The organism is Streptomyces sp. NPDC001914 (genome assembly GCF_042891215.1).
GTDB lineage: Bacteria > Actinomycetota > Actinomycetes > Streptomycetales > Streptomycetaceae > Streptomyces.
This window is the reverse complement of sequence record NZ_JBIASW010000012.1, coordinates 1-54,545: the sequence shown is the minus strand read 5'-3', so window position 1 is coordinate 54,545 and position 54,545 is coordinate 1. Positions and strand designations below refer to the sequence as shown.

At 70.1% G+C, this 54,545-nt stretch carries 57 protein-coding genes (1 of these 57 running past the window's edge); 29 read left to right on the top strand and 28 right to left on the bottom strand.

Annotation, left to right across the window (positions count from 1 at the left end):
- Positions 1–228 carry the 3' portion of a TDT family transporter gene (locus tag ACFYYF_RS29485; RefSeq protein ID WP_388780572.1) on the top strand. 927 nt of this gene lie to the left of the window's left edge, so only the last 228 of its 1,155 coding nucleotides appear in the window; its start codon lies beyond the left edge, outside the window; it ends in the stop codon at positions 226–228.
- 70 nt (positions 229–298) lie between these two features.
- Here ACFYYF_RS29485 and ACFYYF_RS29480 read toward each other — a convergent pair whose 3' ends face one another.
- Positions 299–1,603, bottom strand: coding sequence for a tellurite resistance/C4-dicarboxylate transporter family protein (locus ACFYYF_RS29480; protein ID WP_388780571.1), 1,305 nt, complete (start codon positions 1,601–1,603; stop codon positions 299–301).
- 159 nt (positions 1,604–1,762) lie between these two features.
- Between ACFYYF_RS29480 and ACFYYF_RS29475 the strand changes: the two genes are divergently transcribed.
- Complete coding sequence (locus ACFYYF_RS29475) at positions 1,763–3,007, top strand: RNA-guided endonuclease InsQ/TnpB family protein (protein WP_388780570.1); 1,245 nt, start codon at positions 1,763–1,765, stop codon at positions 3,005–3,007.
- Between the two features lie 164 nt (positions 3,008–3,171).
- Here the strand turns inward: ACFYYF_RS29475 and ACFYYF_RS29470 are convergent, their stop codons facing one another.
- Complete coding sequence (locus ACFYYF_RS29470; protein WP_388780569.1) at positions 3,172–5,928, bottom strand: multifunctional oxoglutarate decarboxylase/oxoglutarate dehydrogenase thiamine pyrophosphate-binding subunit/dihydrolipoyllysine-residue succinyltransferase subunit; 2,757 nt, start codon at positions 5,926–5,928, stop codon at positions 3,172–3,174.
- A 517-nt stretch (positions 5,929–6,445) separates the two neighbouring features.
- Between ACFYYF_RS29470 and ACFYYF_RS29465 the strand changes: the two genes are divergently transcribed.
- Positions 6,446–6,832: a MarR family transcriptional regulator gene (locus tag ACFYYF_RS29465; RefSeq protein WP_388780568.1), complete on the top strand. Its 387-nt coding sequence runs from the start codon at positions 6,446–6,448 to the stop codon at positions 6,830–6,832.
- Positions 6,829–7,278 carry a DUF6884 domain-containing protein gene (locus ACFYYF_RS29460; protein ID WP_388780567.1) on the top strand — a complete coding sequence of 150 codons (450 nt, stop codon included), beginning with the start codon at positions 6,829–6,831 and terminating at the stop codon, positions 7,276–7,278. Before ACFYYF_RS29465 ends, ACFYYF_RS29460 begins: the two co-directional genes overlap by 4 nt.
- A gap of 138 nt (positions 7,279–7,416) precedes the next feature.
- Here ACFYYF_RS29460 and ACFYYF_RS29455 read toward each other — a convergent pair whose 3' ends face one another.
- Positions 7,417–7,920, bottom strand: coding sequence for a DUF1877 family protein (locus tag ACFYYF_RS29455; RefSeq protein WP_388780566.1), 504 nt, complete (start codon positions 7,918–7,920; stop codon positions 7,417–7,419).
- A 128-nt stretch (positions 7,921–8,048) separates the two neighbouring features.
- Entirely contained in the window at positions 8,049–8,594 is a 546-nt protein-coding gene (locus tag ACFYYF_RS29450; protein WP_388780565.1) for a TetR/AcrR family transcriptional regulator, read from the bottom strand.
- Between the two features lie 171 nt (positions 8,595–8,765).
- On the opposite strand from ACFYYF_RS29450, the gene ACFYYF_RS29445 reads away from it, so the two are divergent.
- From ACFYYF_RS29445 to ACFYYF_RS29435, 3 genes are all read left to right on the top strand, one after another.
- Entirely contained in the window at positions 8,766–9,599 is an 834-nt protein-coding gene (locus tag ACFYYF_RS29445) for an oxidoreductase (RefSeq protein ID WP_388780564.1), read from the top strand.
- 46 nt (positions 9,600–9,645) lie between these two features.
- The gene (locus ACFYYF_RS29440) at positions 9,646–10,074 is read left to right on the top strand and encodes a carboxymuconolactone decarboxylase family protein (protein WP_388780563.1); all 429 of its coding nucleotides are present in this window, start codon (positions 9,646–9,648) and stop codon (positions 10,072–10,074) included.
- A gap of 296 nt (positions 10,075–10,370) precedes the next feature.
- The gene (locus tag ACFYYF_RS29435; protein ID WP_388780562.1) at positions 10,371–11,135 is read left to right on the top strand and encodes an SDR family NAD(P)-dependent oxidoreductase; all 765 of its coding nucleotides are present in this window, start codon (positions 10,371–10,373) and stop codon (positions 11,133–11,135) included.
- A gap of 70 nt (positions 11,136–11,205) precedes the next feature.
- On the opposite strand, the gene ACFYYF_RS29430 is transcribed toward ACFYYF_RS29435, so the two are convergent.
- The gene (locus tag ACFYYF_RS29430) at positions 11,206–11,814 is read right to left on the bottom strand and encodes a TetR/AcrR family transcriptional regulator (RefSeq protein WP_388780690.1); all 609 of its coding nucleotides are present in this window, start codon (positions 11,812–11,814) and stop codon (positions 11,206–11,208) included.
- A gap of 324 nt (positions 11,815–12,138) precedes the next feature.
- Entirely contained in the window at positions 12,139–12,606 is a 468-nt protein-coding gene (locus tag ACFYYF_RS29425; protein ID WP_361692874.1) for a cupin domain-containing protein, read from the bottom strand.
- 686 nt (positions 12,607–13,292) lie between these two features.
- Here ACFYYF_RS29425 and ACFYYF_RS29420 point away from each other — a divergent pair.
- Positions 13,293–13,496, top strand: a complete 204-nt coding sequence (locus ACFYYF_RS29420; protein ID WP_339134274.1) for a cold-shock protein — start codon at positions 13,293–13,295, stop codon at positions 13,494–13,496.
- Between the two features lie 73 nt (positions 13,497–13,569).
- Here ACFYYF_RS29420 and ACFYYF_RS29415 read toward each other — a convergent pair whose 3' ends face one another.
- Positions 13,570–13,956 carry a hypothetical protein gene (locus ACFYYF_RS29415; protein ID WP_388780561.1) on the bottom strand — a complete coding sequence of 129 codons (387 nt, stop codon included), beginning with the start codon at positions 13,954–13,956 and terminating at the stop codon, positions 13,570–13,572.
- A 158-nt stretch (positions 13,957–14,114) separates the two neighbouring features.
- Between ACFYYF_RS29415 and ACFYYF_RS29410 the strand changes: the two genes are divergently transcribed.
- Positions 14,115–15,041 (top strand): hypothetical protein, encoded by a 927-nt coding sequence (locus ACFYYF_RS29410; RefSeq protein WP_388780560.1) that lies wholly within the window; start codon positions 14,115–14,117, stop codon positions 15,039–15,041.
- A gap of 132 nt (positions 15,042–15,173) precedes the next feature.
- Here ACFYYF_RS29410 and ACFYYF_RS29405 read toward each other — a convergent pair whose 3' ends face one another.
- The 3 genes from ACFYYF_RS29405 to ACFYYF_RS29395 all read right to left on the bottom strand — a co-directional run bounded on the left by ACFYYF_RS29405 (position 15,174) and on the right by ACFYYF_RS29395 (position 19,108).
- The gene (locus tag ACFYYF_RS29405) at positions 15,174–15,605 is read right to left on the bottom strand and encodes a DUF5958 family protein (RefSeq protein ID WP_388780559.1); all 432 of its coding nucleotides are present in this window, start codon (positions 15,603–15,605) and stop codon (positions 15,174–15,176) included.
- Positions 15,606–15,776: 171 nt separating this feature from the next.
- Positions 15,777–16,610 carry a hypothetical protein gene (locus ACFYYF_RS29400; protein WP_388780558.1) on the bottom strand — a complete coding sequence of 278 codons (834 nt, stop codon included), beginning with the start codon at positions 16,608–16,610 and terminating at the stop codon, positions 15,777–15,779.
- Between the two features lie 401 nt (positions 16,611–17,011).
- Positions 17,012–19,108: a serine/threonine protein kinase gene (locus ACFYYF_RS29395; RefSeq protein ID WP_388780557.1), complete on the bottom strand. Its 2,097-nt coding sequence runs from the start codon at positions 19,106–19,108 to the stop codon at positions 17,012–17,014.
- A gap of 1,065 nt (positions 19,109–20,173) precedes the next feature.
- Here ACFYYF_RS29395 and ACFYYF_RS29390 point away from each other — a divergent pair.
- Positions 20,174–21,007: a PIG-L family deacetylase gene (locus ACFYYF_RS29390; protein WP_388780556.1), complete on the top strand. Its 834-nt coding sequence runs from the start codon at positions 20,174–20,176 to the stop codon at positions 21,005–21,007.
- A gap of 69 nt (positions 21,008–21,076) precedes the next feature.
- On the opposite strand, the gene ACFYYF_RS29385 is transcribed toward ACFYYF_RS29390, so the two are convergent.
- The gene (locus tag ACFYYF_RS29385) at positions 21,077–21,556 is read right to left on the bottom strand and encodes an ATP-binding protein (protein WP_388780555.1); all 480 of its coding nucleotides are present in this window, start codon (positions 21,554–21,556) and stop codon (positions 21,077–21,079) included.
- A gap of 215 nt (positions 21,557–21,771) precedes the next feature.
- Between ACFYYF_RS29385 and ACFYYF_RS29380 the strand changes: the two genes are divergently transcribed.
- Positions 21,772–22,125 carry a hypothetical protein gene (locus tag ACFYYF_RS29380; protein WP_388780554.1) on the top strand — a complete coding sequence of 118 codons (354 nt, stop codon included), beginning with the start codon at positions 21,772–21,774 and terminating at the stop codon, positions 22,123–22,125.
- Positions 22,126–22,817: 692 nt separating this feature from the next.
- Complete coding sequence (locus ACFYYF_RS29375; protein ID WP_361692891.1) at positions 22,818–23,477, top strand: fasciclin domain-containing protein; 660 nt, start codon at positions 22,818–22,820, stop codon at positions 23,475–23,477.
- Between the two features lie 185 nt (positions 23,478–23,662).
- Here ACFYYF_RS29375 and ACFYYF_RS29370 read toward each other — a convergent pair whose 3' ends face one another.
- From ACFYYF_RS29370 to ACFYYF_RS29350, 5 genes are all read right to left on the bottom strand, one after another.
- On the bottom strand, positions 23,663–24,100 hold the full coding sequence (locus tag ACFYYF_RS29370) for an SRPBCC domain-containing protein (protein ID WP_388780553.1): 438 nt from the start codon (positions 24,098–24,100) through the stop codon (positions 23,663–23,665).
- 35 nt (positions 24,101–24,135) lie between these two features.
- Positions 24,136–24,480 (bottom strand): ArsR/SmtB family transcription factor, encoded by a 345-nt coding sequence (locus tag ACFYYF_RS29365; RefSeq protein WP_388780552.1) that lies wholly within the window; start codon positions 24,478–24,480, stop codon positions 24,136–24,138.
- Positions 24,477–24,941, bottom strand: a complete 465-nt coding sequence (locus ACFYYF_RS29360) for an SRPBCC domain-containing protein (protein ID WP_388780551.1) — start codon at positions 24,939–24,941, stop codon at positions 24,477–24,479. The genes ACFYYF_RS29365 and ACFYYF_RS29360 overlap by 4 nt, the downstream gene beginning before the upstream one ends.
- A 158-nt stretch (positions 24,942–25,099) precedes the next feature.
- On the bottom strand, positions 25,100–26,098 hold the full coding sequence (locus ACFYYF_RS29355) for a hypothetical protein (RefSeq protein WP_388780550.1): 999 nt from the start codon (positions 26,096–26,098) through the stop codon (positions 25,100–25,102).
- 317 nt (positions 26,099–26,415) lie between these two features.
- Entirely contained in the window at positions 26,416–26,907 is a 492-nt protein-coding gene (locus ACFYYF_RS29350) for a YbaK/EbsC family protein (RefSeq protein ID WP_388780549.1), read from the bottom strand.
- A 129-nt stretch (positions 26,908–27,036) separates the two neighbouring features.
- Between ACFYYF_RS29350 and ACFYYF_RS29345 the strand changes: the two genes are divergently transcribed.
- From ACFYYF_RS29345 to ACFYYF_RS29325, 5 genes are all read left to right on the top strand, one after another.
- A complete protein-coding gene (locus ACFYYF_RS29345) occupies positions 27,037–27,555 on the top strand; it encodes a helix-turn-helix domain-containing protein (RefSeq protein WP_388780548.1) in 519 nt (172 codons plus the stop codon).
- A 93-nt stretch (positions 27,556–27,648) separates the two neighbouring features.
- The gene (locus ACFYYF_RS29340; RefSeq protein ID WP_365491459.1) at positions 27,649–28,266 is read left to right on the top strand and encodes an RNA polymerase sigma factor; all 618 of its coding nucleotides are present in this window, start codon (positions 27,649–27,651) and stop codon (positions 28,264–28,266) included.
- Positions 28,263–29,336, top strand: coding sequence for a CU044_5270 family protein (locus ACFYYF_RS29335; protein WP_388780547.1), 1,074 nt, complete (start codon positions 28,263–28,265; stop codon positions 29,334–29,336). The genes ACFYYF_RS29340 and ACFYYF_RS29335 overlap by 4 nt, the downstream gene beginning before the upstream one ends.
- 195 nt (positions 29,337–29,531) lie before the next feature.
- Positions 29,532–30,026: a nuclear transport factor 2 family protein gene (locus tag ACFYYF_RS29330; RefSeq protein ID WP_388780546.1), complete on the top strand. Its 495-nt coding sequence runs from the start codon at positions 29,532–29,534 to the stop codon at positions 30,024–30,026.
- Between the two features lie 111 nt (positions 30,027–30,137).
- A complete protein-coding gene (locus tag ACFYYF_RS29325; protein ID WP_388780545.1) occupies positions 30,138–30,563 on the top strand; it encodes a hypothetical protein in 426 nt (141 codons plus the stop codon).
- A gap of 100 nt (positions 30,564–30,663) precedes the next feature.
- Here ACFYYF_RS29325 and ACFYYF_RS29320 read toward each other — a convergent pair whose 3' ends face one another.
- Positions 30,664–31,620 carry a GlxA family transcriptional regulator gene (locus ACFYYF_RS29320; protein WP_388780544.1) on the bottom strand — a complete coding sequence of 319 codons (957 nt, stop codon included), beginning with the start codon at positions 31,618–31,620 and terminating at the stop codon, positions 30,664–30,666.
- 82 nt (positions 31,621–31,702) lie between these two features.
- Between ACFYYF_RS29320 and ACFYYF_RS29315 the strand changes: the two genes are divergently transcribed.
- Positions 31,703–32,296, top strand: a complete 594-nt coding sequence (locus tag ACFYYF_RS29315) for an MBL fold metallo-hydrolase (protein WP_388780543.1) — start codon at positions 31,703–31,705, stop codon at positions 32,294–32,296.
- Positions 32,297–32,439: 143 nt separating this feature from the next.
- On the opposite strand, the gene ACFYYF_RS29310 is transcribed toward ACFYYF_RS29315, so the two are convergent.
- The 3 genes from ACFYYF_RS29310 to ACFYYF_RS29300 all read right to left on the bottom strand — a co-directional run bounded on the left by ACFYYF_RS29310 (position 32,440) and on the right by ACFYYF_RS29300 (position 34,052).
- A complete protein-coding gene (locus ACFYYF_RS29310; RefSeq protein WP_388780542.1) occupies positions 32,440–32,868 on the bottom strand; it encodes a hypothetical protein in 429 nt (142 codons plus the stop codon).
- Positions 32,869–33,087, bottom strand: a complete 219-nt coding sequence (locus ACFYYF_RS29305; protein ID WP_388780541.1) for a hypothetical protein — start codon at positions 33,085–33,087, stop codon at positions 32,869–32,871.
- 140 nt (positions 33,088–33,227) lie between these two features.
- Entirely contained in the window at positions 33,228–34,052 is an 825-nt protein-coding gene (locus ACFYYF_RS29300; RefSeq protein WP_388780540.1) for an MBL fold metallo-hydrolase, read from the bottom strand.
- A gap of 240 nt (positions 34,053–34,292) precedes the next feature.
- Here ACFYYF_RS29300 and ACFYYF_RS29295 point away from each other — a divergent pair, with 240 nt between their 5' ends.
- Entirely contained in the window at positions 34,293–34,922 is a 630-nt protein-coding gene (locus tag ACFYYF_RS29295; protein WP_388780539.1) for a DJ-1/PfpI family protein, read from the top strand.
- 182 nt (positions 34,923–35,104) lie between these two features.
- Positions 35,105–35,326 (top strand): hypothetical protein, encoded by a 222-nt coding sequence (locus ACFYYF_RS29290; RefSeq protein WP_388780538.1) that lies wholly within the window; start codon positions 35,105–35,107, stop codon positions 35,324–35,326.
- A gap of 90 nt (positions 35,327–35,416) precedes the next feature.
- Here ACFYYF_RS29290 and ACFYYF_RS29285 read toward each other — a convergent pair whose 3' ends face one another.
- From ACFYYF_RS29285 to ACFYYF_RS29275, 3 genes are all read right to left on the bottom strand, one after another.
- Entirely contained in the window at positions 35,417–35,620 is a 204-nt protein-coding gene (locus ACFYYF_RS29285; protein ID WP_388780537.1) for a helix-turn-helix domain-containing protein, read from the bottom strand.
- Between the two features lie 16 nt (positions 35,621–35,636).
- On the bottom strand, positions 35,637–36,212 hold the full coding sequence (locus tag ACFYYF_RS29280; RefSeq protein WP_388780536.1) for a Uma2 family endonuclease: 576 nt from the start codon (positions 36,210–36,212) through the stop codon (positions 35,637–35,639).
- Positions 36,213–36,437: 225 nt separating this feature from the next.
- A complete protein-coding gene (locus tag ACFYYF_RS29275; protein WP_388780535.1) occupies positions 36,438–36,956 on the bottom strand; it encodes a MarR family winged helix-turn-helix transcriptional regulator in 519 nt (172 codons plus the stop codon).
- Positions 36,957–37,067: 111 nt separating this feature from the next.
- Between ACFYYF_RS29275 and ACFYYF_RS29270 the strand changes: the two genes are divergently transcribed.
- Complete coding sequence (locus ACFYYF_RS29270) at positions 37,068–37,583, top strand: YceI family protein (protein ID WP_388780534.1); 516 nt, start codon at positions 37,068–37,070, stop codon at positions 37,581–37,583.
- Between the two features lie 99 nt (positions 37,584–37,682).
- Here ACFYYF_RS29270 and ACFYYF_RS29265 read toward each other — a convergent pair whose 3' ends face one another.
- Positions 37,683–38,390, bottom strand: coding sequence for a carbon-nitrogen hydrolase family protein (locus ACFYYF_RS29265; protein ID WP_388780533.1), 708 nt, complete (start codon positions 38,388–38,390; stop codon positions 37,683–37,685).
- 38 nt (positions 38,391–38,428) lie between these two features.
- The gene (locus ACFYYF_RS29260; RefSeq protein ID WP_388780532.1) at positions 38,429–39,112 is read right to left on the bottom strand and encodes a hypothetical protein; all 684 of its coding nucleotides are present in this window, start codon (positions 39,110–39,112) and stop codon (positions 38,429–38,431) included.
- A gap of 355 nt (positions 39,113–39,467) precedes the next feature.
- On the opposite strand from ACFYYF_RS29260, the gene ACFYYF_RS29255 reads away from it, so the two are divergent.
- On the top strand, positions 39,468–40,631 hold the full coding sequence (locus ACFYYF_RS29255) for a lactonase family protein (protein ID WP_388780531.1): 1,164 nt from the start codon (positions 39,468–39,470) through the stop codon (positions 40,629–40,631).
- A gap of 169 nt (positions 40,632–40,800) precedes the next feature.
- Here ACFYYF_RS29255 and ACFYYF_RS29250 read toward each other — a convergent pair whose 3' ends face one another.
- The gene (locus ACFYYF_RS29250; protein ID WP_388780530.1) at positions 40,801–42,567 is read right to left on the bottom strand and encodes a protein kinase; all 1,767 of its coding nucleotides are present in this window, start codon (positions 42,565–42,567) and stop codon (positions 40,801–40,803) included.
- A 275-nt stretch (positions 42,568–42,842) separates the two neighbouring features.
- Here ACFYYF_RS29250 and ACFYYF_RS29245 point away from each other — a divergent pair, with 275 nt between their 5' ends.
- Positions 42,843–43,961 carry a substrate-binding domain-containing protein gene (locus ACFYYF_RS29245; protein WP_388780529.1) on the top strand — a complete coding sequence of 373 codons (1,119 nt, stop codon included), beginning with the start codon at positions 42,843–42,845 and terminating at the stop codon, positions 43,959–43,961.
- Here ACFYYF_RS29245 and ACFYYF_RS29240 read toward each other — a convergent pair.
- Complete coding sequence (locus tag ACFYYF_RS29240; protein WP_388780528.1) at positions 43,918–44,403, bottom strand: MarR family winged helix-turn-helix transcriptional regulator; 486 nt, start codon at positions 44,401–44,403, stop codon at positions 43,918–43,920. The genes ACFYYF_RS29245 and ACFYYF_RS29240 overlap by 44 nt on opposite strands.
- 400 nt (positions 44,404–44,803) lie before the next feature.
- Here ACFYYF_RS29240 and urtA point away from each other — a divergent pair, with 400 nt between their 5' ends.
- From urtA to urtE, 5 genes are all read left to right on the top strand, one after another.
- A complete protein-coding gene (gene urtA, locus ACFYYF_RS29235) occupies positions 44,804–46,057 on the top strand; it encodes an urea ABC transporter substrate-binding protein (RefSeq protein WP_361692016.1) in 1,254 nt (417 codons plus the stop codon).
- A gap of 160 nt (positions 46,058–46,217) precedes the next feature.
- Positions 46,218–47,105, top strand: coding sequence for an urea ABC transporter permease subunit UrtB (gene urtB / locus ACFYYF_RS29230; RefSeq protein WP_365491517.1), 888 nt, complete (start codon positions 46,218–46,220; stop codon positions 47,103–47,105).
- The gene (gene urtC, locus ACFYYF_RS29225; protein ID WP_388780527.1) at positions 47,102–48,274 is read left to right on the top strand and encodes an urea ABC transporter permease subunit UrtC; all 1,173 of its coding nucleotides are present in this window, start codon (positions 47,102–47,104) and stop codon (positions 48,272–48,274) included. The genes urtB and urtC overlap by 4 nt, the downstream gene beginning before the upstream one ends.
- 41 nt (positions 48,275–48,315) lie before the next feature.
- Entirely contained in the window at positions 48,316–49,107 is a 792-nt protein-coding gene (gene urtD, locus ACFYYF_RS29220) for an urea ABC transporter ATP-binding protein UrtD (RefSeq protein WP_388780689.1), read from the top strand.
- 8 nt (positions 49,108–49,115) lie between these two features.
- Entirely contained in the window at positions 49,116–49,808 is a 693-nt protein-coding gene (gene urtE, locus ACFYYF_RS29215; RefSeq protein WP_388780688.1) for an urea ABC transporter ATP-binding subunit UrtE, read from the top strand.
- Between the two features lie 292 nt (positions 49,809–50,100).
- Here the strand turns inward: urtE and ACFYYF_RS29210 are convergent, their stop codons facing one another.
- The gene (locus ACFYYF_RS29210) at positions 50,101–50,406 is read right to left on the bottom strand and encodes a barstar family protein (RefSeq protein WP_388780526.1); all 306 of its coding nucleotides are present in this window, start codon (positions 50,404–50,406) and stop codon (positions 50,101–50,103) included.
- 1,311 nt (positions 50,407–51,717) lie between these two features.
- Between ACFYYF_RS29210 and fxsT the strand changes: the two genes are divergently transcribed.
- The coding region (gene fxsT / locus ACFYYF_RS29205) for an FxSxx-COOH system tetratricopeptide repeat protein (protein WP_388780687.1) at positions 51,718–54,545 on the top strand (2,828 nt) is incomplete at its 3' end.

Genomic DNA, 54,545 nt, shown 5'->3' with positions numbered 1-54,545 from the left:
CGGGCCGTCCGCAAGGGTCTGCCCTTCACGCCGACCTGGTGGGCCTTCATCTTCCCTCTGGGCGCGGCGGTGACCGCCACCGGCGGTCTGGCCGTCCGTTCCGGCTCACAGCCACTGGTGTGGTCCGCCGTGGCGCTGTACGTGGTGCTCGTCGCCGCGTGGGCGGTCGTCGTACGGCATTCACTGAGCCACGCCCTGGGCCTGGCGAGGAGCGGCCGTCGGGCGTGAGCCGCCGACGGCCGCGGCGCACGGCCCCACCGCCAGGCGGCGTTTCCCGGCCGTGCCGCCCGGCCCCACGCTAAGCGGCGTTTTCCGGGCGGGGCGCCCGCTCCGCCCGGGGACTGTGCCCGCGAGCGGCCCGGCCTCCCGGGAGCAGCACGCTCACCGCCATCGCGGCGAAGGTGACCGCCCAGACCACGGCCGATACCCAGATCTCCCAGCGGCTCATGGTGACCATCCAGGACGTCCCGGTAGCGCGTCCCAGTTCATGGGTGGTGACCGCGTACATGCCGATCGGGAAGACCAGGTTCCACCAGCCCGTGTCGTAGCGCAGCGGAATGCGGCGCACCACGTGCTTCCAGACCCCGAGGGCCAGCAGCAGCGGGATCAGCCAGCTCGAGAACGCCCACAGCACGACGGAGGAACCCATCAGGACGGGCCTCGGCAGCAGTGTGGCCGCGGTCGGCAGAGCGGCGAGGCGGACCCCGGCGAGAACCGTGATCGCCGCCGCTCCCATGAAGATCCAGACGGACGTCATGAGGCCCTCGGGCCGCACCGGCCGCGCGAGCAGTCTGGCCAGGACGATGCCGGCGATCAGCAGATACTGGACGACGCCGACGGCGAAGCACACCGCCGCCAGAACCGGCAGCACGCGCCCGGTGCCGGTATGGGCCAGGGAGGCCGCGCCCACCGCCACCGACTGGGATCCGACGGCCCACAGGAACCAGGTGCCGTTCACCTGGTCGAACGACGGGTTCCGTCTCAGCGTGGTGATGAGCGCGATCGGGACGCCGTAGTCCAGCACCAGCCAGCTGACGGCTCCGAATGCCAGGAACGCGGCGGCGGCCGTGGTGTGGCCGTCCGGTACCAGGCGGGAGGCCAGCACATTCGCGGAGACGGCGATGGTGAGGAAGACGAAGGAGCGGGGGCCGAGGAACTCGGCGACGAACCGCTGCCGCCGCCGCGCCAGACGCCATGCCTGCACGGGCAGGAGCAGCGCGAACCCGGCCAGGGCTGCCCAGAGCAGCACCGTGGAGAGCTCGTGGGCACCGCCCAGGTACAGGGCCGTGGAGACGATGCCGGTGCCCATGACGAAGGCGAGCGCGCCGGCGTTGAGACCGGTGGCCCTCTCGGCGAGGACCCCGCGCAAGCCGGGCGGAGCCGCGGCCTCGGCCGCATCGGTAGGGCCTGCCTTCCCGGGATCCGCGTCGGGGTGCTCGTCGGCGCCGCGACCCGGCCCGGGCACGGGTGGCTTCCCAAGGGTGTGACCGGGACCGGACCCGTCGGACCCGTCGGCCCCGTCGGTCTGGGCATCGGCGTGGTCCGGGTCCACCAGCCATTCGGCGAGGACTGCCGCGTGACTGTGCTCCGTGTCCCGGGTCATCAGGTCTCCTTCGTGGATACCCCGGCCTTCAGGTCGGGGTGGGGGTACCTCCCGCTTGCGGGCGAGAGACGAAGCTCCTGCGGAGCAGGGCAGGGCAGGGAAAGCCGGTTCGCTCCTGGGCGGAGCGGCGTTGTCAGTGGCGGTCGTTAGGTTGCTCCTGTGTATCTGCGGTATTCCTTCCGGATCGAGCCGACTGCGGGTCAGCGCGTCGCGCTGGCGCGTACGTTCGGCTGTGCACGGGTGGTCTACAACGATGCGCTGGCCGCGAGGAGGGCCGCGTACCGGGCGGACGGGTCGCGGATCGCGACGGGTGTGCTGGCGAAGCGGGTGATTACCGAGGCGAAGAAGACGCCTGAGCGGGCCTGGCTTGCCGAGGTGTCGGTGGATGCCTTGCAGTCCTGTCTTCGTGATCTCGATGCGGCGTACGCGAACTTCTTCGGGTCGGTGTCGGGGAAGCGGCCAGGGCGCCGTATGGGGCTTCCGGTGTTCAAGTCGAAGAAGGACAGCCGGCAGGCCGTTCGTTTCTCCAGGAACGGGTTTCGGTTGCGGGACAACGGGCGATTGAACCTCGCGAAGATCGGTGATGTGCGAGTGCGCTGGTCGCGTTCGCTGCCGTCGGCTCCGTCGTCGGTGACCGTGATGAAGGATCCGTCGGGCCGGTACTTCGCGAGTTTCGTCGTGCAGGTCGAGGCCGAGCCGCTCGCGCCCGTCACGTCCGAGGTCGGCATCGATCTTGGCCTGACCCACTACGCCGTGCTGTCCACCGGGCAGGTCATCGACAACCCCCGCTTCCTGCGGCGCGCCGAGCGTCGGCTGAACAAGGCGCAGCAGGCGCTGAGCCGGAAGACGAAGGGATCGAAGAACCGGGCCAAGGCCCGGCTGACGGTCGCCCGTGCGCACGCCCGGGTGGCCGACGCGCGCAGAAACTGGTGCCACCAGAATGCTTCGAGGCTGGTCCGCGACAACCAAGCGGTCTACCTCGAAGACCTGGCGGTCTCCGGCCTGGCCCGTACCCGCCTGGCCAAGTCTGTGCACGATGCCGCGTGGGCCATGTTCCGCCGCGTGCTGGAGGAGAAGGCGGCCCGCCACGGCCGGCACGTCGGCATCGTCTCCCGCTGGCTGCCCTCCTCGCAGACGTGCTCGGTCTGCTGGGTCGTGGACGGGAAGAAGCCACTGCACGTGCGAATCTGGCGGTGCGAGGGCTGCGGTACTGAACATGATCGTGACCTCAACGCGTCAAGAGTGATCCTCGCCGCCGGGCAGGCGGAGAGGCTAAACGCCCCCGGAGGGCCGGTCAGTCCTGGCACGGAAAACCTGTGCCGGGCACGGCCCGTTGAGCGGGGAACCCATCCGAAGGCCCAGCCGGTCACCACCGGCAGCCAGGCGGGAATCCCCGTCCTTTAGGGCGGGGAGGATGTCAAGAGATGCCTTTCACCCGTGCGTTGCGTGCGGTGTCCATATTCTAGCGATTGCGCATTTTGTCCGAACGGTTCGTCCTCGTAGTCCGTCGCTGTGATCCGTCGCCGCGGTCTGTCGTCGTGTTCCGTCGTCGTGTTCTGTCGTCGGGCTCACGCGAAGGCCTCCGCGAGCAGGGCCTTGTGCTCCGCCGCGTGCCGGTGCGCGGAACCGACGGCAGGTACGGGCGACTCGGGTCTGGCGGCGTGTTCCACCACCCGCTCCGCCGACTTCATGAGCCGCGGGGCGACGAAGGACCAGGCCCCCTGGTTCTCCGCCTCCTCCTGCACCCAGCGCACCTTGGCGGCCGCGGGGAAGCGGGCGAGTTCGGCGGCGAGCTCCCGCTCGGGGAAGGGGTAGAGGCGTTCCACGGTGACGATCGCCGTGTCCGTCCGGCCCAGTTCACGGCGGTGCGCCGCGAGGTCGTGGCTGATCTTGCCGGAGCAGACCAGGATCCGAGTGACCCCGGCGGGATCCGAGGTCGTGTCCGGCAGGACCGGCAGGAACCCGCCGTCGGTGAAGTCCGCCGGGGCGGAGACGGCCGCCTTCGACCGCAGCATGGACTTCGGCGTGAAGACCACCAGCGGCCGGCTCCGGCCGTCGAGCGCCTGCTGTCGCAACAGGTGGAAGTAGTTGGCGGGCAAGGTGGGCTGGGCGACGGTCATGTTGTTCTGCGCGCACAACTGCAGGAAGCGCTCGATCCGCGCGGACGAGTGGTCGGGGCCCTGCCCCTCCAGCCCGTGGGGCAGCAGCAGGGTGACGCCCGAGCGCCGGCCCCACTTCTGCTCGGAGGACGCGAGGTACTCGTCGACGACGGTCTGGGCTCCGTTGGCGAAGTCCCCGAACTGCGCCTCCCACAGCACCAGGGCCTTGGGCCTGGCCGTCGCGTAGCCGTACTCGAAGGCCAGGGCGGCGAGTTCGGACAGCATCGAGTCGTACACCGCGAAATCACCGCGCCGCGTGGTGAGGCTGTCCAGCGGGGTGTACTCGTCGCCGGTACGGCGGTCGGTCAGCACGGCGTGGCGCTGGCCGAAGGTACCGCGCCTGGAGTCCTGTCCGGCCAGCCGCACCGCCACGCCCTCCAGCAGCAGCGAACCGAGCGCCAGCGTCTCGGCGGTGGCCCAGTCGGCGGTGCCGCGGTCGAGCATCTCGGTACGCCGCCGCAGCTGGGGCAGAACGCGGGGATGCACCGTGAAGCCCGAGGGCAGATCCGTCTGCGAGGCGAGCACCCGGCGGACGGTGGACTCGCCGACCGCGGTCAGCGCCTGCCCCGGCACACCGTCCCCGCGTACGCCGGCGTCCGCTCCGGCGCCGGCGGACGGCTCGCTGCCGGAAGCGGGCAGGCTCCGTGTCTCGGCGAAGGCCCGCTCCAGACGGTCCCGGTAGTCGCGGCGGGCACCCTCCACCTGGTCCGCCCCCAGGTCCCCGCGCCGCATCAGCGAGTCGGCGTACAGACTGCGCACGGAAGCCCGCGCGTCGATGCGGTCGTACATCAGCGGCTGGGTGATCGACGGGTCGTCGACCTCGCTGTGCCCGTGCCTCCGATAGCACACAAGATCGACCACGACGTCCTTGTGGAAGGTCTCCCGGTAGTCGAACGCCAGGCGCGCCACGCGGTCCACGGCCTCCGGGTCGTCGCCGTTGACGTGGAAGACCGGCGCCTCGACGGCGCGGGCCACGGCGGTGGCGTACGTGCTCGAACGACCGCTGGCGGGCGGCGTGGTGAAGCCGACCTGGTTGTTGACCACCACGTGGACGGTGCCGCCGGTGCGGTAGCCGGGCAGCCGGGACATGTTCAGCGTCTCCGCGACCACACCCTGCCCCGCGAACGCGGCATCGCCGTGGACGACGACCGGAAGGACCGGAAAGGCGTCGCCCGCTCCTGCGGCCAGGTCCTGCTTGGCACGCACCACTCCCTGGACCACCGGACCCACGATCTCCAGATGCGAGGGGTTCGCCACGACCGAGACGGCGATGCCGCGGCCGTCGAGGGCCCCGTAGGTGCCCTCCGCGCCCAGGTGGTACTTCACGTCCCCGGACCCCTGCACCGACCGCGGGTCCACCGCGTCCTCGAACTCGCCGAAGATCTGCGCGTAGGACTTGCCGACGATGTTGGCGAGGACGTTGAGCCGGCCGCGGTGCGCCATCCCGATGACCGCTTCCCCCACTCCGCTGTCGATGGCACGCAGCAGCAAGGCGTCCAGCAGCACGATCGCGGACTCGCCGCCCTCGAGTGAATACCGCTTCTGACCGACGTACTTGGTCTGCAGGAAGGTCTCGAAGGCCTCCGCCGCCCCCAACCTGTAGAGGATGCGCAGCTGTTCGCCACGGTCGGGCCGCTGCCGGGGCCCCTCGACACGCCGCTGGATCCAGCGGCGTTCACCGGCGTCCTGGATGTGCATGTACTCGAACCCGGCGGTACGGCAGTAGAACTCCCGCAGTGCGTCGACCACTTCGCCGACGGTCATCAAGGAGCGGCCGGCGAACCCGTCCACGACGACCTTCTCCGCCCGGTCGGCCTCGTCGAGCCCGAAGGCGGCGACGTCCAACTCCGGGTGGACGGCCGACTCCGGGGTCAAGGGGTCCGTGACGGCCATCAGATGACCTCGCACGCGATACGCGTGGATCAGCGCCGCGACCCGGACCGCCTTGAGCTGCGCCCGGCCGTCTGCGGGCCCGGCGTCCGTAGGTGCGGGCGGTTCGGTCCGCGCGGCCGGAATTCGCCCGGACGCGAAGAACTCCCGCCACGTCCGGTCGACCGAGCCGGGATCGCGCAGGTAGGACTGCCGCTGCTCGTCCACGACCCATTCGTTGATCCCGAACTCCGTCCGGGGTGACACCGAGCGTGCGGTGTCCGATTGCGACGTCATGGCGCAGAACGCCTTCTTCCCTCACTCGAACGGTTCGGATGCCGACACGGCCGCGGCCGAGGCCCGCCTCGCATGCCCGGAACCGGGTCAGAACCCGGGTACGGATCCTGACCGGGCCCGGTGGCCCGGTGGCCCGGTGGCCCGGGATTCGGGGCCCGGGACTCCGTGATTCGGTGTGTCGGAATCTCGGGATTCAGGGCCCTGGGGAGCCGGGGAGCCGGGGAGCCGAGGTTCGGGAAGCTCAGAGGCTCGGGTGATGCCGGAAATCGGACGGTTCGCCCGTGTCGCCCTGACGACGGTAGGACCCTGGCCCGGCAAAGGCGGACGGCCGGGCGGGCCACGACGGCCTCACTTCGGGACATCGGCACCCGATACGGGCGACAGCGCGGCCGACGTGGCGGGCTGTCCGAATCCGAGGGTCCTGTGTCCGCTCGCAGGGCGATCGGGTCCACGGGGGAGCGGGTTGTGAAAGGCACGGTCGCGTGCTGCGGCCGGGGAACCGACCTTGGGACGGAACATGATCGACCATGATCCACCGGCCTCCACCTGGCAGCGACCTCCGCGCATCCTGCGGACCTTGGGCCTCCTGCACGGCGAACTGCGGGTCCACCACGGTCTGTCGCTCCACGGCTACCTCGTGCTCGGCGCACTCGCCGAAGCCACCGCACGGCCCATGCCGGTCGCCCGCCTCACGGAGATCCTGCGCGAGCCCGGAGACCGGATGTCGTACCTCCTCAAAGGACTTCAGGCCGCGGGCCTGATCGAACGCCGGCGCCGTACAGCGGACCGCAGGACGGTCGAGGTCACACTGACCGACGCCGGGCGGGCCAGGTTCGCCGACGCCGAGCGGACGGCCCAGGCGCTCCTGGGCCGACACCTGATCGCCGGAGGGGAGCCGGCGTGAACGTCTCCGACCACCTGGACTGCTTCCGGCCGGAACTCCTCGTCATTCCCTGCGGAAGCCGAAAACTGGACCACCCCGCCCGGGCCGCGGACCTGTACATCGGCTCGTACCACCGCGCCTGCCGCCGGACCGCCGACGCCCTGCGGCCGGAACGCCTGATCATCCTCTCCGCGCAGTACGGCCTGCTCGACCCCGATGACGTGATCGAGCCGTACGACACCCCGCACGGCGCAGCCGGCGCAACCACCGCCCAGATGATCCTCCGCCAGGCACAGGAGCGCGGCATCGTACGGCTCGACCCGGTGGTCGCTCTCGGCGGCGGACGGCACACGGCACTGGTGCGCAGCGTCTGGCCGCATGCGCGCACCCCGCTGGCCGGAGCAGGCTCGATGGGCGGCCAGATGGCCCTTCTGGCCGCGATGCGCGAGGGACGGCCCGGACGGTGACGACCATGTCGTCCGCACCGGACGGGCCGCGCCCGCACGATCAGAGCCGTCCGAACGCGAGGCCGCGAGGCCACGGGGGCGTGACGGGTGCGTCTGCGGGCGCCACTGCCTTCGACGCCGTGACCTTGCGCAACACCCCTAGTACCAGAACGCCTTGACGACCGCGCTCCCGGCGACGGCGGCGCGCCCGTAGAAGTCGCGGAGATCGGCGTAGTGCCGGACGTAGATGTCCTTGACGTCTTCCTCGGCCCAGCCGGGACCGAACGAAGCGTGCAGTTCGCGGCCCGCCGCCTTCCACAGGGCGTCGAACGGAACCTCGGAGAGGAACGCTGACGCCTGCCGCACCGCGTCCGGGGTCAAGTGGACGAAGGGCGGCTGCTCGTCGTCGGGGTGGTGGACGATGTCGCCGCCGAAGACGGGCAGTTCCCACGCTCCGCCGCGCCCCTCGGGCAAGTCGCCTCCCGCCTCGCAGAGTTCGTGCACCGAAGCGAAGTCCTTCTCGATGGACTCCGCGATCCCCGCGTCGTACTCCGCCTGACGGACGTCCCAGTCCCAGGCGGCCCCCATGAACTTTTCGAGCCAGGCGTAGGAGAGCTCGACCTCGGAGTTCGGGACGGCGCGCAGATGCATGTGGAAGCTCACGGCACCCCTTCTCACAAGCGACCCGCTCCGCGCGGGCCGTCAGCGCCGGAAGCGTATCCAGAGGCGCTGACAGCGGACGGGCGGAGCGGGGCGCAGGAGACTCGCGCGCTGCGCTGCCGCCGTGCTGTTCACCGTGTGCCGAGCCCGTTCAGGAAGGTGTCCGCGACGAGGTCCGCCGCCTGCGGGGCGTCCATGGAGGGGAAGTCGTGGGCGACGGTGTCGACGAGTCGGCCCAGGGTCGCGCGGGTCCAGTCCGCGTCGACGTCGGCGCGCAGGTAGCCCTCGTCGGTGGCGCGGAGCAGGAAGGTGTCCAGCCGCCGGCTCAGCGCGTCGCGGCGGTCCCGTGCCTCGGGGTCCTGCTGCATCATCCGGCGCGTGTCGACCGGCCAGTCGCGGCTGACGGGAATGATCCCCTCCAGATAGCGGTGCAGGGCCACGGGGACCGGGGCCTCGGTGAGGCGGGCCTCGTCCAGGACGCGTTCGGACGCGTCGAGCTTGGCGTGGAAGACGGCCCGCAGCAGTGCCTCGCGGCTCGCGAAACGGCGATGGATGGTGGTCCGGTCCACGCCCGAGGCCGTGGCGATGGCCGCCATCGACGTACTCGGGTCCTCCGCGAGGAGGCGTGCGCCGGTGCGCAGGACGGTGGCCAGGTTGCGGGCGGCGTCGGCTCTCATGAGAGCGGAATTGTATCGGATTGTTGCACTTGCTTCACCAAAGGTCAGCCGGGAGATGCGTTACTCCGTAAAAATGCAACACTTGTGTTGAGTTTCTGGAAATAAGCGCTACCTTCGAGTGGTTCTCCTGTCGGAAGGCCCGAACGGAGAGATGATCGTGAGGAGTGCGACATGACGCAGACCTGGCTGATCACAGGAGCTTCCCAGGGGCTCGGCAGGGCGCTCGCCGTCGAGGCGCTGAAGGCCGGGAACCGGGTCGTCGCGACGTCCCGCAACCCCGAGACGCTCGCGGACCTCGAGGCGCAGTACCCGCAGCGCCTTGCGGCCGTGGAACTGGACGTGACAGCGCCCTTCGAGGCACGCGAGGTGATGGCGGCCGCAGTGAAGCGGTTCGGCCGCGTGGACGTCGTGGTCAACAACGCCGGCTACGCCACCAGCGCCTCGATCGAGGACTTCCCTGAGGACGAGTTCCGGGCCCAGATCGAGGCCAACCTGTACGGGGTGATCAACGTGACCCGCGCCGCGCTGCCCGTACTGCGCGAACAGCGCTCCGGGACCATCGTGCAGATCTCGTCCATCGGCGGCCGGGTCGGCGGCACCCCCGGACTCGGCGCCTACCAGACCGCGAAGTTCGGCGTCGAAGGCTTCTCGGAGGTGCTGGCGAACGAGGTGGCGCCGTTCGGCATCGACGTGATCATCGTGGAGCCGGGCGGTATCCGCACCGGATGGACCGCGGGCGCGGCGACGCCGTCCAGCCCGGTCACCCCCGACTACCAGGACACGGTCGGAGCGATGCTGCGGCGCCGGGCCGACTACGACGGAAACGAGCCCGGCGACCCGGTCAAGATGGCCCGCGCCGTCATCGCCGCCGTGGCCGCCGAGCAACCCCCGCGCCGCCTGCTGCTCGGCTCCGACGCCCTGGACATCGCGCTCGAGGCGGAGGAGCGCCGACTGGCCGAGGCCCGCGCCTGGAGCGAGGTCAGCCGCTCCGTCGGCCACCAGTGAACGGCCGGCCCCCGACGACGACCAACTCCCCTTGGAAGGAGCCAAAATGACGACCACTCAGGAAGAGGGCCGCTACACCGAGGCGCTCGCCCACGCGGAACACCTGCTCGGCATCCCGCTGGAGACGTTCCTCGAACCCACCCCCGGTGAGCCCGCCAACGGGGCCGACTTCAAGCGGCTCGCCACCGTGCAGACCTTCGGCGCCGCATGGCCCCGCGACGAGGTCCTCGACACCCGTACACGCGCCCTGGTCTCCGTCACCATCGCCGCCGTCCTCGGCACCCTGGAACCCCTGCGCGGACAGCTGCGCATCGCGCTGAACAACGGCGCCACACCCGAGGAGATCGCCGAGGTGTTCATCCAGGTCGCCGCGTACGCGGGGGCCGCGCGCGCCTTCGAGGGGTATCAGATCGCCTCACAGGTGTTCGCCGAGGTCGCGCGGGGCCTGGAGGCGGGCGGAACGGGCGGTGCCTGAAGCTACCCGGTCCGGGGGAGTGGTCCGGCGCCGCGCCGCCGGTGTGGTGCGGGACCTCGCCGCCGGCCGGGCGAAGACGGCCGACCGGGCGGGTCGCGCACCAGGGCCACCGCCCCCTTCTTTCTGGACTTGCTGGTCCAATTTCTCGGTCGTACGTTGACGCACATGCCCTGCGCGACAGGGCCCCGTCCGGCCGAAGGCACTGCCCTCGGGCTGCACTGCCGTCAGGCTGCCAGGCTCTTGAGCCGCCAGGCCGTCCGGGTTCACGTGAAGAACGAACGCAAATGGAGTGGATCATGTCGATGCGGCTTGCGGGCAGGACCGCCCTGGTGACCGGAGCGACCAGCAACATCGGACGGGCGATCGCGGAGGCCTACGCCGCCCAGGGAGCCCACGTCGTCGTCTCCGGCCGGAGCGCCGAACGGGGCGAGGAGGTCGTCGAGGGGATCCGGGCACGCGGCGGACGGGCCGACTTCGTGCAGGCCGACCTGGACGGCAGCGCCGCAGCCTCGCAGACCCTCGCCGAGCAGGCGACCCGCGTCCTCGGCGGCCGGATCGACATCCTGGTCAACAACGCCGGCATCTATCCCGCCGGCTCCACGGAGGCGACCGACGAGAAGACCTTCGACCAGGTCTACGCGGTCAACGTCAAGGCCCCGTTCTTCCTGACGGCCGCCGTCGCCCCCGCCATGGCCGAGGCCGGCGGCGGGGCGATCATCAACCTCGGCTCCTGGATCGCCCGCCTCGGGATCCCGGTCGGAGCCCTGTACAGCTCCACCAAGGGGGCCATGGAGACGCTGACCCGGGCCTGGGCGGCGGAGTTCGGGCCCCGGGGAGTCCGGGTGAACGCCATCTCCCCGGGCGTGGTGCTGACACCGGCTCCCGGGGAGGAGCACCCCGCCGAGGTCATGATGAAGGGCACCCCGGCGAACCGGATGGGCACCCCTGAGGAGATCGCGAACGCCGCCGTGTATCTGGCGGCCGACGAGTCCGCGTTCGTCCACGGCGTCGTGCTCGACGTCGACGGAGGCCGCACCACCGTCGCGGTCGTCGCGGCCTGACACCCACGACGCATACCGGCGCGGCAGCGACACCGCGCGCAGAAGCCCGGCCGGCAGACGGCGCGCCCGGTCACCTGTCGGCGCGGGCCGCGTGCCTCAGGTCGTCGATCCCCTGATCGAGGGCGGCGCGCAGGTGCGCGGACCGTCCCGTGGACAACAGGATCGACACGCCTCCCTGGATCGCGGCCAGCAGCGCCGCGGCCCGCCGGTCGACATCGAGGTCGGCGGGCAGGCTGCCGGCCGCCTGGAGCGCCCTGATGCCCGCCGCGAGGCTCTCCTGCCAGCGCCGCATCAGCTCGATCACGATCGCCCGTGTCCCGGGCGTCGAGCGTCCGATCTGGAGGAACAGCGACCCGAGCGGACACTGGTCGCCCTGGTCCTCGTAGCGCTCGACGACCACGTCCCGCCACGCGCTCCAGGCCTCCCACGAGTCGAGCCGGCTCAGATAGGGCTGCTGGTCCTCCAGGACCTGGTCCGCCTCGAAGTGGGCCACCGCGACGAGGAGTTCGTCCTTGCCCGCCGGGAAGTAGTGGAAGAGCTGGCTCTTGCTGCTGCGGGTGCGCACCATGATGTCGTCCAGGGTGGCCGACGCGACACCCTTCTCCCGCAGCACCGCCGCGGCCCCCTCGACGATCCGTCCCCGCGTCGCCTTCCCCTTGGCCGTCAGCTCACCACGCACGCCCCACACCTCCTGCGAATGGACCACCCGGTCCATCGTAGGATCCCGCGATGGTCCCGGCCGCCCCGGTGGGGGTGAGGTGGAATGCGGCGTAGACGGCGGTGAGGAAGCGGGACGCGTTCTGGGCGGGCATTGCTGTGTTGAGGCGGGTCAGCAAGGCGGTGGGTGATCCGGTGTCGCGGTGGGTCGATCGCAGGGTCCTGCCAGCGGTGACAAACTGCTGCTGCAACCGGATCGCTCGTCCGTCGAAGTCTCGCGGCGACCGCTCGTGTTCGTCTCTGGTGGTGTCAGCCGGTTTGATGTCAGCAGAAGCACCGCTTGCGTTCAGGTGACCGAGCGCCAGTTGGGAAGACTCTCGAAGTGCACGTCGTAGCGGTCCTGTTCAGGGATGAGCGAGTCGAATTCGGCTTCACCGCGGCTGATCGCGGCCAACTGCTCGAAGTAGCCGAACCGCTCGATGCCTGGGCTGAGAACGACGAACACGTCGGCTTCCTGGCCCTCTGCCGCCCCGAAGACGTGTGGCAGACCGGGTGGGATGACGACCAAGCCGCCTTTCCCCACCGTCGTCAGAGTGTCGCCGAGGCGGAAGAGCATCGTCCCACCGAGCACGTAGAAGACTTCGTGGGACAGCTTGTGGTGGTGCGGAGGCGCACCGTCGGCACCGGTCTTGAGCGTAAGACGGCTGGCGCTGACCGCACCGCCATCGGCGAGCAACTCGAACGCTCCGTCAGAGAGCGACGCGCCGCCTGCCTCGCCGGCCTGTACGACCAGGGCCGTGGTCTTGGCTTCCATTCGCGACTCCTTCATCGGGGTTCATCGCGTGAGGAGTCCAGGACAGAGCGAACCGCCCCGGTGTCCGTGGCCGACAGGACGCGCCAGCAGTCCGTGACCTGCTCATTCTATCGGCGGGCCCAGCCATGTTCGAATGCAAGCAGTGAACGCACTCGTCCCGCGGCCTGAGCGCTGCTCCGCGGTCGGTGACCACCGCAGACTCGGCCCACCTGCTCCCATCCCGTCCGCTCGAAACCATCCCGGCCCTGGAACCCGTGGCCGACCCGGGTCCGGCAACTGTGCCCGCCTCGACCGTCGTCTAGGGCGGCAGCCCTTGCAGTGCTGACTCCTGGCACTGTCCCAGGACCGTACGACCTGCTGTGAGCTGCTGTGAGCTGCTGTGAGCTGCTGGGGAACGCTGCCCCGGGGCCGGTCCCGCCGGGGCGGGGGAGTCACGGAAAGCAGGGCAATACCGGCACAGCATCACGGACCCGGCGCGCCCGCGAGGCGGGTCGCGGCCGGAACCTCGGACGGGACGGCGGGTCGGGCCGGGACGACCGGCAGGTCATGATCCAACTCACCCCCGAGCCGCGTTCATCACGGCCGGTTTATGGGGTAGAACGTACGTCGGGTGCTGTCCGGTGACGGACAGGGCCCGTCTCATGGACCAGCCGGGGTGTTCCCCGGCGATATCGAAGGACAGCAGTATGGCCAGCGGCACCGTGAAGTGGTTCAACTCCGAGAAGGGCTTCGGATTCATCGAGCAGGACGGTGGCGGCCCCGACGTCTTCGCCCACTACTCGAACATCTCCGGCAACGGCTACCGGGAACTGGTCGAGGGCGAGACGGTCTCCTTCGACGTGACCCAGGGTCAGAAGGGCCCGCAGGCGGAGAACATCGTCCGCGGCTGACCAGCCCGAAGCGGACTGCGGGGCCCGGCTTTCGCCGGGCCCTGCGGCTTTTGCCGTGTCCGTTGCGACGACATCACGCGAGCCCCGGCGTGAGGCCAGTGGGCCCATAGGCGTCGCAGAACTCGCAGTCACAGCTGGTCAGGGAGTTCGCCTGGCAATGGGCGGTCGGCCAGTAGCGGGACGCACAGGGGCCCGGGTCGAGCGGCGCCTCGTCGCGGGGCACCGTCCTGTCGCACCAGGTGCAGCGGACGGCCACTGACACCCCGGCCTCCCGCAGACCCCGTGCCGCGATGAAGGCCACTTCGAGCGGGACCTTCTCCAGAATCACCGCGGGGGCGCCGCCCAGAAGAACCTTGCTGCGCCACAGGCTCAGTCCGGTCACCGCTCCGACTGCCCGCAGGGCCATGTGTCCTCCGTTCCCGGACGCGGTCACCAGCACGGTGAACTCCGGATCCTCCATGGACACTTCTCCTTCGGCTGCGATCAGGACAGCCGCCCTCAGTATGCCGACGACCAGAGACCCGGCTGTCGCCCGAGGCGCCTACCAGCCGGCCACTGCCGCTCCACGCGCACAAAACCCATCGCGCCCACCCGGGGACAGCCGTCTACCCTCGCGGCATGCAACGCAGCGATGTCACCCGGGACGACGGCACATGGCTGGGGCTGTCCCTGGACGTACGGGACCGCCACCGGCCGGGACTGTGCGTGTTCACCGCCGGTGCCCGACTGCTGGTCTCCCAGCTGGCGCGGCCCGTGCTGCTCGCCGTCGTCGACGAGCAACTCGACGGAGTCGACTTCTGGCGCACCGACGCGTACCGCTCCCTCGTCCCGCCCCTGCGCGCCGATACGGCCCGCGCCCTGGCAGGCAGCCCGGAGCGGTGGGCCCACCGCTTCGCGCGCTACCTCGCCGACTCGCCGGCCGGCCCACTGCACGACGGCCGGTGGCTGCTCTCGTACGACAGCCCGCTCCGGCGCTGGCGCCACGCCGACACCTCGCACGCCGAGTACTGGGGCTCGATGCTCCTCGACGGCCACCCCGGCGGATACATCGACTGGTTCATCCATTCCGGCTCGTGGGAGATCCTGCCGCTGCGACCGATGCCCGACGCCGACGACAGCCGGGTCAAGGCGTACCGCAGCCAAGCCCGTGAAGGGACGCTCCCACCCGTCCTGCTGTGGTGGGTCAGCGGCCTGGACTGCCATGTGATCCTGGACGGTCACGCGCGATACGCCGCCGCCGTCGCCGAATCCGTCGAGCCACCGCTGCTGCACCTGCACCGCACGGTCCCGCGCGACGACCTGGCCGCGCGCACCGAGGAAGCCGTGGGCTTCTACGAGGCCGAACTGGCACGCTTCGCCGGACTCCGCGCCGTCCACGGCCCCACCGTCCCGGACGGCGCCGCCATCACCGGCCCGCAACTCGCCCGTCGCCTGCACGACCTGAACACCGCGGCACAGCCGACCTGGGCGTGGCCGCTCCCCGGCGGGGAGGAGCGGTGGCACGACATCGCCCGCGAGGCGACAGCGGACCGGAACTGGCCGTAGCCCTGAGCTCTGCCGCATACCTCCCGGCGCCATCGAGCGCATCGGCGACGGGACCTGCTCCGTCGGCTGACCGTGCGCCACAGGGGAGGGACCGCCCGACAACCAGCCCAGCCGCAGCCGGGATGGCCGATGCTACGGCTGCTCGGTCGCCGCTGGCAGGTTGTGCCATGCATGTCCGCAGTCGCCTTTGCAGTACGTCTCGCGGCGGCGAGTGTCAGCAACGGCGAACACGGAAACGAGGACGCGGAACGCCTTGACGTGTTCAGCGGAGGGAAGGCCTGCGAACCCGTAGCGGGGCGGGTCCATGCAGATCATCACCGAGGGGTTGGCCGTGGGCTTCACCCCGGACCGCGCCACCCCCACACGGCCGTCCGCAGCAGTAATGTGCGCCTGCATTACATAGCCGGCGACTTCCCGCAGAACCTCCTGCTGGCGTGTCGGGGCGAGGCCGGAGAACCAGCCCGCACCAGCGTCCAACGTACGGAGCCCCTGGGCGACCTCGTTGACGACCCGCTCGGTCTCATGTCGGTAGGCGCGGCCGTCGTCGCTGCTCGGTCCGATCATTGCTTGATGCTTTCACGATGCGGGTTCCGGCCGAAGGCCGGTATCCGCACCCGAGACAGTGCAGGCGGGAACCGGGAACAGTCCGCTTTCGGCGAGCCCAACACCGGTGCGGGGGAGCGGCGCTGAGGGACGGCACGATCCTCTCCGTACGGCGATCCACGCTGGCACGCCCTAGCCGAGCTTGCGCAGAACCTCCGCGACGGTCGCCCGGTACGTCCGCAGCGCCCGCAGCCCGGCGGCGTAGCGCTCGCGGTGCCGTGCGATGTCCGCGGCCTGCTCCCGCGCCCGTACGGTGTGCCAGAGCTCGGCCGTACGGTGACGGCGCTTGCAGGTGACGTCCGCGACGGCGGTGGCCCGCTCCCGCCGCGTATGCCGGGTGTTGCCGTCACCGCCCCGCTTCCAGACGGTGTCCGTGTACGCCGCGACCGGGTCCCGGTAGCGCGCGAATCCCTGTTCCGCCACGCAGCGGGACCACACCCCCCAGGCCGTACGGAGGCGCGGGTCGCGCTTGACCGCCTTGTCGACCTCGACCGCCCGCACGTTCGCGTAGAGCCAGTCCCGCTCCATGTCGATGCCGCGCATCAGCCGCCGGTTCGCGTCGGCGTTGCAGGCGGGCAGGTCCGCGTACTCGGCGTCGGTCATCTGGCGGCCCTTCGGCCGGGGAGCCGCGTGCTCTGCCGGGTCCCAGCCGTAGCCCCAGCGGCGGGCGGCGCCGAGATCCAGGACGCCGTAGTCGGTGCTGACCGCCGCGGCGATGACGGCGGCACCGGGATAGCGGGGGTCGAGCGGGAAGTCCGGGTGCCCGTGCCGCGCCATGCACTGCCGGACCAGCAACGCCGTCGCCCGCTGCGATCGCTGGAAGTCCCGCGGCGTGTAGTCGTAGCGGTCGGCCGGCAGGGGACCGAGGTCCGACGCCGTACGGACGACCTCCGGCCCCCTCGGACCGGACACACAGACCGCCGCCAACACCGCCACGACACCCAGCCGCCACCCCCGCCGCATCATGCGAGGAGATGCTAGTAAGCGGCGTGCGACGGCCGGCCATGACCCCCGGCAACTCGGCCGCACACAGCAGGACTTCATGTGACAGAAAGCTGGTCAGGCAGCACCTTTCGAGTGCGACAGTGTCTTTCACGCCGGAGGGCAGGCCCTGCAACGCCACGTGGACCGAGCCAGCAACGCACTGCCGACACGAACCTGCCGCAAGCTGTGTGAGCTGTGCCGCACTTTGGCCAGTGTGATGAGGAACGCACGCGATTCCAGACCTGGCTGGCCGGAAGAGCGGGTAGCGCATGAAAGCGAAGGCGGAATCATAGGGGCCGGAGTCGAGCGCGCAGACCGGCGGTTCGGCTCATAGGCCGATGGGGTTGGTCGAATGCCTCTGGCGGCCCCGAGGGGTGAAAGCCTCAGTGGCGGCTTTCCGTGGGCAGGCAGTCGCCCGAGGTGAAGATTTGGGGCCATGCGCTGTTTCCCTGATAGGCGGCGATGGCCCAATGGGTGTAGTTCCAATGCTTGTTCGTGTTGTATTCGGCCAGCAGTCTGGGGCAGGCGGTCTTGCTGACGACGTCCTGGAAGTGGGACTGCTGGGCTCGGCCGCCGAGGGCGCCCGAGCCGTCGTGGGCCCACACGTACATCATCTTTTCGACTGGATCGAAGCCCAGGGTGATGGCGTCATCGCGGTCGAAGGGTTCCAGACCGTATCCCTGGGTGAGGCGGGTGTTCCAGGCGGCTGTGATCGCCCTCAGTGTGCCTGAGGCGAGGCGTATCTCGTCCTTGTCACTGCTGGGGATCTCGGCGGTGGCCATGCCTTCGGTCGTGCCCTGGCGCCGTCCGGCTTCGTCCGTATAGCAGCCGGCGGTGGCCTTGCCGAAGCCGAGCACGCTCGCCTCGTCCTGGCCGTCGTAGTCCTTCCAGTAGACGGAGAACCGGCCGTAGGGCCAGTTCGTCGGTGCGTCCTTGAGCCGCTGGGCCAGAACGGTGCAGGCGCCCATCTCCCCGGCCCGGCGGAAGACTTCCTTGTAGTCGTCGGTCAGGGTGGAGACCGGGCCGCCGGTCACCATCACGGTCTGCGCCTGACGGTTGAACGTCACCGTCGGCGTCATGAAAGCCATGTCCTTCGTGCTGAGCATGGCCGTCACCTGACGGCGGATAGCGGCCGCCGTGCCCCGTTCCGCCGTACCGTCGGCGTCCCGGCCGGCGCTCCACTCGCCGGGGACGGGCTGGGTCTCGTCGTCCGAGCGGGTGAAAGCGGGATCGGCCACGCCGGCCAGCGGGTCGGTGGGAACCGGGACGGCGCGCGGATCGGACACCGCGTGGCCGGCCACGTCCGTGCTGGCGACGGCGGTGGCGGTCCGGTCGGATGTGGCATCGGAGGCATGAACGCCCAGGGCCGGTGTCGAGGCGGCGGCCGCAGAAGGACGGGCGGTATGACCTCTGCTGTGGCCGAAGGCCAGGACGCCGCCCGCGCTCGCGCCCACGACGGCAGCTACCGCCACTACGGACACAACGACACGACGCCGCGAGGAGCCCTCACGGACTGAAGTGGCCGGGGGCCAGGAGGGGTCTTCGGGAACGGGCACAGACCACTGGGCTGTCGTCGGTTCGCCGACCAGAGTCGGAGTGCTGTTCGCTTCTGCCACTGTGTCGGAGTCGAGGACCTGGGTGGACTCGGCGTTCAGCAGCCGTGCGCAGGCGTCGGCCGCCTCGTCGGCGTCCGGCCGCTCGTCGGGCTCCTTCGCCAGCGCCTGTTCCAGGATGCCTTTCAACGACTCGGGTACGCCGTCCAGGTCCGGCCTACCGGATATGACCCGGTAGGCCACAGCTTCGGGGGCACCGCTGCCGAAGGGGAGGCGACCGGTGGCCGCATAGGCCACGAGCGCGCCCCAGCCGAAGATGTCCCCCTCCGCCGCGGTGACACCGCTGCGGTAGTGCTCGGGGCTGATCCAGCCCGGGGTGCCGGTCAGTACCCCGGTGCGGGTGACGCTCGTGCCGTCGGCGGCATGGGCGATGCCGAAATCCAGGATGCGGGGGCCGGCCGCAGTGAGCAGTACGTTCTGGGGCTTGACGTCCCGGTGGACGACACCGGCCACGTGGATCGCTGCGAGGGCCTGCGCAGTGCCGGTGGCGAAGGTATAGAGGGTCGCACCGGTCAAGGGGCCGTGGGTGGCCAGGTGTTCCGTCAGGGTCAGGCCCGCAGCGTAGGCGGTTGCCAGCCAGGGAGCCTCTGCCTCCGGGTCCGCCGCCAAGAGCGGCAGCAGAAACGGGCCCCGTACCCGGGTGGAGAGCCGGACCTCGCGACGGAACCGGGCACGGAACTCCGGGTCATCCGCATGCAGGGGATGGATCACCTTCACCGCGACCCTTTCCCCGCTGTCGGCGAGCCCCGCGTACACCGTGCCCATGCCGCCCGCACCGAGCCGGCCGACAACGCGGTAGGGGCCGACACGGGACGGGTCCCCGGGGCGTGCAGGCTGGATCCGCCCGCCCGAAGCAGGAGCGCTCACGGTTTGTCCGATCGATCTGTCAGGGAGGAAGACAAGGCTGGATGCTATCCGGCCGCCGCCCCGGCCAGCAGGGCTTCCCTGCCCGCAACAGAGGGTCTCGCCAGCCGACCAAACAGGACGCCTCCGGCAACGACCGTACGTACCTCGAAGAGCGCCGCCTCGCCCGAGTGCAACAAGACCGACGGCCGCCTCGCGGTCCGCGTCAGCGCATTACCACTGAGGCCGGTGCCACGGTCAGATCACCTGGGCGGGCGGCCCGCGCCGTCGTTCCCTTCGTCCGGGTTTTCAGACGGTTGCGCCGTTCGACCGGGCGCCGTCTACGCCCGCCCGCAGATCGGACGGGCGTAGACGGTTCAGCGGTGCGTAACCGTGCTTCCGGCTACTTGGAGGCTTCGATAGGAGGGCCCCTGTTTCCCGGAAGGCGCCTGCCCGTTTCAGCGTGTGCGACGGGCGATGTCGTTCGCATGCAGCCGAAGGTTCTTTCGGAAGCATGAGCATGGCCGCGACGATCGTGCGAGCGTGCCGGGACGGCAGATGCTCGCAGGCGGGGCCCGTTCCGGTTGCTGATTCGCACGTCGTGCGGGTGCGGTACAGCGGTGCCCGTCCATGGACAAGGGACGGGCACCGCAGGATCTGCCCGACCAGTTGCCCGCGCATCACGGCCTCGGAATCATCCGCTGCCCTGCAGCCCTCGGGCATGTAGCGAAAGTACGCCTCCCTCGCCTCGGCATACGCGATCGCGTCGCTCTTCGGCTCCGGCAGGTCTCTCCCGACCAGAGGGAGTCCGTTGTACGCGGCCTGGGGATCGTGCACGGCGTCGGCGGCGACGCAGATCACCCCCGCACCCTGGTGCGCCGCCAACCCCCGGACGGCCGAACGACCCCGCCGGGAACAGCCGGTCCGGCCGGAACGGTTGGATCTGTCGAGGGGCCGGTGTCACATCGGCGGGGAGTACGAGGGCCGCGAGGTCGTCCGTCCCGCCGGGATCCGGGCCCCAGCGGCGCGGCACGTCCGCCGCCGCGCACTCGGAACCACAACGTACGTCTTGCAGGAGGACTGTTTCTTATGACCGACCGGCCTTTGACCCTCATGGCAGTGCACGCCCACCCCGACGACGAGGCCACCGGAACCGGAGGGGTCCTCGCGCGGTACGCGGCGGAAGGCATCCGCACGGTTCTCGTGACCTGTACCGACGGCGGTTGCGGTGACGGACCGGGGGGCGTCAAGCCGGGCGAACCCGGGCACGATCCGGCGGCGGTCGCCTTGATGCGCCGTCAGGAACTCGAGGCGAGCCGTGACGTCCTGAAGATCAGCGATCTGGAGACGCTGGACTACGCCGACTCCGGGATGATGGGCTGGCCGAACAACGACGCCCCCGGAGCCTTCTGGCAGACCCCGGTGCAGGAGGGCGCGGCCCGGCTCGCGGAACTCATGCGGTACTACCGGCCCGATGTGGTCGTCACCTATGACGAGAACGGCTTCTACGGCCACCCCGACCACATCCAGGCCCACCGCATCACGATGGCCGCGCTGGAGATGACCGAGCTGACACCCAAGGTGTACTGGACCACGATGCCCCGCTCGGCCATGCAGCGGTTCGGCGAGATCATGCGCGAGTTCGGCGAGGACATGCCGGAGCCGGATCCCGCCGAGGCGGCCGCGCTGGCCAAGATCGGCCTGCCCGACGACGAGATCACCACATGGGTGGACACCACCGCGTTCAGCGGCCAGAAGTTCGACTCGCTGGCCGCGCACGCCAGTCAGGGCGAGAACATCTTCTTCCTCAGGATGGGCAAGGAGCGGTTCGGCGAACTGATGGGCATGGAGACCTTCGTACGGGTCCAGGACGCCACCGGCGCCGCCCTACCCGAGAACGACCTCTTCGCCGGACTGCGCTGACCCGCCGGTGCGTCGGCGGCCGAAGCACCCGGTCGCCGGCGGAATCCGGCTGCTGCCGCCACGCCGTGATCACAGGACACCGCGGACGGACGACAGCGGACCGCCGCCGAACGGGGTGAGGGTCAACGTCGCGTGCACGGTCTTGCCGCCGAGCGCGGGAACCGTCTTGATCCTTCCTCCGAGCCCCTCGATGAGGGGGAGCCCGAAGCCGCCGCGCTCGCCCGGGGTGCTGGACTTCTCCGGCAGCGTCTCGCCGTGGTCGGCGACGGCGATGTCCAGCCGGCTTCCGTGCCAGGTGAGTTCGAGGGTGCAGGGCTCATGTGTGTACCGGATGGCGTTGGTGACCAGTTCGGAGACGATGAGCACCACGGTGCCCGTGCGCGCATCCGGAGCCCCATGCGCGGCCAGCCATCGGGCGGTGATCTGCCGCGCCACCCGCGGCGTGTGCAGTCCGTAGGGCAGGGCGACGGCTAGCCGATGGTCGGTGACAGGACTGCGGGGGAGACCAGTTCGGGCTGCCGGAGCCGGAGCCGGTGCGGTGACGGTCATGGCCGGTGCCTCCTCTCCGGAGGGGCGTGTTGTGGCTCTGTCGGTGATCCGGAGCCGCAGCCGTCCTGGATGCCGCGAAAAGAGCATGAAAAGTGAACATTCTCGGCACGTCATTCTTCTTCTGGTTCAAGTCATCTGACGGTGCTGCCGCTTCGAATGCCTTGTGACACACGAGGCGACGAACCATCGCCTTTCCCCTCGGAGGAGGATTCTCGATGAGAGCGCTCAATCGCGTTCAGCGCCTGATGGCAGGTGCCGCGGCGGCCGGTCTGCTGGCGGGCGGTGCGGCACTGGGCATGGCCGGTACCGCGTCGGCGGCGCCCGCCTCGGCGCCGGCTGTCGTGGCCGGCCAGCACGGGGACCACGGCGGGCACCACTGGGTCAAGGGCCACTGGGAGAAGAAGTGGGTCAAGGGCCACTGGGAGAAGAAGTGGACCGACCACAGGTCGTGGCACGACGGCTACCGCGACCACCACGGTCACTGGCACCACGGTTACTGGGACCACTACAAGTGGTTCTACGTTCCCGGTCACTGGGACTGGTTCTGGATCAACGGTCACTGGGACTGACCCACCACCCCATCAGGGCATCCCATCACGGCACCCCATCACGGCATGTCCTTCGCCCGTCGGAGATCGGCTCCGGCGGGCGAAGTGCTGTCGGCGGTGGTGCCGGCGGCGGTGCCGGCGGTGCCTCCGGGCCCGGAGACGGCGACGGCCGGTGGCGTTGCAACTGTGTAATCCGTAGCGGAACGCCGGACGGATTGGTGGGAGATTTCTTTTCACCCGATCAGGTGGACGGGCCAATCCGTCCGGTGCGCAGAACCGGATTCCCCGTGTGAGGGACGAAGAGAGGGACCGGCGAGCACGGCCTGGCCGGCCACGTCCGGCGCTGGGTGCGCCGAGCGGGGCGTCGGCCGGCTTCGTCGTGCCGGCGGTCCGCCGGAGTGGTCGCTGCGGTGGTGTGTCCGCAGTTGAGACCGGTTCGGAGGGTCGGAACCGCCGAGGTCCTTCTCTTCGGGGCCGTGGGGGCGGCGGCCGTCGGGCGGCCGACTCCGCCGCCCTCGCCGACCCGCTGACAGGCAGACGCACCCGCGTCCTTCCCTGCGGCGCCGATGGCCGGCACTGCGCGGTCGTGACCGTCGACCAACCCTCCGGTCCTCCCGCTCCCATCCCGTGAGCGGCGTTCGCTTTCGCGAAATGCCCTTCCCGACACCCCCGGACGCAGCCGCATCGTGCTGCACCGTTCAACAGGAGAAGTGATGAACACCCGTATCCGTCGTACCACCGGTCTCTTCGCTGCCGCGGCCGTGCTGCCCCTGGCCCTGGCCGCCTGCTCCAATGGCAGTGACTCGGACAAGGCCGATTCCGCCGGCTCGGCGGCGGCTTCGGCGACCAAGAGCAGTGACGACATGGCCGGCGCCGGCAGCAGCGCGAGCAGCATGGACGAGCCGTTCGGCCCGGCGTGTTCCTCCGTACCGAAGGACGGCGCCGGTTCCTTCGACGGTATGGCCAAGGACCCGGTGGCCACCGCCGCCTCCAACAACCCGGCCCTGTCCACGCTGGTCGCGGCGGTGAAGAAGGCCGGCCTGGTCGACACGCTCAACAACGCCGAGAACATCACCGTGTTCGCGCCGACCAACGACGCCTTCGCCAAGATCCCGAAGGCGACCCTGGACAAGGTCCTCAACGACAAGGCCCAGCTGACGAAGATCCTCACCTATCACGTCGTCGGCCAGAAGCTGACGCCGAAGGACCTGGAGAACGGCTCCTTCACCACGCTGGAGAAGTCGAAGCTCATGACGTCCGGTTCGGGCGAGTCCTACACGGTCAACGACTCCGCCAAGGTGGTCTGCGGCAACGTGAAGACCGCCAACGCCAACGTGTACATCATCGACACCGTGCTCATGCCCAAGAGCTGACACCTGCTCAAACCGACGCCGCACGCCCGCCCGAACGCGCCCTGACGGGAGCGCCCCGGGCGGGCGTGCGTGCCTCGTACCGGGGGCATCCGCTGACCGTCCGGCCCGTGCGCTGACCGTCCGGCGTCCAGGCGTACGTCCTGACCTTCGGCTGATCGCGGGGATGATGGGCGTACGCGGGCGGGTCAGTGCCAGTTGCTGATCTGCACGTCGTGCGGGTGCGGTGCGCCGGTGCCCGTCTCCACCAGGGATTTCAGGCTCATCAGGAACAGCGCCCACTTGGTGGTGCAGTGGTTCATGAACTCCACCTGTTCGCGCCATCCTTCGTGCGCGAACAGGATGATCGTCCATTCGCCGTCCTGCTTGAGGTCGAAGGTCACCGTGGTGCCGATCCATTCCTCGGGACCGTCGACGACCTCCCACCGCACCCGGGTGTCCGGCCGCAGTTCGAGGACCTTCATGTCGAAGCCGCCGACGTCGCCGAAGCGGAACTGCAGCACGTCGTCGCCGCTGCCCTTGGTGTCGGTCGTCCACCATGCGGCCAGACCGTCGACCGTGGTGAGTGCCTGGTAGACCTTGTCCGGGGCCGCCGTCGTGCCGACCCGGTGCAGGATGTCCGCCATCTCGATCTCCTCGCTTCTTCTCGTTGTCGGGCTCGCTACTTCTTCTCGTTCTTGGCTCGCTGGATCGCCTCGGCGATCTTCTTGATGCGCTCCAGCCGGGCGTCCCACAGCGCGCCCACCGAATGCAACTGGGCCACCGCCCGCGCCAGTTGAGCCTCGTCGACGTGGTAGCGCCGCTCCCGGCCGGCCGGCGTGGACCGGACGAGTCCGGCCCGGTCGAGCACGGTCAGATGCTTGGTCACGGCCTGCCGGGTGACGGGCAGACGGGCGCTGAGGGTCGTCGCGGTGCCCTGCCCCTCGGCCAGCAGCAGGTCGATCATGCGGCGCCTGGTCGGGTCGCCGATCGCCGACCACAGACCGTCGTCGACACCGGTGCTCATCGCGCGCCCGCCGCCTGCTTTGCGGTCGCCGCCAGGCGGGGCAGATAGAAGTCCCAGCCCTGCCGGTGGTCGTTGTAGTGCGCCTCGAGCACGGCGGCCTCCCAGCCGCGTTCGCGGTACCCGCTCTCGCGGAAGCGGAGCGTGGTCCCCTCGCCCGACGGGACGAGTTCGAAGGTCACCAGCAGTGAGTTGCCGGGGGCCGCGGTCTCTCCCTCGTCGTAGGTCCACCGGAACGACAGGGTGCGCGGCGGATCGGACTCGACGACCGTGAACGGCGCGGACTTGCGGGTGCCGCTGCTCTCGTCGGTCCAGGTGAGGCTGCCCGGCCTGCCGGGGGTCGCCTCGAAGTCGTTCTCCGCGCTCCACCAGTCCCGGATGTGCTCGGGTTCGGTGAGCACGTCGAACACCACCTGGGGCGGGGCGTCGACGTACAGCTCGCGCTCGATGCTCCCGTACTCCATGTCCGCAGCCACCTTTCGCAACCTTTGGTTGCACATCACGATAGGCGACGCCGACATCTTTCGCAACCAAAGGTTGCTCGTCGGCTGCTCATGGGTGCCGGACCCTCGGCCGTCCTCGCCCGGGAATCACCCGTGTCCGGTGCCCGGTGTCTGCCCCGTCAGCGTGAGGCCGCCGCGCGCAACGCCCACTCGTGTTCCGCCGCGGTGCGAAGGGCGTCCTCCAGGTTGCGGACCTCGTCCGACAGGAAGGTGCCGTCGCCGAAGGCGCGGTCGGCACGGTCGGCAAGATCGGTCAGGTCGGCGAGATCGGTGAGGTCGCCGGGCGTGTCGCCATCGCCGGACGTCGGGGTGAACAGCAGGCCGTACAGCGTGTCGCAGCTCTCGGGCCGGGCCTCGGCCGCCGCCACGCCGGTCCAGACGTCCGCGCACCGAAGCCGCAGCAGCGTGACGAACGACCGCAGGGCGTCCCACTGGCCGTCTAGGTCCGCGCCGGTACGCAACCGCGCCCGCAGGTCGGCGTACAACTGCGGCAGACCGAGGCCCAGGACGCGCGTACCCGCGTACGTCCACAGCGCCGATCCGGTGCCGCTGCCGCAGGCCTCCCAGCGGTCGTCCCACACCAGACGGGTGAAAGCGGCGCGCGCACGGTCGCCGTGCAGGGAGATCCCCAGGATCAGGCCGCCGTTGCAGTCGACCGAGGCGTGGCTCTCGCCCCATGCGACGAGCCGCTCCAGCCATGCCGGGTCCTCGGTCTTCGGGGCCAGGACGGGCAGGAACTCAGGGAACAGCGCGGACCCCTCGTGCTTCTCCAACGCCTCGGCGATCGCGCCCCGCAGCTCCTCGCACGGCAGATGCAGCAGGCCGAGGCACGCGTCCTTCGACACCTCGTACAAGCCGTCGACGTGCTCCCACAACAGGGAGGTGGCCGGGGTGTACCCCAGGCGGCCCACGGCGTGGAGCACGCCGGACGGCACGTCCTCGCGCAGCCGGCCGCCCTCGACCGTCGCCTCCAGCAGGCGCTCGGCCAGCCGCCGGTCGCCGTGGCGGGCGAGGACCGGCAGCAGCGCCTCGTGCGCGGCGGGCGCCGAGAGGAACAGCGGCAGAAGCGCCTCCGCGTCGGCCGGGCCGCCGTGCCGGAGCACGGTCTCGGCGGCCATGGACTCCCACTGCCGCGTCACCCCCGGGGCGTCAGGGCCGGAGCATCGGTCGAGGATGGCCTGTGTGGCCGGGGACAGCGTCAACTTGGCAACCGCCTCTGTGAGGGACAACGTCGCCGCACATCATGGCCGAGGCCGCTCACGCGATGCCACGCGGTTTCCGCATCTCGCCAACTCGGGGCGCCTGCAGGTCAGTTACTTCATGACCCGACCGCGCACAGTGCCAAGGCCCGTATACGGGGCTGCACATGACCCTCCCGAACGCCCACGGACCGCCGCCACCAGGTGTGTTGCTTCCCTTCGGGGAGGGATACGGGTCACGGGCCGACGGGCAGCAGCAGTCCGCCGGTGAGACGGAGGAGCTCGTCGACGGATGTGGGGAACACCGTGTGAGGAGTTCCGGCCGCGGCCCACAGCCGCGGATAGTCGGCCAGGGCCGCGTCGACGACGGCGGGGAGTGCCTGGGGGTGACCGACGGGGGCCACTCCGCCGATGGCCTGCCCGGTGGCCCGGCGCACCTGTTCCGGGGTGGCGCGGCGGAGCGGGCCGCGTTTCCAGCGGGTGGCCAGTGCCGCGGTGTCCACCTTGTGGCGGCCGCTGGTCAGTACGAGGACGGGCTCGCCGTCGGAGATGAAGACGAGGCTGTTGGCGATCGCACCCACGTCGCAGCCCAGGGCCGCCGCGGCCTCGGCGGCCGTGCGCGCCGAATCCGTCAGCTCGCGCACCCGTCCCGTCATGCCGGCCTCGGCGAGGATGCGGGCCACCTCCACGCTGCGTGCGGGCAAGGGCGTGTCTTCCTGGGGCACCATGCGACTCCTCCTCGCACCGAAGGTGCGTTCCATGCGTCGCGTTCCATATACGGAACGTTCTGTATGTGGAACGATAGATCTCTCGAGCCCCCGGCATCAACCGGCTTTCGCGGAACGGACAGGAGCGGCATGGATCTGGCAGCCGGCGTCGGCCTGCGTCTGAAAGGGCTGCGCGAGGGACAGCGGATGTCCCTGTCCGAACTGGCGCGCAGGTCCAAGGTCGGCAAGGCGACGCTCTCCGAACTGGAGAGCGGACGGCGCAATCCGACTCTGGAAACGCTCTACGCCCTGACCACCGCGCTCAAGGTGCCGCTGAGCAGCGTTCTGCACGATCTCGGGTCTCCCGCCACGATCTCCGGGGACGCCGTCGACGCGGTGCTGCTGGAGAGGTTCGAGGCCGACACCTCCGTCACGGAGACCTACCGGATCCGCATCCGCTCCGGGGCGACGCAGGAATCCGCGGCCCACTCTCCGGGCACCACCGAGCACATCATCGTCCTCACCGGCACCGCCCTCGTCGGTGACGTCGAGAACCCCGTTCTCGTCGGCCCCGGCATGCACGGCACCTGGGCCGCCGACATCCCGCACCTGTACCGGGCGCAGACTGGAGACGTCGAGGCCGTGCTGCTCGTACGCCATCCCCGATGACCCCGTCGCGGCCGGGGCGTGACGCGCGCCACAGGAACTTCGGGCGGGGCGCGGAGAGTACCGAGTGTGAGTCATAAAGAACCAGCGGAGTCCATGCGCGCGCGCATACGGGCGGGGGATCGGGCGGCGTTCGCCGAGCTCTACGACCAGTACGCGCGGGCGGTCTACAACCATGCCCTGAGGCTGACCGGCAACTGGTCACAGGCCGAGGAGGTCATGTCGGAGACGTTCCTCGCCGCCTGGCGCGGCCGGGAACGGGTCGAGCCGGACGGCGGACCGCTCGGCCCCTGGCTGCTCGGCATCGCCACGCACAAGGCCCGCAACGCCAACCGGAGTCTGCGCCGGCGGCTCGCCTTCCTCGCGCGCAGCCCGCAGCCGCGTCCCGTGGAGGACTTCGCGGAGGAGACGGCCGGGCGGATCGACGACGCCCGCCGGCTCGCGCTGGTCCACCAGGCGCTCAGCGGGCTGCGCCGCCAGGAGCGCGAGGTGTTCGCGCTGTGCGTGTCGGCCGGGCTGGACTACCGGCAGGCCGCGCAGACGCTCGGGGTCCCCGTCGGCACCGTACGCTCCAGGCTGTCGCGTGCCCGGGCCCGGCTCGCGAAGCTCAGCTCCGCGCAGGACGGCGCGAGGACGGAACCGTCCGGCCCCCGTGGAGAGATGGAGAGTGAGGCCGCGTTCGCGGCCCTGTTCCTGCAGGAGGAGACCCGATGAACGCCGACGGTCGACGGACCGAGGACGCGCTGGAGCTGCTGTCCGCACCGGCCGAATGGGACCTCCCGCCGGAGCGGCACCTCCACCACAAGGACGTCCTGATGCAGCAGATCGACCAAGACCTCGGCCACGCCCCCGTCCCGGCTGCGGGCCAGGCCGCGGGCCCGGCCCCGCGCCGCCGGCTGACGCGCCCGACCGTCCTGGTACCCCTCGCCTCGGCGGCGCTGGCCGCGGCGCTGGCTGCCGTCACGCTCACCGGCACTGGCGGGAGTCACGGGCCCGCGCCGACGGACCGGGCAGCCACCGGCAGCGCCCGCGCCCAGAACGCCTCCGTCACCCTGAACCGGATCGCCGTCGCCGCCATGGCCAGTGACGTCACACCGGTCAGGGAGGACCAGTTCGTGTACGTCAGGAGCCTGGCCGTGTCGAACAAGGGCACGTTCGAAGGGCCCGTGGAACTCGGCGCCCCGCACACGGTGGAGACCTGGACCTCCCAGGACCCCAGGCCCCTCAAGACCACGGGCTGGATGCGCGAGTCCGGCAAGGACGCCGTCATGCCCGACGAGACGATCCCCATCGAGTCCACCGAGGCGGTCCCGGCGGGCGTCGACCACCCCACGTACGCCTGGCTGTCCTCGCTGCCGACGGACCCCGACGCCCTGCTCACCCGGCTGCGCCACGACGTCCGCGTGTTCGACGGAGAGTCCAGGGAGCAGGCCGTCTTCTCCCTGATCGGCGACCTGCTGAGCCAGACGCTGATGCCGCCGCGGAACACGGCCGCCCTGTACAAGGCGGCCGCGAGGATACCGGGCGTCAAGGAGATCCCGGACGCCGTCGACGTGGCCGGCCGGCACGGGATCGCCATCACACGCGAGGACCCCTCCTCCGCCACCCGCGACGAATGGATCTTCGACAAGCACAGCCTCGCGTTCCTCGGCGCACGCGGCTTCATCACCCACGACAAGCAGAAGGGCATCACGTCCGACACGCTCATGGGCAGCACGGCCGTACTCGAGCGCGCGGTCGTCGACGAGCACGGCGAGGGGGCGGCCACAGGCGCCGAGAGCTGAGAGCCGAGCAGCAGGGGGCGAAGCGCGGGGGCCGGCCGGCCGACCCGGGTTCGCCCCCTGCCTGCCGGGGTTCCGCGAGGGGTGCGTGGGGTGGGCCGCCGACCGGGGTCGCCGGACACGCTCGCGCAGCCTCGCGGGGCACGAAGGCGATGAAAGCCGTCGCAGTGCCCTTGATCATCCTGATACGACAGGGGGATGACCACCGAAGCGCTGGATCCCACGGACCGTCTGCTCGATCCCATGGACCGTCTGCTCGCCGAGCGGGCTTGCGAACGCCTCATCGTCGAGTTCGTCCACACACTCGACCTCGGCGACCCGGGCGACGTGGCCGATCTCTTCACGGACGCCGGCTTCTGGGAGTGGACGGAAGGCGACCGCCGGATTCAGGGCCGTGACGCGCTGCGGTCGTATTTCGCCGGCCGGCCCGCGGGCCGGCTCTCGCGCCGGATCTGCACGAACATCCTGGTCACCGTCACATCCGAGGCGACGGCCACCGCGACCACGTACTTCACGACCTACCGCGTCGACGGACACAGCGGCGGTTTCGCGCCCCCGCGGGCCCCGACGCAGGTCGGCCACTACGAGGACACGTTCCGCAAGGTGGAAGGCCGCTGGCTGCTCAGCTCCCGCTCCCTGTATCTGGCCTTCGCGGGACCGACCGAGCGGCTTGAAGCGGCGGCCCGGGACTGAACCCGCTCCGGCACGAGGCGGGGTGGCGTGAGGCGGGGTGGCACGAGGCGGGGGTGGGATGATCATGTCTGCTCCGGAACATCCGGCGACGCCCCGTGCACCGGATCGCCGGTGACCGACGAGAAGGACGAAGGACCGATGACGCTGAACGTGGGCCAACGGGTGCGGCTGGCGGCGGATCTCCGGTTGGCGGGGGCGGTGACCCCGGCCGGGGAGCTCCTGGAGGAGACGGGTGCTTTCGCCGCCTCCTCCCTGTCGCTGGCGGCGGGCATCGAGGGCACCGTCGAGCGTGTGGACGAGCATCACCGCGAGCAGAGCCACGAGGTCCGTGAGTACCTGCGCCTCAAGTCGCTCCTCGACGACTTCGGCCCCCAGATGCCGCCGGCGAGCAGAAGGCAACTGGAGGAGCAGGTGGGGGCCCTGGAAGAGGAGTGGGCTGCCTACCAGCGACGGATGCTCCGCGTCACGGCCCGCGTCCGGCTCGACAACGGATTCGTCCTGGACGACGCCCCCGTGGAGGCTTTCACTGCTGCCTGACCTGGCGGCGGGGCGCTGGGGCCACAGGCGAGGGCGGACCGGCCTGGCGCGGTGCGGTGCGGTGCGGCGCGAGAGCTTCCCGTCCCGTGGCCGCCGCTCGTTACGGCGTGTTCGTGAAGGAGCGGCGGTAGGAGCGGGGCGGCACTCCCCGGCGGCGCACGAACTGTTCGCGCAGGACGGCCGCGCTTCCGTATCCGACACGGTGGGCGATCTCCTCGACCGGCAGGTCGGTCGTCTCCAGGAGTTCCTCGGCGCTGCTCAGCCGCAGGCCGCGCAGCCAGGCATGCGGGGTGGTGCCGGTCGCGGCGGTGAACCGACGGGCGAAGGAGCGTTTGCTCATCACGGCACGTCGCGCCAATTCCGCCACGGGAAGCGGTTGGTGGAGGTTCTCGCGGGCCCATTCCAGTACCTCGGCCAGACGCTCGTCACGGCAGTCCTCGGGGGCGGGGGCCGCCAGGTACTGCGCCTGCCCGCCGTCGCGGTGGGAGGGCAGCACCACGTCCCGGGCGATCGCGTTGGCCATCGCCGCCCCGTGCTCCCGCCGCAGCAGGTGCAGGCACAGATCGAAGCCCGCGGCGGCTCCCGCGCCCGTGACGACGCGCCCCTCGTCGATGTAGAGGGCGTCGGGTTCGACGGTGACGTCCGGGTGACGACGGGCGAGCAGGTCGGCGAACCGCCAGTGGGTGGTGGCCCGTCGGCCGTCGAGCAGTCCGGCGGCGGCGAGCGCGAACACGCCGACGCAGTGCGCCGAGACCAGTGAGCCGCGCTCGTGGGCGTCGGACAGCGCGGCGAGCACGGCTCGCTCGGGTGGTGTGCGGAAGTCCGCCCAGGGCAGGGCGATCACGAGATCGGCGGAGGCGAGCCGGTCCAGACCGTGCGTGACGGTGATCGGAACCCCCGTGTCGGTGGGGACCGGCCCCGGCCGGTCCGTGCACAGGGCGAAGTCGAAGCCGGGCACCTCCTCGCCGTGCGGACCGAAGACCTCGGCGACGATGCCGACGGCGAGCAGGCCGACTCCCGGCGGGGCATACGCGGCCACGGTCACGAAGGGGGACACACCCGCAGTGTGGCACGAATCCTGCGATCAGCGGCAACCGTGCCACTCGTGAACTCACCGACCGCCCGGAAGGATTGAGGCCATGACAGACGCACCGCTCGGCCGCAGCGCCGTGTACACGATCCTGACCACCGGCTACACGGGCTCCACCGGTCCCGGAGTCGCCGCCACCGTCTCCTACGTGGCCGACGCGGGCCAGCACGTGATCTTCGACCCGGGCATGGTGGCGAGCCCCGACCGGATCCTGGCCCCGCTCGCGGAGTTGGGCCTCGGCCCCGACGACATCACCGACGTCGTACTCAGCCACCACCACCCCGACAACACCATGAACGTGGGCCTGTTCGGGCAGGCCCGTGTGCACGACCACAAGGTGGAGTACTCGGGCGACCAGTGGCGCAACCGGGACGCGGAGGGCTACGAACTCACCCCGTCACTACGCCTGATCCGCACTCCGGGCCACAGCCCCGAGGACATCACGCTGCTGGCCGGCACGGACTCGGGAGTGGTCGCCTTCGCCGGTGACCTGTGGTGGGACGCGAACGGTCCGGCGGACGACCCCGTAGCCCCCGACCGCGAGCTGCTGCGCGCCTCCCGGCTGCGGGTGCTGGCCGCCGCGGACCTGATCGTGCCCGGCCACGGCGACCTGTTCAAGCCCGACGACACCACGCCGCGCTAGTCCTCCGACAGAGAGATCCGGTCCACGGACAAGGCACAGACGGCCCGTTGACCTGCTGGAGATCGCCGCCTGGAGGGACGAGCAGTGGCTCGTCATAAAAGAGGGGGGCGGACCTGGGCGCCTGGCGAGCCGTCAAAGATCTTCTAGAGGGTGCCGGGCGGCAGCAGGTGTGGGGCGCGGATGCCGAGGATGCCGAAGACCTCATCCTTCGCCAGGCTGCGCAGTTCCGCCAGGAAGTCGGGGTCCACGTGGCCCTCCCTGGCCCAGATTCCGGCAAGGGACTCGGCGCAGCGCTGGGCCAAGTCGCTGCGGAAGTCCCCCGCCCGGATGGCCCGGATCAGGGCCGCCTCGACGAACGGACCGGAGAGGAACTCCAGATCCGACGCCGCGTCGTCTTGATCGCTCTCGTGCGCCGTGGGGTCTTCGATGAGGCGTACGAGCAGAACCGCGCGCTCTTCGTCCGGGATCTCGGGATCGCTCCACACCGGGCCCGGCGACGAGACCGCCGCCGCGTCCTCATGCACGATGCGGGGCTGCTCCTTCCTGAACAGCCTGTCCAGCCAAGTCCTCATCTACGGCAGATCCTCGATCCCGTCCACGATGCCGATGCCGATGCCGATGCCGATCCCGTCCACGCCACCGACGACACCTCCCAAGATCCCGCCGACCGCGGGTCCGACAGTCCGGAGGTCTTCCCCGAACCCGGAGCCGTAACCCGCGCCCGCGAGGCCGCCCGCCGTGCTGACACCGTCGTGGAGGCCGCCTGGATCCGCTCGGTGGGGCCACCGCATCGTAGACGTGCAAGGCGACTGTTGCAGCGATCAGCAGCCTGCCGCCGATCTTGGCGGTCGACCTTCCCGGCGCGATGGCTCCGCGCGGCATCCACAGCCCCAAGGGGATGTGCTCCTTCGTAATCCCAGCCGTCAAATCTCTAGAAGCCGAACATCAGCCACGCCTGATGGCTGACCCAGTCGGGATACAGCTCGGTCATGGCGTCGTAGAGCTCCTGATCGCTGCCGGTTTCCTGCTGGAGCCGGCCGAAGTCGGTGAGGTAGTTCCTGGTCGCCGTGATGATGTCGGGGGTGTCCGGGGAGCCCGGCTTCTTGTGGCCGGCGACCGCCGTCTTCGGGTTCAGGGCGGCGAGGCGGTCCAGTGCGGCGATCCAGTTCTCACGGCTCTCCGGTGTGGTGGCGGCGACGAACATGTGGCAGCGGTTGTAGAGGACGTCTCCGCCGACGACGAGATCCAGGGCGGGCACGTACAGGGAGGTGGAGTCGACGGCATCGGTCTGGCCCTGCTCGATGATCCGCAGCTCGTGGCCCTCCAGCGAGAAGGTCTCCTCGTTCCAGGGTTCGGGCACGACGGCGGCGGCCGGAAGCTGTCCGGGCCACAGCCTGCGGTAGAACGGCAGCCTCCCGACCTGCTCGCGCGCGTACGCGACCGTCTTCGCGGTGGCGATGGCGCGGGCGTCGGGGAAGTGGCGCAGCAGCACGCCGAGGCCGGCGAAGTGATCCAGGTGGCCGTGGGTGACGTAGATCGTGGTCAGGTTGCGGTGGTGCAGCCCTACCCAGGCCGCCAGGGCCTCGGCCTCGGCGGCCGTGGTGAGGGCGTCGACCAGGACGGCGTCGTGCTCGCCGAAGACCAGGGTCGAGGTCATCGGATCCCAGGCCGGCGGCGGTCCGAAGGGCCGGGACCGCTCGGCCACCAGCTCCTTCTCCGGTGCCGTGAACACGTTCACGCTCAAGGGGGATGCCATGCCACTCGGCTCCTCTCCGCGGACGAGGGGCCCGTGCCGCCTCGCCGTCGTTCCGCCGGCCCGCGGCCACGTACGCCCCCCTTCCACCTTCCAGCGCATGGCAGACCCCGACAAACGGGCTCGACAAACGGGTCACCGACGGGATGAGCCACCGAGTGCCCATTGGCCCGCGACCGGTGCACGGAGCGCCTGAGAAGCTGCACCTCCAGTGCCGTCAGCGCCGTGCCTTGAGGAGATGCCGTGCAGGTAGCCGTGGTCACCTTCGACGGATTCAACGAGCTCGACAGCTTCATCGCCTCCGCACTGATCAACCGGTGCCGGAAGGACGGCCTGGAAGCCTTCATCACGACACCGACGCCGGTGGTCACGTCGATGAACGGCGTCGAGGTGACCGGGCAGCGCCCGATGGAGTTCGTGACCGAAGCCGACGTCGTGCTGATCGGCAGCGGAGTGAAGGCGCGCGACGTGGCCGCCGACGACCTGCTGCTCTCCAGGCTGCCGCTCGACCCCTCGCGACAGCTGGTCGGAGCGCAGTGCTCCGGCGCGCTGGTACTCGCCCGGCTCGGGCTGCTGGACGGCATGCCCGCCTGCACCGACATGAAGAGCCGACCCTTCGTCGAGGCCGCCGGCGTCACCGTGCTGGACACGCCGTTCCACGCCGAGGGGAACATCGCCACCGCGGGCGGCTGCCTGGCGTCCCAGTATCTCGCCACATGGGTGATCACCCGCACGCTCGGCCAGGACGCGGCGCGCGGCGTCCTGGACTACGTGGCCCCCGTCGGCGAAAACGAGGAGACCGTCGAGCGCGCCATGCGGGCCGTCCACACCGGCGAGGCCGCACTTCTCCCTCACGGCGTTCACCACCGCTGACACATCGGCTCCGGAGTTCCGCGGCTCGAAGGCGCCGGTGCGGTCGCGTCAGGAGCTGACGGACTGACCCCGGCCGTCACGCCGCCCGGGACATTTGTACGGCTCCTCGCGCGACACCCGTACCGCGATATCCGTGCCTCTCGACACTGCACCGTGCCTCCCGCCCTCCGTAGCCTTGCAGCATGTTCAAATCCCACAAACCAGGATCAGATGACGCCTGGGAAGGCGTCATCGAGGACAAGTCGCGGGGCATGCTCGACGGCGCGAACATGTACCACTTCGTCAAGCTGCGGCGTACGGACGGCCAGTTCGTCAAGGTGCGCATCGACCGCCGGCTGTGGAAGTCGATCGCGGTCGGCGATCGCCTCGTGAAGCAGCCGGGCAGCGACCCGGTCAAGGCGTAAACCCCAGGAGGGGGGCGGCACGGGCGGCGCGGATGGAACCGAGGTCGGACGTCACCCGGTGCAACGGGTACGCGCCCCAGGAAGAGATGCTCAAGTCGAAGGCGGTATCTGTTCGACGTCGGACGTAAAGGCGACTGTCAACTGGCAGTCCAATGCCGAGGCGATACGTTCCAGAAGCGTCAGGGTGGGCAGATCCCGCCCGGATTCTATGCGCGAGATGGCGGCTTGCCCGGTTCCGGCGAGTTCGGCCAGGCGCGCCTGGGACATTCCTCGCTGTCGGCGCCAGAACCGCACCAGGTCTGCGTGTCGTTCACTGCCCGTCCCTGCTGTAACGGGGCAGGCCGGCAGTATCGATCTTCCAGTCGGCGATGGTGATGGTGTCCGAGAACGTGTAGTGCTGCCTGTTGTCGTACGTGGGCGCGCCGCTTCGGTTCGTTGGTGCCCAGTGATGCACTGCGCTCCCGTTGCGGGGGTCGACGATCAGGTAATGCGGCACTCCCATGGCTGGGTAGTCACGCAGCTTGCCCTCGTAGTCGTTGCTCGGATTGGACGGGGAGACAATTTCGATCACCAGATGGCAGCGGCGGGGGTCGATCGCATCGCTGTCGGCTACGGCTTCCTCTTCGTCGATCACGACGAGATCCGGTACACGCAGGATGCCGAGTCCGGCATCTTCCATATCGGTTACGAGCATGAGCACCAGGTTCATGCCCAACTGGGGCTCCAGTTGCGTACGAAGGCGGTGAGCAACCAACTGATGCTGCTTCTTCGGGCTCATCGTCATCAACAGTTGGCCATGGCTGATCTCCGGCCAGGCCAGTGGCTCTGGCCGGTTGAAAGCCTCACGGAACTCGCGGAGATGCCGGTAGGCGCTCTGTTCCGTCATGCATCCACGGTAGATGACGGAATCGTCATGCTTCGTAGTGAGGAGCGAGGATGGCCAGCCGGGGGCGCCGACCCCCCTGTCTGCTGCTGCGTCTGTCCTCCGTGAGGCAGGCTGGCCCAGCGGTGTCCGCCCGGTCGTACGAGGTCTCGATGTCCTGCGGGCGACCCGGTGGGTGCCACACCTACGTGACCATCGTCCCGGGCCGGACCGGTCGCAGTCCCAGGATCACGCAGGCGCCGAATCCGTCGCCTCCGAAGGGCACCCCTTGATGACATCCGGCAGCAGCCCGCGCAACGCCTCGCGCTGGGCGGGTCCCATGAACTGACCGAGCGCGTCGGTGACCGTTTCGGCGAGGGGGTCGGAGGCTTCCTTCAGGACGTTGCGCGCCTTGTCGGTGAGGGCGACCTGGATGCCGCGCTTGTCGCCGCACACCGACTGGCGGGTGATCAGGTCGGCGTGCTGGAGACAGGCGATCTGGTAGGTGAGCCGGGTCTTGGGGCGGCCCAGGAGTTCGGCGATCCGGGTCATGCGCAGGCCCTCCTCGGGCTGCGCGGCCAGCAGGCACAGGATCAGGAACTCGTCGTGGGAAACACCGAGCCGCTCCTTCACGACGGTGCGCAGCCGCTGCTCCACGGCTCCCGTCGCCGCCAGCAGAAGCATCCAGGCGTGCAGTTCGGCCGGCAACAGGCCACCTCCCCGGGCGGACGGGCAGCTGGGCGCGCGGGCGGGGTCGAGGTCGGCCATGGGCCGATTCTACCTGTTGTCCAATTTTGAAGAGCATGGTTGTCCAAATTCGAACAATAGGCTAGCGTCGGTCATGCAAATTTGGACAAGCTACTCGACAGGGGAAAGCTCATGACCGTCGCCGTGGAAACCGGACTGTGGCAGCTCGACACCACCACCTCCGTCGTCGCCGTACGGCACAAGACGATGTGGGGCCTCGTCACAGTGAAGGGCACCTTCGGCGTGATCAGCGGCCAGGGCGAGGTCCGGTCCGACGGGTCCGCCGTCGGCACCGTGACCCTCGACGCCGCCTCCCTGGACACCGCGAACGCCAAGCGCGACAAGCACCTGCGGTCCGCCGACTTCTTCGACGTCGAACAGCACCCGGAGATCACCCTCGCGGTCCGCAGCGACGAACCCCGTGACGGTGACACGGCACAGTTCGCGGGGCAGTTGACGGTCCGCGGCATCACCAGGCCGCAGGCTTTCGCCGTCCGCCTGACAGAGGTGAAGGGCGAACGGGTCACGCTGGAGGCCGAGTTCACCGTGGATCGGGAGCAGTTCGGCATGGGGTGGAATCAGCTGGGCATGATGCGCGGCCCGGCCACGGCCACGGCCACGCTGCACTTCGTCCGGTCCGAAGGCTGACAGTTCCTCAAGCCGTCTGTCTCACGCCTGTGTTGCGATCGCCCTGAGCGGCGCCGCACCCGGCTGGTGCACTCCCCTCGGGGAGGGAGTAGCGCCCGGTCAGCCGAGGACGACGGTCAGCACCTCACCGGGCGCGGAACCCGCCTGCGCCACCGGCGAACCGTCCGGGGACCACACCCCGGAGCCGCCGGACGTCTCCTGGTACTCCCCGCTGGGTCCCGCCGCGGTCGACAGCACGACCCACACGCCGTGCGCCCGCGCCCGCTCCCGCATGTGCGTGTCCCGGCGGGCGGCCTGTTCGGGGCCCTCGCCGTAGAGCGTGCTCGCGACGTACGCGTCGATGCCCAGCGCCGCGGTCAGCGCGGCGTGCTCCGGCACCGCGGCGTCCCGGCACACGGCGAGCCCCAGCCGCCGACCGTCCACCTCGAACACCACGGGCTTCTCGCCCGGGGTGAAGCGGAGCCCTTCGGCGCCGTGCAGATGCATCTTGGCGTACACCGCCTCGGCGCCCTCGCCCGTGACGGCCAGCGTCGCGATGTACTCGCGTCCCTCCGCGTCCCGCCAGGGAACGCCGGCCAGCGTGGTCGACCCTGTACCGGCGCAGGCCTCGATCAAAGGGGTGAGCCGGGGATCGTCCGCCGCCACGGCCGGCGCAGCGAGGTCGTATCCGGTGAGCGACAACTCGGGGAAGACGACCAGGCGGGCGCCCGCGCCCCGTACCGCCTCGGCGTGCAGCACGGCGTTGGCGGCCACGTCCGGGCCGGCGCAGCGGGGCTGGGCGACGGCGACGGTCAGCGGTGCGGGCACAGGGCACTCCGGTCCGGTGAGGGGAATCACCGGTCACCCTAACCTCGCGCCGTGAGCCTCCGGATCGAGGCCCCCATCGAGACCCCCGGGGACCCGGGGCCACCGGCGGCGTGCGCCGTGCGCGACGACGGCACCCGCTTCACCGCGGTCCCCCAGGAGAGCAGCGCGAAGCCCAGGGCGAAGCCGGCCATCGTCCAGACACCGCGCGGCCAGAAGATGTGGCTGTCGACGAAGGACCAGCCGGCCCCGAGGAGCACCACCGTGCCGGGCAGGACCCGGACGCCGTACTCCGGGAACAGGGCGACCGCCGTGGCGGCGACGGCGCCGATGAGGGCGTACACGCCGACGTGCCCGAGGAGTTCTCCGGTCTCGTACAGCGGGCGCTTGACCGGTCCGAGGCCCGCTGTCGCGTCGGCGTGCCCGACCGCGGTCCCCGCCGCTATGCCGGCGACCGCGTCGAGACCCGTGTAGAAAACCGCGTAGCCGAAGGCACCCGTCCAGGCCATCACCGTGGCGACGCCCGCGAGGTTGGGGCGGGGCCGGTGCCACAGAGGTATCAGGAGGCCGACCGTGAGCAGGGGGAAGACCGGCAGGAGCGCGATGTGCAACCGGGTCCAGTCCGAGGCCGTCGAGCGGAACAGTCCGTGCGGATGAGCGAGGCCCGCCACGGCCAGCACCAGCGGGGCGGCGGTGGCGAGGGCGATGTTTCGTAGGGTCGACACGCCTGTGAGCGTAGGTGTGTTGATGCCGTCCGAGGCGGGTGCGTAAGGGTTCCGTAAGACATCGGCCAGGGCCGCTGCCCGTCGGCGGCCTGAGGACGACCCGGGCCGTGCGGCGCCACGTCGCTCCGAGCCGAAAACGGTCTTACGAGAGTCTGACGCGGTCGCAGTTCCCGTGCCGCCACACCAGTCCCACCGTCCACTCTGGTGCGGCCCACGCGGCCATGCGCCGCACCGCGAAGACACCTCACACGGACGGGAAGCGCCCATGCACAGCACCCCCGAGCCCCATCCCCGTACGAGCCGATCCGCCGCAGGCCGGGGCGGTCACCGGGCGACGTCACGAACCCGGCGCATCATGATCGGTGGCGGGGCCCTGGCCGCCACGGCGGCGGCCACGGTGGCCGTGACCGTCGCGTCGGCCAGTCAGTACTCCGGGAGCACGCCCGGCGCCGACCACGCCGTCTTCGTCCAGGGCAACGAACTGGGCGGCAACACCATCCATGTGTTCGCCCGTGGCGACGACGGCTCGCTGAAGGCCGCGGGGACCTACGCCACCGGCGGCAAGGGCGGCGACCAGGTCGACGCCCCGACCGACTCGCTCGCCTCCCAGGGTTCACTCGTCTACGACGACGCCTCGGGGATGCTGCTGGCGGTCAACGCGGGCAGCGGCACAGTGACTTCGTTCCGGGTCGAGGGAAACCGGCTCACGGACCGGCACGTCGTGAGCTCCGGCGGCGCCTTCCCCGCCTCCGTCGCGGTGCACGGCAGGGTCGCGTACGTCATGAACGCGGGCGGACGGGGCAGCGTCCAGGGCTTCGAGATATCCGGTGGGAGGCTGCGGCCGCTCGCCGGGTCCTACCGTTCCCTGGGTCTGGCCAACAAGGACATCCCCCTGTTCTCCAGTTCTCCCGGCGAGGTCGCGTTCACTCCGGACGGGCGCAGCCTGGTCGTGACCACCAAGTCCGCCAACACCGTCGAGGTCCTCCCCATGAAGCGGAACGGCCTGCCGGCCGTCGCCGCACCCGTCGTCAACAAGTCGGCCGGCGCCGTCCCGTTCGCGATCGCCTTCGACGCGACCGGGAAGCGGATGCTCGTCGCCGAGGCCGCGAAGTCCACGGTCACCACCTACAAGGTGCGGCACGACGGCACCCTGAAGGTCCTCCAGAAGCCCCTGCCCAACGGCCAGGAGACCTTGTGCTGGCTCGAGCCTGCGGGCGACCACTTCTACGGCGGCAACACCGGCAACTCCACCGTCACCGGCTACCGTACGGACCGGCACGGCCGGCTCTCCCTGACCAACGACGTGGGCATCGCCACGCCGCCCTCGGCCAGGTCGCAGGGCGTGATCGACCTCGCCGTGACCAAGGACGAACGGTTCCTCTACGTCCAGAACGCCGTCTCCGGGACCGTCGACGGCTTCCGCGTCAGGACCGACGGCTCACTCACCAAGGTCACGACAGTCGGCACCGGCCTGTCCCCGTTCGGCGAGTCCGGCATGGAGGGGATCGTCGCCGTCTGACAGCCACCGGCTCCCGCACCGACAGAGCCCCCGTCGGCAGAACGCCAGGGCGGGTGAGCCCCCCGGTCGGCAGAACGCCGGGGCGGGCAGAGCCTCTGCCGGCGGAACGCCGGGGCCGACCGCGTCCGTATGTCACGCCGTCGGCCCTGGCGTTCTGCTGGCGGGCCGCTCAGTCCTGGGCCGGCATCACTCGGGTGACCTTGCCCTTCAGGTCGGCGTCCAGATAGCCGGTGACGTGGTCGTCGGCGAGGTAGACGGCCAGTCCCAGCGGGGTGTCGAACGTGGTGTCGGCGGGGCGGACCAGGACGTAACGCAGGGTCGGCCGCTGGACGTTCAGGTCCTTGTTCGCCCGCTTCAGCAGGGCGGGAAGGACGTCCCAGTCGAAGCTGTCGAGGCTGAAGGGGCGTTCGCCGCCGATGATGGCGCTGCTGATGATGCCCTTCTCGACACCCTGGCCCGGGCGGTAGGTGTAGCTGTCGTACTTGGTGTCGCTGCCCTTGACCATGATTTCCGCGGAGACGTACGTCGGGTAGACGGTGAGGTCGCACGCGCGGTCCGTGCCGGTCGCGGCCTTGATCTCCTTCACCGCCGTCCGGATGCCGTCGGGGGTGAGGAGATCCGTCTTGGCGTCGGCCTCCTGGGGCGCCGGGGCCGAGCGGGACGGCGACGGTGTGTGGGCGGGATCCGTCGTCCTGGCCGAGGTCCCGCCGGACGAGCCGGAGGAGCGGGAGGAACTGGACGAGCCGGAAGGCTTTCCGCTGTCCTTGTCGCCCCCGTCCGGTACCTGCGTCCACACGAGGACGCCTGCCAGCACAGTGCCGACGACGGACGAGGCGATCGTGATCCGCCTCTTCGCGGGGTTGCCCGGCAGCGCCGGTGTCGGCCGTGTGGGACCCGCCGGGTAGGGAGTCGGCGGACCGAAGCCCGAAGCCGGCCCGTAGCCGGAAGGCGAGCCGTAGCCGGCCGGTGGTCCGAAACCGGCAGGCGCTCCGGACCCGCCCGGCGCGGAGGGGGAGGGGGTCTGACCCGGCGGAGGCACCAGCCGGTACGACGTGGCCCCCGCCGCCCCGGCGTCAGCACCTCCCGCCGCGCTGCCGCCCTCGACCGCCTCCGCGAGCAGCCGGTCCGCGGTCTGCACGTCGACCCGCTCGGCCGGGTTCTTGACGAGCGCGGCGTTCAGGAACCCGGTCAGCACCCCGGCCTGGACGGGCGGCGGAAGCTGCTCGCTGAGCAGGGCCGCCAGCGTCGCGAGGGTTGTTCCCCTGCGCAGCGGATGACGTCCCTCGACGGCGACGTACAGCATCATCGCCAGCGACCACAGGTCGGAGCCCGGGTCGCCCTCGCCGCCGGCGATGCGTTCGGGCGCCATGTAGTCGGGCGTGCCGATGATCGACCCGGTCGCGGTCAGGGCGGTCGATTCCCTGATGGTCGCGATGCCGAAGTCGGTGAGGACCGGACGTCCGTCGGGCCTCAGCAGCACGTTGGCGGGCTTCACGTCCCGGTGCTGGATGCCTACGTCGTGCGCGGCGCGCAGCGCGGCCAGCACCTCGCGACCCAGCCGGGCGGCGTCGACGGGCGCCAACGGCCCCTTCTCCAGCCGGTCCTGAAGCGATCCGCCGGTCACCAGTTCCATGACGAGCCACGGGTAGGTGTGCTCCCCGCCGTCCACCACATGGTGGATGGTCACCACGTTGGGGTGATCGACGCGGGCCAGCGCCCGTGCCTCGCGCAGCACCCGGGCCCGGAGCATGGCCGCGCCCTGCGGGTCGTACTCGGCGAGACCCGGATCGGGCGGCCGTACCTCCTTGAGCGCCACGGCCCGGTCGAGGACCAGATCGCGTGCACGCCACACCGTGCCCATGCCACCGCCACCGAGCCGCGCCTCCAGCTCGAAGCGCCCCTCTATGACCCGTCTGCCGGATTCCCCCTCGTTCATGGCCGGAAGCCTACGAGATGTCTGTGACACGGCCCCACGCAGGTGACCGCAACACCCGCGCACCGGCGCGCGAGGGCAGGGGGAGGGGAACCGGACCGCCGCGGGCGCCCAGGCCGCGCCGCGCGCCCGCCTCCCCACCCTCCTTCCTCGCCCTGCTTCCTCACCTGTCCCGCCCCGCCTCCTCACCCTCGCCACCCCGCCTCCGCACCCCTACGAATCGGTTTCGATCCCGGCCGGTGCTTGGGTGTTGAACGCCGTCGGGCAATCATGTGAACATGCGCCGGCCGCTCCACCTCTGCACCCCTGAGTGGTTCACGGTCGACGATTCGACCCTGAACATCGCGCTCGTGTACCCGATGCAAGGGCCCGCCGGCATCTTCGGTCCCGCCTGTGAGGCGTGCGCGCGGCTGGCCGTCGAAGAGATCAACGAGGCCGGCGGCGTGCTCGGCAGGGAGCTGCGGCTGCTGGAGGTCGACGGCGGAGCCCCGCCGCAGAAGGTCGCCGAGGAGGTTGAGGCCCTGGTGGCGACCGGCGCGGTGCACGGGGTGACCGGCTGGCACATCTCCTCGGTCCGCCAGGCGGTGGCGCCGCGCATCGCGCACCGGGTGCCGTACGTGTACACCGCCCTCTACGAAGGCGGCGAGCGCACCGACGGTGTCTTCATGACCAGCGAGACGCCGGACTGGCAACTGCAGCCCGCCATGCGGCTGCTCGCCGAGACACGGCGGGTCCGCAGGTGGTTCGTCGTCGGCAACAACTACGTCTGGCCCCGGCGTACCGCCCGCGCCGCCCGCCGCTACGCCCGCGCCCTGCGCGGCGGACGGGTCTGCGGCGAGGCGTATCTGCCGCTGGGCACCGAGGACTTCGCCGATGTGCTGCGGCGCATCGAGCACACGGACGCGGACGGCGTGCTGATGCTGCTCGTGGGCAGCGACGCGGTCCGCTTCAACCGGGCCTTCGCCGCGTCGGGCCTCGACCAGCGGTGTCTGCGGCTGAGCACGCTGATGGACGAGAACATGCTGATGGCCAGTGGCCCGGAGACGACCGGCGACCTGTTCAGCACGGCCGGCTTCTTCGCCTCGCTCGCCAACCAGGACACCCTGGACTTCCACGGCCGCTACGCCGGCCGCTTCGGCCTGGAGGCGCCGGCCCCCGGCAGCCTCGGCGAGTCCTGCTACGAGGGGGTGTTACTGCTCGCCTCGCTCATCGAGCGGGCCCGCACGCTGGACGTCTGCGCGATCTCGGCCGCCGCCGACACCGTCTCCTACGAGGGTCCGCGCGGCCTGCTCCACCTTCGTGACCGGCATGTCCGCCAGCGCATCTACCTGGCGGAGGCGGACGGGCCCGACTTCAACGTGCTCGCCCAACTGCCTTCCCCGCACGACCTGTTGTGACGCGCGGCGGATCGGCGGCGGGCCGTCCCTCCAGGGCCTCGGCCAGCCGCGCGAGCAGCTGATCCAGCTCCTCACCCTCTTCGAGCAGTTGCTCCAAGTCCCCCCAGTCGGAGCGCACTTCACGCGCCAGCAGCTGCCACCGCTGCTTGCCCCGCGGGGTGAGGTGAGCCAGGACGCGGCGCCGGTCGGCCGGGTCGACGCGCCGGTAGACCAGGTTCTGGTCGACGAGCTGGTCCATCAGTTTGGTCAGGCTCGGAGCCGGCAGGAAGGCGTGGTCGGCGAGGGCCGTCATGTTGTGGCCCTGCCCGTCGGAGAGCAGGTCGAGCACCCGCCACGCCTCCACCGTGCACTCGAACTCATCGAGGACCGACTGCACTCGGCGCACGGCCAGACGTTCGGCCCGCGTGAGCAGGTAGAGCAGTTCCTGGGGCCGTCTCGCCATCGCGCGCTCCTCAACTCGTGCTCGCCGACGGGTGCCTGAGCCTACCGTCGACCAACGGGCCCCAGGGAAAAGGGGAATCAGAAAAACGATTCTTTCCCTGGGAAGCATTGATCGCCCTGCTGTCATGCCCTCAACCGTGCCTATTCGACGGCGACTTCATCAGTTTTGGCCGACCAGGTTACTTTCACTGGAAACTGTTCATCAATTGCCGCGAAACGCGGTTGAAACAGTGTCCCCACAGGCTGTGGTCGCACTTCAGGACCAGCCCGGACACCACCCCGGAACGGCTGGGGAACCCGTGCGCCGACACCGCCACCTCTGAAGCGCCGTCCCCTCATCCCCCCTCCCCAGAGACTTTCCGCTCTCTTCGTAACCGCCCTTCGGGGCAAGGAGGTTGTGCATGTCCGGGTTCAGCATCAGCAGACGCGGTCTCCTGGCCGGGATATCGGCCACGGGCGCATCCGCCGCCCTCAGCGCGTGCGGCGCCAAGACGGGCGACACCACCTCCACCGGCTCCGGCGCCAAGGCCGACACATCCGGCGACACGGTCAAGGTCGGCCTGCTGAACTCGCTCTCGGGCACCATGGCGATCAGCGAAGTCACCGTCCACAACGCGCTGTTGCTCGCCGTGAAGGAGATCAACGCCGCCGGCGGCGTCCTGGGCAAGAAGCTCAAGCCCGTCAGCCAGGACGGCGCCTCCGACTGGCCCACCTTCGCCGAGAAGGCGGAGACCCTCATCAAGGACGACAAGGTCGTGGCCACCTTCGGCTGCTGGACCTCGGCCAGCCGAAAAGCCGTCAAGCCGGTCTTCGAACGGTACAAGTCGCTGCTGTTCTACCCCGTGCAGTACGAAGGCCTGGAACAGTCGCCGTACATCTTCTACATCGGCGCCACCACCAACCAGCAGATCGTGCCCGCACTGGACTACCTCAAGAAGCGGGGCCTGACCAAGCTCTACCTGGTCGGCAGCGACTACGTCTTCCCGCGCACCGCCAACAAAATCATCAAGGCGTACGCGAAGGCCAACGGCATGGAAGTCGTCGGCGAGGACTACGCCCCCCTCGGCTCCACCGAGTTCGGCACCATCGTCAACAAGGTCAAGGACGCCGGCGCCGACGCCGTGTTCAACACCCTCAACGGCGACTCGAACGTGGCCTTCTTCAAGGAGTACAAGTCCGCGGGCCTTACCGCCAAGAGCCTGCCGGTGCTCTCCGTCTCCATCGCCGAGGAGGAGGTCAAGAGCATCGGCACCCAGTACCTGGACGGCCAGCTCACCGCCTGGAACTACTACGAGACCACCCCGGGCGCCGCCAACACGAAGTTCGTGGCCGCGTACCAGGCCGCCTACGGCAAGAACAAGCCGACCTCCGACCCGATGGAGGCCGCCTACATCTCCGTCTACCTGTGGAAGGCGATGGTCGAGAAGGCCGGCTCCTTCGACGTGACGAAGGTGAAGGCCGCCTCCGACGGCATCGAACTCGACGCCCCCGAGGGCAAGGTCACCGTGGACGGCGCCACCCAGCACGTCTACAAGACCGCCCGGATCGGCAAGGTCGGCTCCGACGGCCTGATCACCGAGGTGTGGAACTCCGGCAAGCCGGTCAAGCCGGACCCCTACCTCAAGGGCTACCCCTGGGCCTCCGGACTCTCCTGAACCACGCCCCGCACGGCACCGGACCCGGCCCTCTCCAGGGGGCCGGGCCACGCCCATGACACACACCCGCACCCGCGCCCACGTCCGCTACAGGCACCCGCACCCACGTCCGCAACTGGCACCCGCACCCGCACCTTTGCCCCCGACCCGGAGGCGACCCATGACGGTCATCCTCAACCAGTCCCTCACCGGCATCAGCATCGGTGCCGTCCTGCTGCTCATCGCCCTCGGCCTGACCCTGACCTTCGGCCAGATGGGCGTGATCAACATGGCGCACGGCGAGTTCATCATGGCCGGCGCCTACACCACGTACGTGCTGCAGAAGTCCATCAGCAGCGCGGGCGTCTCGCTGCTCGCCGCCCTGCCGATCGCCTTCCTGACCGCCGGAGCCATGGGCGCCCTGCTGGAATGGCTGCTCATCCGCCGCCTCTACACCCGCCCCCTGGACACGCTGCTCGTGACCTGGGGCGTCTCGCTGATGCTCCAGCAGCTCGCCCGCGACATCTTCGGCGCCCCCAACGTGCAGACCGCCGCGCCCGACATCCTCACCGGGAACATCGCGCTGGGCGGCGGCATCACCTTCGCCAACAACCGCCTGTTCATCCTCGGCCTGGCCCTGCTGAGCGTCCTCGCCCTCACCCTCATCCTGAAACTCACCCCGTTGGGCCGCCGCATCCGGGCCGTCGTCCAGAACCGCGACCTGGCCGAGGTCTCCGGGATCGCCACCGGACAGGTCGACCGCATCACCTTCTTCATCGGCTCGGGCCTCGCGGGCGTGGCCGGCGTCGCCCTCACCCTGGTCGGCCCGATCGGCCCGACGATGGGCACCAACTACATCGTCGACGCCTTCCTGGTCGTCGTCGTGGGCGGCATCGGACAGCTCAAGGGCAGCGTCATCACCGCCTTCGCGCTCGGCATCCTGCAATCCGTCCTCGAATACTCGACGACCCTCAGCGTCGCCAAGGTCATCGTCCTCGTGGCGATCGTCGCCTTCCTGCAGTGGCGACCCCAGGGCCTGTACACCCTGCGCACCCGGAGCCTGGCATGACGACAACGACCACCCCCGTTCCCGCCGCGGTCACGCCACCGTCCCCGTCCCCGCTGCAGCGGTTCCGCGCCCCCGCCGCCTTCCTCCTCGGCGCCGTACTCCTGCTCGGCGTCGCACCGGCCGTCCTCCCCGACTTCCGCCTCAACCTCCTCGCCAAATACCTGTGTTACGCGATCGTCGCGGTCGGCGTCAGCCTCGCCTGGGGCCGCGGCGGCCTCATGGTCCTGGGCCAAGGCGTCTTCTTCGGCCTCGGCGGCTACGCCATGGCCATGCACCTCAAACTCACCGACGCGGCCGCCACCGGCGAGACCCTGCCCGACTTCATGCAGCTCTACGGCACCGGCGACACCCTGCCCTGGTGGTGGAAACCCTTCGCCGATCCGGCCTTCGCGCTCGCCATGACCGTGCTCCTGCCGATGGCGGTCGCGGCCCTGCTCGGCTTCTTCGTCTTCCGCCGCCGGGTCAAGGGCGCCTACTTCGCGATCCTCAGCCAGGCACTGGCCGCCGCCCTGTCCATCTGGCTGATCGGCCAGCAGGCCACCACCGGCGGCACCAACGGCCTCACCGACATCCACGGCTTCTTCGGCTACTCCCTCGACGACCCCGTCAACCAGCGGATGGTGTACTTCATCATCGCCGCCGTCCTGCTGCTCCTGATGATCGGCGCCCGCCAGCTGTTCGTCAGCCGGTACGGCGAACTCCTCATCGCCACACGGGACTCCGAGGAACGGGTGCGCTTCCTCGGCTACAACCCGGCCAACGTCAAACTCGTCGCCTACGTCCTCGCGGCAGGCATGGCGGGCCTGGCCGGCGCCCTGTTCGTCCCCGCGGTCGGCATCATCTCCCCGGCCCTGATCGGGATCGTGCCCTCCATCGGCTTCGTCATCGGCGCAGCCGTCGGCGGCCGGGCCTCGCTGGCGGGCGCGGTGCTCGGAGCGATCGCGGTGGCCTGGGCACAGAGCACGCTGTCCGACGCCTTCCCCGCCGCGTGGACCTACCTCCAGGGCCTGCTGTTCGTGCTCGCGGTCGGCTTCCTGCCCGGCGGCCTGGCCTCCCTGGCGCTCGTCCTGCGCAGACGCCGTAAAGCCACAGCCACAGCCACAGCCACGGTCACAGCCACCGCGGCAGCGACCGCGACCGCACCTCGTACGACGGGAGACACGGCATGAGCGGCGAGGCACTGAACGGCGAGCGACTGAGTGGCGAGCGGCTGGGCGGCGAGCGACTGACCGTCCGCGACCTGCGGGTGACCTTCGACGGCTTCACCGCCGTCGACGGCGTCGACCTCGACATCCACCCCGGCGACCTGCGCTTCCTCATCGGCCCCAACGGCGCCGGCAAGACCACCCTGGTCGACGCCGTCACCGGCCTGGTCAAGGCGACCGGATCGGTCCGCTTCGGCGACCAGGACCTGCTCGGCAGGCCGGTCCACAGAATCGCCCGCATGGGCATCGGCCGTACGTTCCAGACGGCCACGGTCTTCGAGGAACTGACCGTCCTGCAGAACCTCGACATCGCCTGCGGCGCCGGACGCGGCCCCTGGACGATGCTGCGGCGCCGCAAACACGTCCCCGAACCGGTCGCGAACGCCCTGGAGACCACCGGACTGGCCCACCTGCACGACCGCCCCGCCGGCACCCTCGCCCACGGACAGAAACAGTGGCTGGAGATCGGCATGCTGCTCGTCCAGGACGTGCGCCTGCTGCTGCTCGACGAGCCGGTCGCCGGCATGAGCCACGACGAACGCGAGGCCACCGGCGCACTGCTCCAGCGGATCAGCACCGACCGCACCGTCGTCGTCATCGAACACGACATGGACTTCATGCGCTCCTTCGCCCGCAGCGTCAGCGTCCTGCACGCCGGCAAGGTCCTCAGCGAGGGCACCGTCGCCGAGGTCCAGGCCGACACCAAGGTCCAGGAGGTCTACCTCGGCCGCACCGCCGAACCCGCCATGCCCGAACCCGCTGCCGCCATGCCCGTGGCCGTCACCGAGGAAGCGTGAGCCAGACGATGCTGGAGATCAGTTCCGTCCAGGCCGGCTACGACCGCACCACGGTCCTGCACGGCGTCACCGTCACCGTCCCCAAGGACGGCGTCGCCACCGTCCTCGGCCACAACGGCGCCGGCAAGAGCACCCTGCTGCGCGCCGCCATGGGCCTGATCAAGCCCAGGCGCGGCACCGTCCGCCTCGACGGCGAGGACATCACCCACCTCGCCCCCCACCAGCGGGTCGCCCGCGGCATGGCGTACGTCCCCCAGGGCCAGCAGTCCTTCCCCCACCTCACCACCGCCGAGAACCTCCAACTCGTCGCCGACGGCCGCCCCGACGGCAAAGCCGCCACCGCCGAGGCACTCGACCTCTTCCCCGCCCTGCGCGAACTGTCCGGCCGGCGCGCCGGATTGCTCTCCGGCGGCCAGCGCCAGCAACTCGCCATCGCCCGCGCCCTGATCACCCGCCCCAGACTCCTGCTGCTCGACGAGCCGACGGAAGGCATCCAGCCCTCGGTCGTCACCGAGATCGAGGAAACGATCCTCACCCTCACCCGCCGCGGCGGCCTCTCCGTCCTCCTCGTAGAACAACACGTCGGCTTCGCCATGCGCGCCGCCCAGCACTACTACGTACTGGAGGCCGGACGGGTCACGTCCTCGGGCGAGGGCGGATCAACAGCAGAACAGACGGTACGAGCGGCACTCAGCGTGTGAGCCCGGGCAGCGGACGGTCGGGGGCGGGCGCCCCATGCGCGGGGCTGGAGCGGCCGGCCTCTCGCACTGTTGGATGTCGGTGTGCCGAAGAACGATGATCACGAACGAACCGGTGTCCGACTGACCGTCTGGGGCTGCCTCGCCGGGTTGGCCGTGGCTCTGGCCATCCCCGTGTTCCTACTGGTGACCGTCATCTTCGCCGGGATGCCAACCCCGTGACCCGTCATATCGGCCCGCGAGCGAGGGCGAGGGGCCCTGCGCCGGATGCACGGTGTGAGCCCGGTCCACGTCCTCACGGCAGTTGATGCACGACCAGTCTGTTCTGCCGACCCGCAAAGCAGCTTCTCAGCAGTCGTGCTTCACGGTTCCGCGAGGCGAAGATCCCTTGCTTGTCCACGTGGATGACGAGAACGTCGTAGCGATCGATGACTTCGGAGATCCCCCGTGTCTGGATGGTGTCCGCCCACGCGTCCAGGTTCCGTCCGAACCACTCGGGCAGCCCGCAGGGCTTGGCCACGGCGTCCCAGAAGTCGTCGAGTGATGCGATCGACCGACCACGAAGGTCCACCACCAGCTCCGTCAGCACCTTCCCGGCCATGGCCGCAGGCTAGCCGTCGCGGCATCGAGCGGATACCGACTTCCTGCCGCACCGACGGCTCCTCTTCAACTCGCCCACGTCCTACTCCCTCGTCATGAGCCGTTCGTAACCTGCTGCAAAAGCCACGCGACCAAGGCGCGAACCGCGCCCGAGACCGCCGCTGCGAGCAGTGCCGGCAGCACTTTGAGGACATGCGTGCGCTTGTGGGACATGATGGGATTCCTTCCGCGTGTTCGCGAATCTCGTTCCTCAACTCTGGGCAGTGGACAAGGTGTTGCGCGAAGCGCAACGCGTTGCGGATGCTCTGGGACACAGACGGACCGCGGGGAGCGAGCGGGGATGGACGAACAGCCTGACGACACCGACGCGCACCGAGCTCACGAGACACCCGACGAAACGGAGCAGGCGCTGTCGGGAGAACTGCTCCCCCAGGTGAGCGCGGCCGAGGCGGACGCCTTGCGCAGGGGACTGCAGGACATCGCGAACGATCTCTCAGGAGAACGCCGAGCCCTGGCGATGGAACTGCGTCAGCTGTTCGTGGTGCTGGGGATATCCGTGCGCCGCTACGCCGTCCTGCGCCACCACAGCGCAAGCAGCGTCAGCCGCTACCTCAGCGGCCTGACTGTGGCATCGGCCCCCTTCGTCGACAATCTGATGGACGACGTCGGCAGGAACCTGGGCCGCCCTTTGTCCAGGGAGGCGCGCGACCGCATCAAGCGTCTGCAGCAGACGGCGCTGCGGGCGAACAACCCCCACGCCTGGAAAGTGCAGGACCTGGAGAACCAGCTCGCGGCCGCTCACCACGATGCCCAGGTCGCCAGAACACAGGCCGACGCTGTGGCGACCCAGCTGTACACAGAGCGCCAGCGCATAGCGGGTCTGGAGGAGGAACGCCGCCAGCTCGCGGAGTCAGCGGGCCGCCATGCCGCCGACGGCGTCGAGATGGAGCTGTTGCGCGCGGAGCAACGCCGTGTCGGTGACGAGCGCGACGAACTGCGCCGCAGGGTCACGGACCTGGAAGCCGCGCTCGCAGCGGCGGAGCACCGTGTTGCACAGGCCGAGCAACGCTGCAGCGACCTGGAGCGTGAACTGCTCGCCGCCGACGCGGTGGAGGCGGAGCAGCGCCGGGAGAGGCAGCAGGCCGAGATCAACGAACTCCGCGACGAAGTGACGCGCCTGCAGGCGGCGGCCGAGCGCGCCCGCGAAGAGGCGACGACGCAATACTCCGGGGACGTGGCCCGGCTGCGGCCGCAGGAACCGCTTCACGAAACCTCCGACGACTGGGCCTCGTTCCGCGCCGAGCAGCGGACCGTGACGATCAGCTTCGCCGGTTTCAACCGGGCCTGGGCGGTCTGGATCGGGGACCGTCTGGAGCGCCGCGGGTATCGGGTGGTGTACCAGCGCTGGGAGGTCCCGGCCGAGATGCTCCTCGTCGACCTGCTGCGTGACCTGGCCCTGGCCAAGGGCCGCATCCTGATCGTCGTCAGCGAGTGGTACTTCCAGCTCGGCCCGCGCACCCACGAGGAGTGGAACGCCGCACTGAGGGAGGTCGTCGGTCCCGACCCGTCCCGCTTCGCGGCCGTCTCCGTCACCAGTGCTCCGGTGCCCAATGCCGTCGCGGTCCTCGGCGCGGTCGATCTGACGAATGTGGGTGCCGACGAGGCCGAGCGCCGTGTGCTCGACCGGCTCGGTCCACCTCCCGGCCTGCTGTCCGACTCTGTCGAGGGGGCCTGGCGCGTTCCGCGTTTCCCGGCGGCGCTGCCCGAGGTATGGGGTGGGGTGCCGCGCCGCAACACCCGTTTCACGGGCCGCGAGCGGCTCCTGGACGACGCCTACCGTCTGCTTCAAGGTGCCGAGGCGGGCGCGGGCGTGGTCGCCCTGCATGGGATGTCCGGAGTGGGCAAGACCCAGCTCGCCGCCGAGTACGTCTACCGCTTCGGCTCCGAGTACGACGTGGTCTGGTGGGTCGACGCCGAGAAGCGGGTCACCTACCGGCGCCGACTGGCGGAACTCGCACCGCAGTTGGGCCTGTCGACCGGTGCCGAGTACGGCGAACGGCTGCGTGCCGTACGGGACTCGCTGCGCCGGGGCGACCCGTACTCGCGCTGGCTGCTGATCCTGGACGGCGCGGACGAGCCCGACCAGATCTGGGATCTCGTTCCCACCGGTCCCGGCCACGTCCTGATCACCTCGCGCAACCCCGAGTGGAGCGAGCACAACAGCAAACTGCTGGAGGTGCCGGTCTACGCGCGCGACGAGTCCGTCGCGTTCATCCGCCGCCGCGCACCCCGCCTGACCGAACTGGCAGCCGATCAGCTCGCGGGGGCGCTGGAGGACCTGCCGCTCCTGCTGGACCAGACGGCCGGCTGGCTCAACGACTCGGACCTGTCCGTCCAGGAGTACATCGCCCTCCTCGACGGCGGCATCGACCAGGACGTCGTGAAGATCTCCGCAGACTTCCCGGTCGCCTTCCAGACCGCCTGGTCGATACTGCTGAACAAACTCCGCGACACCGTCCCGGAGTCCGTCGACCTGCTGCGCCTGTGCACCTTCTTCGCGCCGGGCTTCATCCCCGTACGCCTCCTCAAGGAGATGCCGCACGACCAACTGCCGGAACAGATCGCGCGACTGCTCGAAAATCCACTGCTGTGGAACAAGGCGATCAACCAGCTCCGCCAGTACTCGGTGGTCCGCCTGGAGTCCCACGAGGCGACGTCCTCCGGCGAGGCCCTGTATCTGCACCGCATGGTCCACCAGATCATCCACAAGGACATGCCCGAGGAGGACCGCCAGAGGTTCATCGACGTGGTGCGCCAAGCGCTGGCCGCAGCCGATCCACGCCGCCCCACGGACACCCGCCTGTGGCCCGGCTACGCGGAGATCGTCCCCCACCTGAAGTACGCGGACGTGCTGCAGAGCAAGGACCCGGCGGTGCAGACGCTGGTCCTCAACTGCCTGCGCTACATGTACCTTTCGGGCGGGTACATGGCCGGCATCAAGCTCGGCGAACGCGCCATGGAGTCCTGGCGGGCCCTGCTCGGCGATAACCACCCACGAATCTGGGAACTGACTCACCACTACGCCAACCTGCTGCGCGTGGTCGGCGACTACCAGCGCACCGAGGCCATCGAACGCGCGGCCGTCGAGCACCTGCGCGAGGAACGCGGCCCCCAGGACCTGGAACACCTGCGCGCCGCCACCGGCCTCGCCGCCGACCTGCGCGGCCTGGCCCGCTATTACGAGGCCCTGGAACTCTCCCAGTGGATGCTCACAATTTACCGTGACCTTCTCGGCGATGCCGACTCCCGCACGCTCGGCACGCAGAACGACCTGGCGGTGTCGCTGCGGCTGCTCGGGCGTTTCGAAGAGGCCCTGGAGATCGACCGGCAGACCCTGGAAGCGCGCCGAATGCTTCTGCGTGGCCGGCACCCGGCGACACTCCTGTCGCACATCTCCTGTGCGACAGACCAACGTCTGCTGGGCCGCTACAGAGAAGCCGAACTGCTCCAGGCGGGAAACGTCCGGGAGCACCGTATCGTGATGGGCCCGGACAATCCCCAGACACTGCGGGCGGAGTACAACCTCGCCCTGTGCCAGTACCGCAACGGTGATCGCGAAGCGGCAGCGACGCTCATCACCCATGTGTGCGAGCGCAGCGAGAGAACGGTGGGCGAGAGCAACCCCCAAACACTGCTGTTCGCCACCGGCCAGAGCTGCTTCGCACGCGAGCACGGCGACATCGACCAAGCGCGGGAGATCAGTGAGTCCGTCGTCAGCCACTATGAGACGGCACTCCCGGACGGTCACCCTTTCATCGCCGGGGCACGCGCCAACCACGCCCTGGTGCTGCGCAACGTCGGAGAACGGGACCATGCCCACCACCTCATCGAACAGGCACTGGCCGACATGACCGCCGCGGTGGGGGAGGACCACCCCTGGACGCTCGGCTGCGCCATCAACGCCGCCGCCCTGCGCAACCTCATCGGCGACCCCGAGTCGGCCGCCACGCTCACCCAGGAAACGGTCACCCGCGCCACCGAAGTCCTCGGCCGCACCCATCCGCTGACCCTCTCGGCCCGCATCGCGCTCGCGGCCGACCTGCGCGGCCTGCGGGACCGCCAGCAGGCGGAGAAGGTCGA

Coding starts and splice junctions, on each gene's coding strand:
- ACFYYF_RS29480 (WP_388780571.1), bottom strand. CDS start 1,603: ATGACCCGGGACACGGAGCACAGTCACGCGGCAGTCCTCGCCGAATGG.
- ACFYYF_RS29470 (WP_388780569.1), bottom strand. CDS start 5,928: ATGACGTCGCAATCGGACACCGCACGCTCGGTGTCACCCCGGACGGAG.
- ACFYYF_RS29465 (WP_388780568.1), top strand. CDS start 6,446: ATGATCGACCATGATCCACCGGCCTCCACCTGGCAGCGACCTCCGCGC.
- ACFYYF_RS29450 (WP_388780565.1), bottom strand. CDS start 8,594: ATGAGAGCCGACGCCGCCCGCAACCTGGCCACCGTCCTGCGCACCGGC.
- ACFYYF_RS29445 (WP_388780564.1), top strand. CDS start 8,766: ATGACGCAGACCTGGCTGATCACAGGAGCTTCCCAGGGGCTCGGCAGG.
- ACFYYF_RS29440 (WP_388780563.1), top strand. CDS start 9,646: ATGACGACCACTCAGGAAGAGGGCCGCTACACCGAGGCGCTCGCCCAC.
- ACFYYF_RS29435 (WP_388780562.1), top strand. CDS start 10,371: ATGTCGATGCGGCTTGCGGGCAGGACCGCCCTGGTGACCGGAGCGACC.
- ACFYYF_RS29425 (WP_361692874.1), bottom strand. CDS start 12,606: ATGGAAGCCAAGACCACGGCCCTGGTCGTACAGGCCGGCGAGGCAGGC.
- ACFYYF_RS29420 (WP_339134274.1), top strand. CDS start 13,293: ATGGCCAGCGGCACCGTGAAGTGGTTCAACTCCGAGAAGGGCTTCGGA.
- ACFYYF_RS29415 (WP_388780561.1), bottom strand. CDS start 13,956: ATGGAGGATCCGGAGTTCACCGTGCTGGTGACCGCGTCCGGGAACGGA.
- ACFYYF_RS29410 (WP_388780560.1), top strand. CDS start 14,115: ATGCAACGCAGCGATGTCACCCGGGACGACGGCACATGGCTGGGGCTG.
- ACFYYF_RS29405 (WP_388780559.1), bottom strand. CDS start 15,605: ATGATCGGACCGAGCAGCGACGACGGCCGCGCCTACCGACATGAGACC.
- ACFYYF_RS29400 (WP_388780558.1), bottom strand. CDS start 16,610: ATGATGCGGCGGGGGTGGCGGCTGGGTGTCGTGGCGGTGTTGGCGGCG.
- ACFYYF_RS29390 (WP_388780556.1), top strand. CDS start 20,174: ATGACCGACCGGCCTTTGACCCTCATGGCAGTGCACGCCCACCCCGAC.
- ACFYYF_RS29385 (WP_388780555.1), bottom strand. CDS start 21,556: ATGACCGTCACCGCACCGGCTCCGGCTCCGGCAGCCCGAACTGGTCTC.
- ACFYYF_RS29380 (WP_388780554.1), top strand. CDS start 21,772: ATGAGAGCGCTCAATCGCGTTCAGCGCCTGATGGCAGGTGCCGCGGCG.
- ACFYYF_RS29375 (WP_361692891.1), top strand. CDS start 22,818: ATGAACACCCGTATCCGTCGTACCACCGGTCTCTTCGCTGCCGCGGCC.
- ACFYYF_RS29370 (WP_388780553.1), bottom strand. CDS start 24,100: ATGGCGGACATCCTGCACCGGGTCGGCACGACGGCGGCCCCGGACAAG.
- ACFYYF_RS29365 (WP_388780552.1), bottom strand. CDS start 24,480: ATGAGCACCGGTGTCGACGACGGTCTGTGGTCGGCGATCGGCGACCCG.
- ACFYYF_RS29360 (WP_388780551.1), bottom strand. CDS start 24,941: ATGGAGTACGGGAGCATCGAGCGCGAGCTGTACGTCGACGCCCCGCCC.
- ACFYYF_RS29355 (WP_388780550.1), bottom strand. CDS start 26,098: ATGGCCGCCGAGACCGTGCTCCGGCACGGCGGCCCGGCCGACGCGGAG.
- ACFYYF_RS29350 (WP_388780549.1), bottom strand. CDS start 26,907: ATGGTGCCCCAGGAAGACACGCCCTTGCCCGCACGCAGCGTGGAGGTG.
- ACFYYF_RS29345 (WP_388780548.1), top strand. CDS start 27,037: ATGGATCTGGCAGCCGGCGTCGGCCTGCGTCTGAAAGGGCTGCGCGAG.
- ACFYYF_RS29340 (WP_365491459.1), top strand. CDS start 27,649: ATGCGCGCGCGCATACGGGCGGGGGATCGGGCGGCGTTCGCCGAGCTC.
- ACFYYF_RS29335 (WP_388780547.1), top strand. CDS start 28,263: ATGAACGCCGACGGTCGACGGACCGAGGACGCGCTGGAGCTGCTGTCC.
- ACFYYF_RS29330 (WP_388780546.1), top strand. CDS start 29,532: ATGACCACCGAAGCGCTGGATCCCACGGACCGTCTGCTCGATCCCATG.
- ACFYYF_RS29315 (WP_388780543.1), top strand. CDS start 31,703: ATGACAGACGCACCGCTCGGCCGCAGCGCCGTGTACACGATCCTGACC.
- ACFYYF_RS29310 (WP_388780542.1), bottom strand. CDS start 32,868: ATGAGGACTTGGCTGGACAGGCTGTTCAGGAAGGAGCAGCCCCGCATC.
- ACFYYF_RS29305 (WP_388780541.1), bottom strand. CDS start 33,087: ATGCGGTGGCCCCACCGAGCGGATCCAGGCGGCCTCCACGACGGTGTC.
- ACFYYF_RS29300 (WP_388780540.1), bottom strand. CDS start 34,052: ATGGCATCCCCCTTGAGCGTGAACGTGTTCACGGCACCGGAGAAGGAG.
- ACFYYF_RS29290 (WP_388780538.1), top strand. CDS start 35,105: ATGTTCAAATCCCACAAACCAGGATCAGATGACGCCTGGGAAGGCGTC.
- ACFYYF_RS29280 (WP_388780536.1), bottom strand. CDS start 36,212: ATGACGGAACAGAGCGCCTACCGGCATCTCCGCGAGTTCCGTGAGGCT.
- ACFYYF_RS29275 (WP_388780535.1), bottom strand. CDS start 36,956: ATGGCCGACCTCGACCCCGCCCGCGCGCCCAGCTGCCCGTCCGCCCGG.
- ACFYYF_RS29270 (WP_388780534.1), top strand. CDS start 37,068: ATGACCGTCGCCGTGGAAACCGGACTGTGGCAGCTCGACACCACCACC.
- ACFYYF_RS29255 (WP_388780531.1), top strand. CDS start 39,468: ATGATCGGTGGCGGGGCCCTGGCCGCCACGGCGGCGGCCACGGTGGCC.
- ACFYYF_RS29250 (WP_388780530.1), bottom strand. CDS start 42,567: ATGAACGAGGGGGAATCCGGCAGACGGGTCATAGAGGGGCGCTTCGAG.
- ACFYYF_RS29245 (WP_388780529.1), top strand. CDS start 42,843: ATGCGCCGGCCGCTCCACCTCTGCACCCCTGAGTGGTTCACGGTCGAC.
- ACFYYF_RS29240 (WP_388780528.1), bottom strand. CDS start 44,403: ATGGCGAGACGGCCCCAGGAACTGCTCTACCTGCTCACGCGGGCCGAA.
- urtA (WP_361692016.1), top strand. CDS start 44,804: ATGTCCGGGTTCAGCATCAGCAGACGCGGTCTCCTGGCCGGGATATCG.
- urtB (WP_365491517.1), top strand. CDS start 46,218: ATGACGGTCATCCTCAACCAGTCCCTCACCGGCATCAGCATCGGTGCC.
- urtC (WP_388780527.1), top strand. CDS start 47,102: ATGACGACAACGACCACCCCCGTTCCCGCCGCGGTCACGCCACCGTCC.
- urtE (WP_388780688.1), top strand. CDS start 49,116: ATGCTGGAGATCAGTTCCGTCCAGGCCGGCTACGACCGCACCACGGTC.
- ACFYYF_RS29210 (WP_388780526.1), bottom strand. CDS start 50,406: ATGGCCGGGAAGGTGCTGACGGAGCTGGTGGTGGACCTTCGTGGTCGG.